Annotated in this window: 49 protein-coding genes, 1 tRNA gene and 1 other RNA gene; 27 read left to right on the forward strand and 24 right to left on the reverse strand. The window is 52.1% G+C overall.

The features are described from left to right. Window positions 1-60: 60 nt before the first annotated feature. Window positions 61-136: transfer RNA gene (locus PsWM33_RS20435), tRNA-Lys, on the reverse strand. Between the two features lie 860 nt (window positions 137-996). On the opposite strand from PsWM33_RS20435, the gene PsWM33_RS20440 reads away from it, so the two are divergent. From PsWM33_RS20440 to PsWM33_RS20450, 3 genes are all read left to right on the forward strand, one after another. Beyond that, complete coding sequence (locus PsWM33_RS20440) at window positions 997-2,769, forward strand: acetolactate synthase 3 large subunit (RefSeq protein ID WP_063301520.1); 1,773 nt, start codon at window positions 997-999, stop codon at window positions 2,767-2,769. A 19-nt stretch (window positions 2,770-2,788) separates the two neighbouring features. Then, window positions 2,789-3,382 (forward strand): acetolactate synthase small subunit, encoded by a 594-nt coding sequence (gene ilvN / locus PsWM33_RS20445; RefSeq protein ID WP_057465780.1) that lies wholly within the window; start codon window positions 2,789-2,791, stop codon window positions 3,380-3,382. 199 nt (window positions 3,383-3,581) lie between these two features. Further along, window positions 3,582-4,340, forward strand: coding sequence for a pyridoxine 5'-phosphate synthase (locus tag PsWM33_RS20450; protein ID WP_057465779.1), 759 nt, complete (start codon window positions 3,582-3,584; stop codon window positions 4,338-4,340). A 71-nt stretch (window positions 4,341-4,411) separates the two neighbouring features. Here the strand turns inward: PsWM33_RS20450 and PsWM33_RS20455 are convergent, their stop codons facing one another. Then, window positions 4,412-5,818, reverse strand: coding sequence for a glutamine synthetase family protein (locus tag PsWM33_RS20455; RefSeq protein ID WP_057465778.1), 1,407 nt, complete (start codon window positions 5,816-5,818; stop codon window positions 4,412-4,414). Between the two features lie 376 nt (window positions 5,819-6,194). Here PsWM33_RS20455 and PsWM33_RS20460 point away from each other — a divergent pair, with 376 nt between their 5' ends. The 3 genes from PsWM33_RS20460 (at window position 6,195) to PsWM33_RS20470 (ending at window position 8,159) form a co-directional block, all read left to right on the forward strand. Further along, complete coding sequence (locus PsWM33_RS20460) at window positions 6,195-7,070, forward strand: hypothetical protein (RefSeq protein WP_208980686.1); 876 nt, start codon at window positions 6,195-6,197, stop codon at window positions 7,068-7,070. A gap of 98 nt (window positions 7,071-7,168) precedes the next feature. Beyond that, entirely contained in the window at window positions 7,169-7,750 is a 582-nt protein-coding gene (locus PsWM33_RS20465; protein WP_063301468.1) for a DJ-1/PfpI family protein, read from the forward strand. 31 nt (window positions 7,751-7,781) lie between these two features. Further along, window positions 7,782-8,159, forward strand: a complete 378-nt coding sequence (locus tag PsWM33_RS20470) for a ribbon-helix-helix domain-containing protein (protein ID WP_063289897.1) — start codon at window positions 7,782-7,784, stop codon at window positions 8,157-8,159. 40 nt (window positions 8,160-8,199) lie between these two features. On the opposite strand, the gene PsWM33_RS20475 is transcribed toward PsWM33_RS20470, so the two are convergent. Continuing rightward, window positions 8,200-9,732, reverse strand: coding sequence for a hypothetical protein (locus tag PsWM33_RS20475; protein ID WP_208994672.1), 1,533 nt, complete (start codon window positions 9,730-9,732; stop codon window positions 8,200-8,202). 300 nt (window positions 9,733-10,032) lie between these two features. On the opposite strand from PsWM33_RS20475, the gene PsWM33_RS20480 reads away from it, so the two are divergent. The 4 genes from PsWM33_RS20480 (at window position 10,033) to ilvC (ending at window position 13,176) form a co-directional block, all read left to right on the forward strand. After that, the gene (locus PsWM33_RS20480) at window positions 10,033-10,554 is read left to right on the forward strand and encodes a YeeE/YedE thiosulfate transporter family protein (RefSeq protein ID WP_063301470.1); all 522 of its coding nucleotides are present in this window, start codon (window positions 10,033-10,035) and stop codon (window positions 10,552-10,554) included. An 11-nt stretch (window positions 10,555-10,565) separates the two neighbouring features. Next, window positions 10,566-11,168, forward strand: a complete 603-nt coding sequence (locus PsWM33_RS20485; protein WP_063301471.1) for a YeeE/YedE thiosulfate transporter family protein — start codon at window positions 10,566-10,568, stop codon at window positions 11,166-11,168. 255 nt (window positions 11,169-11,423) lie between these two features. After that, window positions 11,424-12,053 (forward strand): TetR/AcrR family transcriptional regulator, encoded by a 630-nt coding sequence (locus PsWM33_RS20490; RefSeq protein ID WP_057465771.1) that lies wholly within the window; start codon window positions 11,424-11,426, stop codon window positions 12,051-12,053. Between the two features lie 103 nt (window positions 12,054-12,156). After that, a complete protein-coding gene (gene ilvC / locus PsWM33_RS20495) occupies window positions 12,157-13,176 on the forward strand; it encodes a ketol-acid reductoisomerase (protein ID WP_063301472.1) in 1,020 nt (339 codons plus the stop codon). Window positions 13,177-13,307: 131 nt separating this feature from the next. Here the strand turns inward: ilvC and PsWM33_RS20500 are convergent, their stop codons facing one another. Both PsWM33_RS20500 and PsWM33_RS20505 read right to left on the reverse strand, forming a co-directional pair. Beyond that, window positions 13,308-13,787 (reverse strand): carboxypeptidase-like regulatory domain-containing protein, encoded by a 480-nt coding sequence (locus PsWM33_RS20500; protein WP_063301473.1) that lies wholly within the window; start codon window positions 13,785-13,787, stop codon window positions 13,308-13,310. A gap of 12 nt (window positions 13,788-13,799) precedes the next feature. Beyond that, window positions 13,800-14,297, reverse strand: a complete 498-nt coding sequence (locus PsWM33_RS20505) for a hypothetical protein (protein ID WP_063293866.1) — start codon at window positions 14,295-14,297, stop codon at window positions 13,800-13,802. Window positions 14,298-14,604: 307 nt separating this feature from the next. Here PsWM33_RS20505 and PsWM33_RS20510 point away from each other — a divergent pair, with 307 nt between their 5' ends. The 4 genes from PsWM33_RS20510 (at window position 14,605) to PsWM33_RS20525 (ending at window position 19,812) form a co-directional block, all read left to right on the forward strand. After that, window positions 14,605-15,810, forward strand: coding sequence for an MFS transporter (locus tag PsWM33_RS20510; RefSeq protein WP_208994673.1), 1,206 nt, complete (start codon window positions 14,605-14,607; stop codon window positions 15,808-15,810). Between the two features lie 135 nt (window positions 15,811-15,945). Further along, on the forward strand, window positions 15,946-17,148 hold the full coding sequence (locus tag PsWM33_RS20515; protein WP_063301475.1) for an MFS transporter: 1,203 nt from the start codon (window positions 15,946-15,948) through the stop codon (window positions 17,146-17,148). A 23-nt stretch (window positions 17,149-17,171) separates the two neighbouring features. Next, a complete protein-coding gene (locus PsWM33_RS20520) occupies window positions 17,172-17,612 on the forward strand; it encodes a GNAT family N-acetyltransferase (protein ID WP_063301476.1) in 441 nt (146 codons plus the stop codon). Between the two features lie 154 nt (window positions 17,613-17,766). Next, window positions 17,767-19,812 (forward strand): alkyl/aryl-sulfatase, encoded by a 2,046-nt coding sequence (locus PsWM33_RS20525; protein WP_063301477.1) that lies wholly within the window; start codon window positions 17,767-17,769, stop codon window positions 19,810-19,812. Window positions 19,813-19,865: 53 nt separating this feature from the next. On the opposite strand, the gene PsWM33_RS20530 is transcribed toward PsWM33_RS20525, so the two are convergent. Continuing rightward, on the reverse strand, window positions 19,866-21,344 hold the full coding sequence (locus PsWM33_RS20530; protein WP_063301478.1) for a tetratricopeptide repeat protein: 1,479 nt from the start codon (window positions 21,342-21,344) through the stop codon (window positions 19,866-19,868). A gap of 301 nt (window positions 21,345-21,645) precedes the next feature. Between PsWM33_RS20530 and PsWM33_RS20535 the strand changes: the two genes are divergently transcribed. Continuing rightward, entirely contained in the window at window positions 21,646-22,800 is a 1,155-nt protein-coding gene (locus tag PsWM33_RS20535) for a GNAT family N-acetyltransferase (protein WP_244276727.1), read from the forward strand. A gap of 138 nt (window positions 22,801-22,938) precedes the next feature. Further along, window positions 22,939-23,853 (forward strand): PhzF family phenazine biosynthesis protein, encoded by a 915-nt coding sequence (locus tag PsWM33_RS20540; protein WP_063301479.1) that lies wholly within the window; start codon window positions 22,939-22,941, stop codon window positions 23,851-23,853. Window positions 23,854-24,059: 206 nt separating this feature from the next. On the opposite strand, the gene PsWM33_RS27425 is transcribed toward PsWM33_RS20540, so the two are convergent. After that, window positions 24,060-24,212, reverse strand: coding sequence for a hypothetical protein (locus PsWM33_RS27425; RefSeq protein ID WP_193778433.1), 153 nt, complete (start codon window positions 24,210-24,212; stop codon window positions 24,060-24,062). Window positions 24,213-24,384: 172 nt separating this feature from the next. On the opposite strand from PsWM33_RS27425, the gene PsWM33_RS20545 reads away from it, so the two are divergent. Further along, window positions 24,385-25,941 carry a 2-isopropylmalate synthase gene (locus PsWM33_RS20545; protein WP_063289910.1) on the forward strand — a complete coding sequence of 519 codons (1,557 nt, stop codon included), beginning with the start codon at window positions 24,385-24,387 and terminating at the stop codon, window positions 25,939-25,941. 60 nt (window positions 25,942-26,001) lie between these two features. Here the strand turns inward: PsWM33_RS20545 and PsWM33_RS20550 are convergent, their stop codons facing one another. Further along, the gene (locus PsWM33_RS20550) at window positions 26,002-26,538 is read right to left on the reverse strand and encodes a GNAT family N-acetyltransferase (RefSeq protein WP_208980682.1); all 537 of its coding nucleotides are present in this window, start codon (window positions 26,536-26,538) and stop codon (window positions 26,002-26,004) included. 609 nt (window positions 26,539-27,147) lie between these two features. Continuing rightward, on the reverse strand, window positions 27,148-28,146 hold the full coding sequence (miaA, locus tag PsWM33_RS20555; RefSeq protein WP_082827092.1) for a tRNA (adenosine(37)-N6)-dimethylallyltransferase MiaA: 999 nt from the start codon (window positions 28,144-28,146) through the stop codon (window positions 27,148-27,150). Between miaA and serB the strand changes: the two genes are divergently transcribed. Next, window positions 28,124-29,017, forward strand: coding sequence for a phosphoserine phosphatase SerB (gene serB / locus PsWM33_RS20560; RefSeq protein WP_063301480.1), 894 nt, complete (start codon window positions 28,124-28,126; stop codon window positions 29,015-29,017). The genes miaA and serB overlap by 23 nt on opposite strands. Window positions 29,018-29,089: 72 nt before the next feature. Here the strand turns inward: serB and PsWM33_RS20565 are convergent, their stop codons facing one another. From PsWM33_RS20565 to PsWM33_RS20585, 5 genes are all read right to left on the reverse strand, one after another. Then, window positions 29,090-30,574, reverse strand: a complete 1,485-nt coding sequence (locus PsWM33_RS20565; RefSeq protein WP_063301481.1) for a Do family serine endopeptidase — start codon at window positions 30,572-30,574, stop codon at window positions 29,090-29,092. A gap of 164 nt (window positions 30,575-30,738) precedes the next feature. Next, entirely contained in the window at window positions 30,739-30,933 is a 195-nt protein-coding gene (locus PsWM33_RS20570; protein ID WP_057465757.1) for a DUF2065 domain-containing protein, read from the reverse strand. Beyond that, a complete protein-coding gene (gene hflC, locus PsWM33_RS20575; protein ID WP_063301482.1) occupies window positions 30,933-31,820 on the reverse strand; it encodes a protease modulator HflC in 888 nt (295 codons plus the stop codon). The genes PsWM33_RS20570 and hflC overlap by 1 nt, the downstream gene beginning before the upstream one ends. Next, window positions 31,820-32,989: an FtsH protease activity modulator HflK gene (gene hflK, locus PsWM33_RS20580; RefSeq protein WP_063298169.1), complete on the reverse strand. Its 1,170-nt coding sequence runs from the start codon at window positions 32,987-32,989 to the stop codon at window positions 31,820-31,822. Before hflK ends, hflC begins: the two co-directional genes overlap by 1 nt. 349 nt (window positions 32,990-33,338) lie before the next feature. Continuing rightward, a complete protein-coding gene (locus tag PsWM33_RS20585) occupies window positions 33,339-33,803 on the reverse strand; it encodes a GNAT family N-acetyltransferase (RefSeq protein ID WP_063301483.1) in 465 nt (154 codons plus the stop codon). A gap of 199 nt (window positions 33,804-34,002) precedes the next feature. Between PsWM33_RS20585 and PsWM33_RS20590 the strand changes: the two genes are divergently transcribed. Beyond that, window positions 34,003-34,923: a phytanoyl-CoA dioxygenase family protein gene (locus PsWM33_RS20590; protein WP_208994674.1), complete on the forward strand. Its 921-nt coding sequence runs from the start codon at window positions 34,003-34,005 to the stop codon at window positions 34,921-34,923. Between the two features lie 9 nt (window positions 34,924-34,932). Here PsWM33_RS20590 and PsWM33_RS20595 read toward each other — a convergent pair whose 3' ends face one another. From PsWM33_RS20595 to PsWM33_RS20610, 4 genes are all read right to left on the reverse strand, one after another. Next, window positions 34,933-35,454 carry a dihydrofolate reductase gene (locus tag PsWM33_RS20595; RefSeq protein ID WP_057465752.1) on the reverse strand — a complete coding sequence of 174 codons (522 nt, stop codon included), beginning with the start codon at window positions 35,452-35,454 and terminating at the stop codon, window positions 34,933-34,935. 88 nt (window positions 35,455-35,542) lie between these two features. Next, window positions 35,543-36,154 carry a histidine phosphatase family protein gene (locus PsWM33_RS20600; RefSeq protein ID WP_063301485.1) on the reverse strand — a complete coding sequence of 204 codons (612 nt, stop codon included), beginning with the start codon at window positions 36,152-36,154 and terminating at the stop codon, window positions 35,543-35,545. Then, complete coding sequence (locus PsWM33_RS20605; RefSeq protein WP_063301486.1) at window positions 36,151-36,975, reverse strand: 3-deoxy-manno-octulosonate cytidylyltransferase; 825 nt, start codon at window positions 36,973-36,975, stop codon at window positions 36,151-36,153. Before PsWM33_RS20605 ends, PsWM33_RS20600 begins: the two co-directional genes overlap by 4 nt. Before the next feature lie 29 nt (window positions 36,976-37,004). Next, window positions 37,005-37,799 (reverse strand): thymidylate synthase, encoded by a 795-nt coding sequence (locus tag PsWM33_RS20610; protein ID WP_063301487.1) that lies wholly within the window; start codon window positions 37,797-37,799, stop codon window positions 37,005-37,007. A 272-nt stretch (window positions 37,800-38,071) separates the two neighbouring features. Between PsWM33_RS20610 and ssrA the strand changes: the two genes are divergently transcribed. The 4 genes from ssrA to PsWM33_RS20630 all read left to right on the forward strand — a co-directional run bounded on the left by ssrA (window position 38,072) and on the right by PsWM33_RS20630 (window position 39,664). Beyond that, window positions 38,072-38,427, forward strand: a transfer-messenger RNA (tmRNA) gene (gene ssrA, locus PsWM33_RS20615). Between the two features lie 127 nt (window positions 38,428-38,554). Next, entirely contained in the window at window positions 38,555-39,166 is a 612-nt protein-coding gene (locus PsWM33_RS20620) for an SspB family protein (protein ID WP_063301488.1), read from the forward strand. 57 nt (window positions 39,167-39,223) lie between these two features. Next, on the forward strand, window positions 39,224-39,433 hold the full coding sequence (locus tag PsWM33_RS20625; RefSeq protein WP_063290143.1) for a DUF4169 family protein: 210 nt from the start codon (window positions 39,224-39,226) through the stop codon (window positions 39,431-39,433). Between the two features lie 9 nt (window positions 39,434-39,442). Next, entirely contained in the window at window positions 39,443-39,664 is a 222-nt protein-coding gene (locus PsWM33_RS20630) for a ribbon-helix-helix domain-containing protein (protein ID WP_063289922.1), read from the forward strand. On the opposite strand, the gene PsWM33_RS20635 is transcribed toward PsWM33_RS20630, so the two are convergent. Together PsWM33_RS20635 and PsWM33_RS20640 are read right to left on the reverse strand one after the other, a co-directional pair. Then, on the reverse strand, window positions 39,657-43,733 hold the full coding sequence (locus PsWM33_RS20635; RefSeq protein ID WP_063301489.1) for an AsmA family protein: 4,077 nt from the start codon (window positions 43,731-43,733) through the stop codon (window positions 39,657-39,659). The two genes, PsWM33_RS20630 and PsWM33_RS20635, sit on opposite strands and share 8 nt — an antisense overlap. Window positions 43,734-43,905: 172 nt before the next feature. Then, window positions 43,906-45,327 (reverse strand): FAD-binding oxidoreductase, encoded by a 1,422-nt coding sequence (locus PsWM33_RS20640; RefSeq protein ID WP_063301490.1) that lies wholly within the window; start codon window positions 45,325-45,327, stop codon window positions 43,906-43,908. Window positions 45,328-45,636: 309 nt separating this feature from the next. On the opposite strand from PsWM33_RS20640, the gene PsWM33_RS20650 reads away from it, so the two are divergent. The 4 genes from PsWM33_RS20650 (at window position 45,637) to PsWM33_RS20665 (ending at window position 49,500) form a co-directional block, all read left to right on the forward strand. Beyond that, entirely contained in the window at window positions 45,637-47,277 is a 1,641-nt protein-coding gene (locus PsWM33_RS20650) for a chloride channel protein (protein ID WP_063293886.1), read from the forward strand. An 89-nt stretch (window positions 47,278-47,366) separates the two neighbouring features. Next, window positions 47,367-48,236: an AraC family transcriptional regulator gene (locus PsWM33_RS20655; protein WP_057465742.1), complete on the forward strand. Its 870-nt coding sequence runs from the start codon at window positions 47,367-47,369 to the stop codon at window positions 48,234-48,236. Window positions 48,237-48,430: 194 nt separating this feature from the next. Continuing rightward, window positions 48,431-49,180 (forward strand): AzlC family ABC transporter permease, encoded by a 750-nt coding sequence (locus tag PsWM33_RS20660; protein WP_063298180.1) that lies wholly within the window; start codon window positions 48,431-48,433, stop codon window positions 49,178-49,180. Beyond that, complete coding sequence (locus PsWM33_RS20665) at window positions 49,177-49,500, forward strand: AzlD family protein (protein ID WP_063301492.1); 324 nt, start codon at window positions 49,177-49,179, stop codon at window positions 49,498-49,500. Before PsWM33_RS20660 ends, PsWM33_RS20665 begins: the two co-directional genes overlap by 4 nt. Before the next feature lie 59 nt (window positions 49,501-49,559). On the opposite strand, the gene PsWM33_RS20670 is transcribed toward PsWM33_RS20665, so the two are convergent. From PsWM33_RS20670 to PsWM33_RS20685, 4 genes are all read right to left on the reverse strand, one after another. Continuing rightward, the gene (locus PsWM33_RS20670) at window positions 49,560-51,380 is read right to left on the reverse strand and encodes an aminopeptidase P family protein (protein WP_063301493.1); all 1,821 of its coding nucleotides are present in this window, start codon (window positions 51,378-51,380) and stop codon (window positions 49,560-49,562) included. A 680-nt stretch (window positions 51,381-52,060) separates the two neighbouring features. Beyond that, window positions 52,061-52,963: a 50S ribosomal protein L11 methyltransferase gene (locus PsWM33_RS20675; RefSeq protein WP_063293890.1), complete on the reverse strand. Its 903-nt coding sequence runs from the start codon at window positions 52,961-52,963 to the stop codon at window positions 52,061-52,063. Between the two features lie 89 nt (window positions 52,964-53,052). After that, the gene (locus PsWM33_RS20680) at window positions 53,053-54,870 is read right to left on the reverse strand and encodes a cation:proton antiporter (RefSeq protein ID WP_063301494.1); all 1,818 of its coding nucleotides are present in this window, start codon (window positions 54,868-54,870) and stop codon (window positions 53,053-53,055) included. 74 nt (window positions 54,871-54,944) lie between these two features. Further along, window positions 54,945-57,383, reverse strand: a complete 2,439-nt coding sequence (locus tag PsWM33_RS20685; RefSeq protein ID WP_063301495.1) for an ATP-dependent helicase — start codon at window positions 57,381-57,383, stop codon at window positions 54,945-54,947. Window positions 57,384-57,671: the final 288 nt, after the last annotated feature.

A 57,671-nucleotide genomic window follows, 5' to 3' on the forward strand; every position in this document is an offset into this window, starting at 1 on the left:
GATTAAAAGTCAGTTGCTCTACCAGCTGAGCTACGGGCTCACTAAACACGAGACGTCTATTGGTGGGTGCATAGGGATTCGAACCCTAGACCGGCTGATTAAGAGTCAGCTGCTCTACCAACTGAGCTATACACCCAAAACGTTTCCCGCCGAAGCGATGGCGGGTGTATATAAAGCCTTTTGCGAGAGCGCAAGGCCCTACGTGCAACTTTTCGAAAATGTCTTGTGTAAAGTAAACTTATCCCAGACTAACCTATGCAAATCTACGAATTTTCGCAGCATAAACACAATTCAGAAGTGCGAAATGCAAAAAAACACCGCAAATTTCACAAGACTGCCCTCTTATCAATTAGTCCAACGCAAATTTTTCATCAAACAACCAACTGCGGGCCACCCCAGCTCTCCTTAGCAGTCAGAGGCGTGCACTGCAGCTAAAGTGGCCTCGCCCGCATCGCACTGCAAAATCCCGTATTTCTGCGGGTTCACTCAAGTGCAACAATTGCGCCTGGAAAAGCCAATACAAACAGAGCGAGTAGGACTTTCCGCCACGCAACTTCTGCAAAGCACGCTGACTATTGCAGATAACTCAAGGAAACGAGAGGTCTTTGCGGCGCAACATTAAGAAGAAGCCACTTGACGCTTTTACGTATCTAAGCCTAATCTCACCCCGAATTTCAGAGTTTACCTGAGCGATTCAATGGTGAAGCGCGGTAATCTCTTACACGGTTGGAATTATGTTAAGGGAGAGTGGAGCCCTGAGGCTCCCAATACCAGAATGCAAACTTCAATTCTTCTTATCGTGGTGGGACGCGCGTCGCCGGAGTGAGCTAGCTCACTCGGAACGGTTAGACGCGCACAAGGAGCCAAACGGCTCCTTTTTTTATGGCTAATTCGCAGTGATGTTTAAAAGAACATCCCTGCAAAACAAACAGTCGGATTGATTGCACATCCTTCAATCAGGCAAAACGAGCAGATACAGGCAACAAGGACTTGATGATGCAACGGGAGATGACAGGCGCTGAAATGGTTCTCCAGGCGCTGAAGGACAACGGGGTGGAACATGTATTTGGATACCCTGGTGGTGCAGTTCTACCCATTTATGATGAGCTGATCCAGCAGGATGCGATCCAGCACATCCTTGTCCGTCACGAGCAAGGCGCAGGCCATGCTGCTGAAGGCTATGCACGCTCTACCGGAAAAGCCGGCATTGCTCTGGTGACCTCTGGTCCGGGCGCAACCAACATGGTGACTGCCCTGACAGACGCCATGCTCGATTCCATCCCTATGGTCTGCATCACTGGTCAGGTCCCAACCAACCTTGTTGGGTCAGATGCGTTCCAGGAATGCGACACCGTTGGCATCACCCGCCCGTGCACCAAGCACAATTGGTTGGTGAAGGACGTTGATGATCTGCCTCGCATTCTCCATGAAGCATTTTATGTTGCACAGTCTGGTCGTCCAGGCCCTGTTGTTGTCGATATTCCAAAGGATGTTCAGTTTGCGACCGGCACCTATGAAGGCCCGCAGGCAAACCCGAGCAACCACAAAAGCTATCGCCCGCAGCTGAAAGGCGACATGACTGCCATTCGCGCAGCTGTTGAGCTGATGTCAAAAGCCAAACGCCCTGTGTTCTATACAGGCGGCGGCGTCATCAACTCCGGCGCAGCTGCAAGCCAGCTGCTGCGTGAACTGGTGGACCAGACAGGCTTTCCGATCACATCCACCCTGATGGGTCTGGGCGCTTATCCGGCATCCGGTGAGCAGTGGCTCGGCATGTTGGGCATGCACGGCACCTATGAAGCCAACATGGCTATGCACGATTGTGATCTGATGATCTGTATCGGTGCACGCTTTGATGACCGCATCACGGGCCGCCTGGATGCATTCTCACCGAACTCCACCAAGATCCACGTGGATATCGATCCATCCTCCATCAACAAGATCGTTCATGTTGACCTGCCGATTGTTGGCGATGTGGCTCACGTTCTGGAAGACATGGTTCGCATCTGGCGCGCCTCCAGCTTCCGCTCTCAGCCAGAGCTGAAGGAATGGCAGACACAGATCGCCAAGTGGCGCGCACGCGATTGCTTGTCTTACCGCCACAGCGATGATGTCATCATGCCTCAGTACGCGTTGCAGCGTCTGAACGCAGCCGTCAAAGGTCGCAAGGACGTTTACATCTCCACCGAGGTTGGACAGCACCAGATGTGGGCGGCACAGTACCTTGGCTTTGAATCGCCAAACCATTGGCTGACCTCAGGTGGCTTCGGCACAATGGGCTATGGCCTCCCAGCAGCCATTGGCGCACAGGTTGCTCATCCAGATGGGCTGTGCATCAACGTTGCAGGCGATGCCTCCATCCTGATGAATATTCAGGAAATGTCGACAGCCGTTCAGCACGGTCTGGCACCTAAAACGTTCATCATGAACAACTCCTACATGGGCATGGTTCGCCAGTGGCAGCAGCTGCTGCATGGCAACCGCCTCTCGCACTCCTACACGGACAGCCTGCCTGATTTCGTAAAACTGGCAGAAGCCTACGGAGGCAAAGGCATTCGTGTCACCAAACCGGGTGAACTGGATGACGCCATTCAGGAAATGATTGAGACACCTGGACCGGTTCTGTTTGATTGCTGCATCGCTCAGCTGACCAACTGCTTCCCAATGATCCCATCAGGCAAAGCGCACAACGAAATGTTGCTGCCAGATGAAGCAACTGATGAAGCCGTTGCAAACGCCATCGACACCGCTGGCAAGTCATTGGTATAGGTAAGCTGGGAGAAGCATTATGAACGCACAGAAAACAGACGCTCTATCGGCCTATTTCCTAGCCGAAACCAGCGATGTCCTCGAAACACATACCCTATCTATCATTGTAGACAACGAACCTGGTGTTCTTGCCCGCGTGATTGGCCTGTACTCTGGCCGTGGCTACAACATTGACAGTCTCAGCGTTTCTGAAACGGAACACGAGAAACACGTTTCCCGTATCACGATCGTGACCACAGGTACTCCTCAGATCATCGAGCAGATCCGTCACCAGCTGGATCGCCTTGTACCGGTGCATATCGTCCGGGATCTGACCGTTGCAGCACGCAACTCCAACCAGGAAAAGCCGCTTGAGCGAGAGCTGGCACTGATCAAGGTGCGTGGTGAAGGCGAGAAACGCCTGGAAGCCCTGCGCCTGTCAGAAGCTTTCAGGGCAACCGTCATTGATGCAACCATTGATCACTTCGTTTTCGAGATCACAGGTCGCACCAATAAAATCGATCAGTTCATCGAAATCCTGACACCACTCGGTCTTGTTGAGGTTTCACGTACAGGCGTTGCCGCACTTTCACGCGGTTCTCAAGGTCTCAAAGACTTGCAGGATGAAATTTAACAGTTAGAGGACAATTTTGTCCTATTGATATTGAGCGGCGTCTTTTGCAAGTCTGTGAAGACGCCGTTTTATTTTGATAATCTAGAGCGTATCCCCGACAGGTGGGAACCGGTTTTTCGGGTAAGGATGCGTGAAGAACAAAAAGTCAGAGCACAACGCACAAAAGCGACATGCTCTGTCTCAAAAAAGAGTATGCCCCATGAAGACGCCTAGCCGCTTATCCGTCAACGTAAACGCTGTAGCAGTTCTGCGAAATCGCCGCGACGTTCCATGGCCAAGCGTTACGCATCTGGCAGCCCTCGCTCTCAATGCAGGAGCCAAAGGCATCACCGTGCACCCTCGCCCGGATGAGCGCCATATTCGCCGCACCGATGTTGAAGATATCTCCAAGATGCTGCGCGAAGAGCTGCATGGCAAAGAGCTGTGCCTTGAAGGCTACCCGGATGAGCGCTTCATGGAACTGGTGAAAGAAACCCGCCCGACACAGGTTCTGTTTGTCCCGGACGATCCATCCCAGCAAACCTCAGACCACGGCTGGGACTTCTCCCAAAACATGGACCTCCTGAAAGACGTGATCGCCACGGCAAAGGCCTGGGGCGTCCGCACTTCCCTGTTCGTAGACCCGGACCCAAGCCAGCCAGCTCTTGCAGCTGAAGCAGGCGCTGAGCGTATCGAGATCTACACGGGCCCTTACGGTGCCTGTCATTCTGACAAGGAAGTAGAAAAGGTCGAGCTGGAAAAAGTCGTTGCAACCGCAGAAGCTGCAAAGGCAGCAGGTCTTCTGGTTAATGCAGGCCACGATCTCACCGTTGAAAACCTGCCAGCCCTGATTGAGCGCGTACCGTACATCTCAGAGGTCTCCATTGGCCACGGCTTCACCGCCGATGCCTTGGAACACGGTTTCACCCAAAGCGTCCGCCGCTTCCGCCACGCTCTCGGCGAGCCTGTAGAGCTATAAGAGCCACCGAGTTTAAGAAAAAGCCTGCTGTGATCCATTACAGCAGGCTTTTTTGTAGGCCACTACAGAGCTCAAACCCCTTCAAAATACCGCAGAAACTCGAAGCTGGTGATGTCTTTCTCAATCCACGCTTTGAACGCCTTCAACTCATTCTCCCGGCTACGCGCATACTGATCCGCCAGCGACGCACCCAACGCCTCCTTCACAAAATCACTTTCCCGGAAGAGTTCCAACGACGCTTCCAGGGACCGAGGCAGCTTCTCCAAGGTTTCATCCTTGCCCGGATCACCAATCAGCATTGCTGGTGGCTCTTCTCCTTTGCTCAGCCCCAGCAGCCCAGCGGAGGCAATCAACGGCACAATAATATGCGGATGGGTATCAGCTCCCGAACACCGATGCTCCAAACGGATCGCTTGCGGATCAGGACTGGAAATAACGCGCACCGCGCTCACCCGATGCTCGTCTCCCCAACACACTTCTTCAGGACACCCGGTAAATCGCGAAAGTCGCCGGTACGAGTTGATCGTAGGCCGGAACGCCAGATGAGACGCCTGCATCTGCGCCAGAAGCCCCGCCACAAAGAACCTCCCCCGCTCACTCAACACCGCCTCCCGATCATAGAACACATTGTGCCCTATCTCGTCGTAGAGGCTGATGTGCACATGGGTTCCGCACGCAGAATCCTGCCCCATCGGCTGATAACGCGCCATAAAAGTCGCAATCAGATTATGCTCCCGGCAAAGCTCTTTCAGGTGATGACGTGCCCGCACTGCATTGTCAGCAGCCTGCAACGGCGAGGTTGGCGACAAGGCAACCTCATACATGCCCCAACCAATCTCACTCTCCATTGAGGAAACCCCAATGCCAAGCGAGTCCATACGCGCACGAAACGCTTCCATCAGGTCCATGTAGTCCGGATCACGGTTGACTGAGTCATATTGCAAGGAATGACCAAACGGCTTGAGCTTGTGGTGGTGTCCCGCTTCAACCAATGCCCGGTCAAAATGAAAGATCCCTAGCTCAAACTCCAACCCAATCTTCATGGTGAGTTTCAGCTCGGCAAGCTTTTCTTCCAGCATCTCCAGCGGACGCCGCAAATCCAATGAAAAACGCGCACCATTCCGCTCATGACAATTCAGCAGAACCTCCGAGACCTCGGGTCGCCACCCCAGCTGAAACAGTGTGTTGCCATCTGCCAGACTGTGCAAATTGCCAAAGCCGGTGTGATACCAGACGTGCGGAGACTCGTAGATCTGCTCACCAGCAGGCTGCCCGTCTCCGTGAGGAATAAGATAGAGCGAGGAGTTGGTGGAACAGCCCTTCTCCAACCCATCAAGAGGCTGAAGCCGGCACCGCAAAAGCCCGTTCATATCTGGCACCTGCGTGATCACCGAATGTACGCCCCGCTGCCTCAATTGCGCGATTTGCTTGGCCAGCCCTTCCTTTGAGGCGGCTTGTTGTTCCCAAAATGTCGTCATGCCTGATCCACTCCAAGATGTACAAAGCACCTTAAAGTCAACGCTGATTGCAAAGCATGGAAGAATTTGGCGACCTTTAAACTAAATCTCGCATCCGCATAAGTTGCAAGTAAATCCTCAAGACTACCTAAGCAGTGTAACTGGTACACAGGCGCCTCGACACGAATTATCGACAAAAACCACATCAAGCCTATGAAATGATGAAAATAAGTGCCTCCATACCCACCGTGCAGATCAGCAACACTCGTAGAGATAACTAATAGTTTATTTCCAGAAAATTGTAAGGATACGGATTTCTGCTAGGTTGGACATTCCCTAAGGACACCCCATCAAGAATAATAGAAACATGCGCTCTTTATACCTCCTGGCTATCCCCATGGCTCTTGCCGCACATCCCCTAAGTGCACAAGAAGCCAACCACCAAACAGAAGCTCCACGAGAGCTTAACGCAGGCGGTTTTGTCGGCGTCAACGTTGGTCGCTCTTTCTTTGAGGCTGATCAGATCGACACGAAAGATCAGGAACCAAACACCCTTGGCTTCTATGGATCTTACGCTCTGCCACTCTTCCAGCAGTTCAGCCTGCAGGTAGATGGAGATCTCGAATACTACCAGTTCGACACCAAGGACGGTGACAACACCCTCCGCGACGGTCTGGGAGCAGTCCACTTCGCTTACAAAGACCCACAGCAAGGCTTGTTCGGTGTCTTCGGTGGCGGCGGTGTAACCGTTGACGGCGGAGACGACACCTCCACCAAAACCTTCCAGTTCATCGGCGTTGAAGGCCAGTATTACCTTCAGGACATCACCCTGTTCAGTCAGGCTGGCTTCCTTGATGGTGATGACGACCAGAACGAGACCATCGACAACGGCCTGTTTGCCCGTGGTGGCGCAAGCTACTACTTCACACCAAACACCAAGTTGACCGGCTCTCTGTCTTACGTCAGTGGTGATCGCTACAATCACCCGAACCCGCGCGAAGCACGCAACGGTGAAGTGAACATCTTCAGCTGGGGTGCCGAGTTCAAGCAAAGCTTCACTGCTCTGCCAGTTGGTCTCAGCGCTTCCTACAATGGTCATGACTTCCAGATCAAAGGTGATGAATCCGACGAACCGGTCATTCATGAGTTCCGTTTTGGTGCATTCTTCCAGTTCGGCACCACAACATTGCAGGAAAACGACCGCACAGCAGCAGGCTCTGATCTGCCACAGCTGAAACGTTGGATTTCCCTCTCAACCAACGAAGTCGACTAAGCCTTTGAGATAAGGCTGGGCTATGTAGTAATACGCTATTACCCGCTCAGCCTCTTCCCTTGCTACGTTTCCCTCGCAGCCACATCTGGGAGGGAAACATGTCTGCCAAAAAAGTGCTTATGATCACCGGTGACTTCACCGAGGATTACGAAACCATGGTGCCGTTTCAGACCTTAGGCGCCGTTGGTCATGATGTTCACGCCGTTTGTCCGGATAAAAAGGCAGGCGATACAGTCGCAACATCCATCCATGACTTTGAAGGTGACCAGACCTACACCGAAAAACGCGGTCACAACTTCACACTCAACGCCAGTTTTGACGCCATCAACCCGGCAGATTATGACGCACTCGTCATTCCCGGTGGCCGTGCACCAGAATATCTGCGCCTGAACCCAGCCGTTCTGGACATGGTGCGTCACTTCTTCAAAGAGAACAAACCGGTCGCAGCCATCTGCCACGGTGCTCAGCTTCTCTCTGCTGCTGACGTGTTAGAGGGTAGAACCTGCTCTGCCTATCCGGCCTGCGCACCAGAGGTCACCATGTCCGGCGGCAAGTTCGCTGACATCGACGTGGCTGAGGCAGTCACTGATGGCAACCTTGTAACAGCGCCAGCATGGCCTGCTCATCCAGCATGGCTCAAGCAGTTCCTTGCTCTGCTGAACCAGCCTGCTTATGCTTAAGAAGCAGCACTAGACAATTGCGGAGGGGACCATGTGCGAGCTTTTCATCAAAGCAGATACTGACCTGTGGGAGAGTACAACACGCTCCCTTCGCATTGACCGTATGGTCACCAGCGTGCGGTTGGAAACTTACTTCTGGACCATCCTTGAAGAGATCGCTAAGCGTGACGACATGTCCGTTGGCCAGCTTCTGACACGTCTGCACAATGAATCCATCGAAGCAGGACATGACCTGGGCAACTTCACCAGCTTCCTGCGTGTATGTTGCCTCCGCTATCTCTCGTTACAGGTGACAGAGGATATCCCAAAGGACAAATCCGTCCCGATCAGCACTCTCAATGCCCCTCAGTTGCTGAAGAACGAACGCGCCTATCGGGCACAAACACGCGCCATAGAAAACGCAAGTTAGGCTCCCCTCACCTTCTTCAGCGAGAGAAGCCAATCAACTGCTACGCAAAGACAAAGTCTTCAGCGCTCAGGCTATGAGTGAACAACCACCCCGTATCCACCTCCAGCACATCATTGCCGTAGGATATGGTGATCCATCCTCCCAGCACAGTCTCATCGATATCCAGCTCTGAAAAAGAGCTCACACCAGCTGCGGAAAGATCAATGGTGTCCTCGCCAACGTCGAAGTCATCAATCACATCCTTCACACCATCATCCGCAAAGCAAAACGTGTCGGCACCATCTCCCCCAACAAGGAAGTCACGGCCCGCACCATCCCGCAGAACGTCGTTGCCGTCACCGCCTTCCAGAATATCATCTCCGGAACCACCAAGTAGCCGATCATTGCCGTCTTCCCCGCGCAGATGATCATCACCCGCAAACCCTTCCAGGGCATCATCACCATCATTCCCGCGCAGCAGGTCATTGGAGGTTGATCCGAGGATGTAGGCATCCTGTCCATGGTGACCAGTTGGGTCCAGCAGAATTGGAAGATCTTCAACCCACGTATCATCACGCTTCTGATCAGAAAGCCCGGAGATAATCACCACACTGTCCCGATTCATCTCGCTATAGAACTCGGAGGCGTTGATCGCATTGAATGCCGTGCTGTAGTTGAAAGGCAGATGCGCCGACCAGCTCGGCAGGTTGAGCAAACCACCCCCATCCCAAAACAGCGGTGTATCATACCAATCGTTGAAAATGACGATATTGCTGGTGTCGTAGCCGTAGTCCGTATCGTTACCAGTCAAATCCAGACCATCAGAGGAGATGGTCGAGGGCACGGGATCATTTTCCAGATCAAAGCTGAAAAGCTCAGCCCCGCTATCTAGAACAGCCGCACCATCCTCCGGCGTATAATGGCTGGCAAACGCCATGTAGTTGGCATCCACAAAGAAGCCATCCAGCCAGTCATTGCTGCGCTCTGCCATGTTGGCAACAGCACCGCCACCCAGCGAATGGCCTGTCACAACCAGATCACTGCCATCCAGACCATGCCCAACCATGAAATCCTTCAGCGCAGCAAGCAGCCCGCCAAACGCCTCTTCCACGTAATGAGGTTCATCCTTGAAGAATTCAAGATAGTCGATCACGTCCCCAATTGTGTCGGTGACGATGTTATCCAACGTCCCCGTCGTTCCGCGAAACGCCAGGGCCACCTGCGTAATGTTGCCGTGATCATCATACTTAGCCAGCACGTCTGCCTGAGCATCTTTGAACTTGAACGTTTCTCCCTGAAACGTCCCATTGTGATCAACGATAGCACCGTCATACCCAAGATCGGCAGCAGAAAGGACCGTCCATCCCTTCTCCTCAATCCTGTCTCGTGCCGCTTGTTCACTCTCCCCGCTCAGCAACCCAGCCTGATCTTCAGTTCCCCAAAGCGTTCCGACCAGTGTTCCCAGTGAAAATCCATTGGCTTGATACGCACTCCCAAGCGCATCATCCAGCCCGTGATAACTATAAAGCATCAGGTCCAAAGCATCAGACATGAGCTGTCGCGCGTCATTCCCTTTATACTCAAATAAAGACATCATCCCTCCCGAATGCAAAGCAACTACATCCTGAAGGAAAACGCTGATCTCACAATAATCAATACCAGTACTATGAATTCCATATTTCAAATATTTGAAATGCGGATGGATGTTCATCCGGCAAGCAACAGATAACCTAACCAACGCCTATGAAACTATTAGATTATAGCTGGAAGTTCTTGCTACAAGGACAAATTCATTCAGCTCATCTAAATCCCAACTCCCTTTCAAATTTCTCTTGTATATTAGTTTATTAGAATATATTAATATTATAAATTAGAGAGATCGGAGGGCAATCAATTGGATCTTCTCAGGCAAAACGTTTGGTCCCCCTACCTGGCGGGCATAATCATTGGGCTCCTGCAAATCCCGGCTTTCTTGCTGGTTGATACCGCACTGGGAGCATCATCCTCTTTCGTCACCGGCACTGGCTTCATCTTCTCGCTCTTTGATTCCAGCATCACGGAGATCAAGTATTTTGCCAAGTACATGTCCAAGGACAAGTACTTCTGGCAAAGTGCGTTGGTCATCGGCATCGCTTTAGGGGCGCTGATCTCCTACAAAGCAAGTGGTCGCAAAGCCAGCTTCTCATCCGCCAGCTGGAAGACCATTGGCGCCAGCTCGGCACCAATTGCCCGCCTCCTGCAAGGTTTCATCGGCGGTTTCGTTCTGCTGGTTGGCGCCCGCATCGCAGGCGGCTGCACATCAGGCCACGGCATCTCAGGTCTTGCTCAGCTTGGCGTTGGCTCCAGCGTTGCTGTTGCAGCCATGTTCGCAGGTGGCATCGTCACCGCCAATCTTCTTTACAAACGCGCATCCTAAGGAGAGGTCATATGGAAATTTTCTGGCTTGTTATCCTCGGCCTCACCATGGGCATCATCTTCGGTGTCGCGCTGGAGAAGTCTCGCGTCATGGAACCCGGCGTGCTCATCGGTCAGTTCCTCTTCAAAGACTACACCATGCTTAAAATGTTCCTCGCAGCAACAGCAACTGGTCTGGTCGTCCTCTCTGGCCTGACCGCACTCGGCATTGCTGAGCTGCACCCGAAAAGCTTTGTTGTTGGCAACATCATCGTCGGCGGCACCATCCTCGGCGCAGGCATAGCCATCGCAGGCGCATGCCCCGGTACAGTCTTCGCCCAGATTGGCCGCGGCTACAAAGACGCATGGCTCACCATCATCGGCGGCATCATGGGTGCAGCGTTTTATGGCTACAACAAATCCCTCATTGACGGCGTGTTGGACATGGGCAGCCTTGGCAAGATCACCTACGCAGATCTGTTCCCATCCCTGCCTTTCTGGATGCTCGGTCTCATCACCGCTGCTGCCCTCGTCGTGGTCATGATTGCGCTGGAAATGTATCGCCCATGGAAAGTGGATCGTGGCATGGATCAGAACAACGATGCATCTGCCAGCTCAAATGCTGCACATGCATAATTTAAGAGCCCCCAACTGAACTGACTTTGGTTCAGATCAGTAATGCCCCGAAGGAGCACAGACCTTCGGGGCATTTTTTTGCGCGAATGAGAAAGGATCAAACCAAACTCACCCTAAGACACCTAATTTTGTTGCGCTCACTCTGCATTTTCCCTCACTTTCCTGTTGCATCCATTTCGATTCTACGGCATAATCGAACCGTACCGTACGGTACAGAAAATCAAACAAGCCAAACCGCTGGAATTAGAACCGCATATGTCCACTGAGCCAGAACAACCAGACTTTACAGACCGCCAGCGCGCGGTTCTGGACAAAGCCCTGGAGCTGCTGGTGGAAGGCGGCGAAAAAGCGCTGACAACAGCCGCTATCGCTCGTGCTGCGGGATGCTCGAAAGAGAGCCTCTACAAGTGGTTTGGAGATCGCGATGGATTGCTTGCTGCAATCGTTACCCGTCAGGCCTCTAAGGTTATTCCGGGTGCTGATCCAGCTGCAAACATGAGCGAAGACGGCCTGCGCGCCGCATTAGAAGAATTTGCCAGAAACCTGCTGGAGACCATCTCCGGCGACGTTTCTCTGGCCCTGAACAGACTTGCCATCGGGCAAGCCAGCAAATCTGAAACCGGTCTTGGCGCCATCCTCGAAAAGAGTGGCCGCGCCCGCATTGGCAGACAGACCACAGCTTTGCTGGAAAAAGGATGCACACTTGGCTACCTGCACTGCGAAGATCCGCAGGAAGCCTACAGCACACTCTACGGGCTGGTCGTCCGCGATCAGCACATCCGCATGCTTCTGGGCGGCACCGCACAGGCATCGGCAAAAGACTTGGAACTGGCTGCTCAAACAGCAGTCAAACAGTTCATACAGCTCTACGGAGCGCAGAATTAAAGCGCATCCCCGAAAAGTGGAAACAGCTTTTCAGGGATACGCAAACCAAAAAATAGACCATACGTGCTTTGGGAAAGGCACGGGCGAAACAAAGGGTAGTACCATGCGCGTATATTATGACCGCGATTGCGATTTGAACCTGCTCAAGGGCAAAAACATCACCATCATCGGCTACGGTTCACAGGGTCGTGCACATGCAATGAACCTGAAGGACAGCGGCGTTGCAGGCATCACCATCGCTCTGCGCGAAGGTTCCACAACACGCCTGAAAGCTGAAGCAGACGGCTTCACCTGTAAAACTGTTGCAGAAGCTGCAAAAGACGCCGACCTGATGATGATGGCAACTCCTGATGAGCTGCAGGCAGACATCTGGAAAGAAGAAATCGCAGCCAACATCCGTGACGGCGCTGCAATCGCTTTCGCACACGGCCTAAACGTTCACTTCGGCCTGATCGAGCCTAAGTCCACCATCGACGTTCTCATGGTTGCACCAAAAGGCCCAGGCCACACCGTTCGCGGCGAATACCAGAAAGGCGGCGGTGTACCTTGTCTGATCGCTGTTCACCAGGACGCAACAGGCAACGCAAAAGACCTCGGTCTGGCATACGCATCCGGTGTTGGTGGCGGCCGTTCCGGCATCATCGAAACCTCCTTCCGCGAAGAGTGTGAGACCGATCTGTTCGGTGAGCAGGCAGTTCTCTGCGGTGGTCTGGTTGAGCTGATCCGCGCTGGCTTTGAAACTCTGACTGAAGCTGGTTACGCACCAGAAATGGCATACTTCGAGTGTCTGCATGAAGTGAAGCTCATCGTAGACCTGATCTACGAAGGTGGCATCGCCAACATGAACTACTCCATCTCCAACACCGCTGAGTGGGGTGAGTACCAGACTGGCCCACGCATCGTGACTTCCGAGACCAAAGCAGAAATGAAGCGCGTACTGGAAGAAATCCAGAACGGTACCTTCACCTCTGAGTGGATCCAGGAATACAAGGCTGGTGGCGCGAAATTCAAAGCAACACGCCGCCTGAACGACGAGCACCCAATTGAAGAAGTTGGCGCAAAGCTCCGCGAAATGATGCCTTGGATCTCCGCTGGCCAGCTGGTCGACAAAGCGAAGAACTAATCTGATCCTCATCGCAGGATACGCATAAAACAAAATCAGAGCGGCAGTTGAACTTAACCTCAGCTGCCGCTCTGACTTTTTGTAAAGATCAACTCATCAAAGACCTGACCAATCCAGTCTTCCCAACCGCATTATCTCTGCAGGTTCTGCTCAACCTCAAACTGGATTTTCCCGGCATCAACGGCCTCAGGCTGCAAACTGAGCATGTTCTGAAAGAAGCTCTTTTCTTTAATCTCTATGGTTTTCTTGTCTCGTCGGCTTGCAACACTGCTGGCAGGCAAAGCTTCATCAGAGGGAGCGACAGAAAACTCTTTTGCTAAACCCTCTGGCAGCTCAATTGAATATTCACCACTATCCAGATTGTACGCTCTGAAGAAGCCCTGATCATCCGTGAACACAGTAATCGCCTTATCGCTGTTTTTGCTTTTCAGCAGCAATGGTGCATTTGCAATGGGCTCATTTTGATCATCAACCGCCTGCCCGCACACGGAGGCTGCTGGTGCACCCGTTCCGGCATCACTCCCCTCGCATCCCCCCATTGAGAACGCTGACACACTGGCCAAAACCAAGGCGCAAAACATCACAAAACGAGCGAAATGCCGGATCATCATCTACGCTCCTCCTTAGCGGTTTTTGCTCAAAACAACGGTCGGTTTAAACTTCTCGCCTGCATTAAAAAATCGGGGAGCAACATCCGGATCACCCAACGGGACCAGATACCCGTTATAAGACTTCCAGTTGCTGGGAACGGTCAACTTGATCTCAAGCTCTTCCTCGCTCCCCCAACTCTCCACGGAATCCCATTCATCGCTAACAACGGCCAGCGCAACCATGTTGACGGAATGCGGTTGTTCAATTCTGACCGTAGCGACCAACTCAGTCAGGTTGGGAGCATTGCCAAATTGCTGCAGGCAAAAGACAATCAATCCTCCACCAATGAACGTCACAGCAATCGGTGCCGCGTTTGTTTTCAGCTTGCCAAAAAATGGAAGTTCAAGCTCAACAACACGCCCTTCATTGTCAACAAATCGCTTTTCTTTAATCAGCGCATAGACTGACAAGATGGCGATAAGGCCACCAAATAAAATGCCCGTAAGAGCAAGAATAAAGGCAAAGAGCATGCAGACCTCCCACCAACCACTCCAAAAATATCGCAGCCAATTCAAAAAAACCAACCGTCAATATTCGAGAAGCAAAGCAGCGCTGCTCAAACAGAATAAATCCAGCTCACCTTTCTCCGATCAACAATAATCAATAATCACCCAAAGGCTTAGAGATGCATGACATCCAGAAAAACCTGGACCTTCACCGTGTTTTTCTGTGCTTAAAATTGCTCACTTTACACGACACCCTCATCAGGTAATTTACGTAGTATTAGAGCGATTGGCCCGAAACCATCTTTTGCAAGGTTAGGGCGTGGAGTTTTTCTTGAATCCTATTAGCAGTCCATTACAAAGACTTGATAAGTTCCCAATTTTATTCTTCGCAGTGATGTTTTTCGGCGCATTTTCGATTGCCTTCGTAATCCCATTATTGAGCACCTACATCATTGAGGAATTGCAGGAGCCTGCGTTTAATCTTGCGCTCGTCATCGGCGGTTTTTCAGTCGTGTCTCTTGCCACCAACCGTATTTTTGGTGGTCTCATTGATGGTGGCAACCGCGTCAAGCCATTGCTTCTCATCAACATTTGCGCTTTCACTGTTCATGCTCTCATCCAATTGACTGCTCCCTCCTACCTGTCTCTCATCATTTTCGGCATCCCGTTGATCGGCATCAGCGCCGGCGCTCTGTCCACCATGTATTCCACGGGTCGGTTGATTGCAGAGCAGACCGGACGCGATCCGGGCACCTTCAACCTTCACATGCGCATTTGCCTGTCGCTTGGGTGGGTCTTTGGTCCACCTGCCGCCTTCCTGCTTTATGGCACCTATGGGTTTCAGGAAATCCATCTTGCAGCAGCCATTTCAGCCTTCATCTGGCTCACCCTTTGCCTGCTGTTCATCCCCTCAACGCTGAAAACTCACATCAAGAAGCACGCTCAGGAAAATAGCACTGCAGACACAGTTCCCATGATGTTGCTGATCGCATGTGTTCCCGTGTTCGCCTTGTCTGCTGCAAACAGCGTGTTCTTCTCAGCAGGCCCCGTTTACTTCATTAAGGAGATGGGCCTCTCGGTCTCCGTCCCCGGCTGGGCTTTTGCAACCAAAAGCCTTTTTGAAGTCATCATCATCTATTTTGCAATCAAGCCGACACAGCGGATTGGCGAGCGGAATATGATGTTGCTCTCCGGCCTGGGCGCCATGCTCTTCTTTGCAACAATCACAAGCGCCAATTCCGTTGAGCAAGTGCTCATGCTCTGCATCATTGAGGGCATGTACTATGGCATTTGTGCTAGTGTGGGCATCACGTTCATTCAGAACTATGCCCGCCACAAGCCCGGCATCGCGACCTCATACTTCGTCAATGCCATCTTCGTTGGCGGTCTGGCAGGCAACGTCCTCACTGGGCTTGTCGCATCCTACACCACTTTCCAAAACACAATCCTGAGCAGCGTCGTCCTTGCAGCTCTGGCCACCTTGATCCTGTTGGTCATCAAGCCCCCCCAACACCAACAGCTCGCACAAACATCCTGAGCATTTGCCCGGGCCGGAACAGCGCGCATAAAAGCGCGACAACATCTCCTGCTTGCATTTCGTTCAAGGAGATGTATCAATACGTACATTCCCGCAAGACTCCATAAGTCTTTCCCCATCACCTTTGGATTCCCCATGCGCTCTATTCCTGCGGCTCTGGCAATGCTGGATCGTTTCCCAATACTGATTCACGTCTACATGCTCATTGGCTCTCTGGCGATTGCTTGCCTCATCCCGCTCTACAGTTCTTATGTTGTCACAGAGCTTGGCGAGCCAGCATGGAAACTCGCAGTCTACATCGTCGGCTCAACCGCCATCACACTGTTTTCAAACCGCTATTTCGGTGCGCGCATTGATGCCGGAGCACGGCTGAAGCCTATCTTGATATTCTGCTCCACGCTTTACATGCTCAACATGGGCCTTCAATCAACAGTACCGGCCTACTGGATGTTGCTGATGGGTGTGCCGCTCATGGGTGTCTCAGGTGGCGTGCTCTCCACCATGTTCTCTTTTGGCCGCCTGTTCGCAGAGCAAACCAATCGGGAACCTGCCAAGTTCAACTCACACCTGCGCATTGCCATGTCGTTAGGCTGGATGGTCGGCACGCCACTGGCCTTCACGCTCTACGGCATGTTCGGCGTTAGCTCCATTTTCCCGACAGCCGGCGTTATCAGCATCTGCTGGCTGGCAATGGGCATTTGGATCGTTCCCAAAAGCTTCACCACCCACCATCCGATCAAGACCAGTGAGAATGGCAGGATTGAGCCAGTTCCGTTCGCCCTCATCCTCGCCTGCCTGCCCATATTCGCACTCACCTCGGCCAACGTCATCTTTGTATCCGCAGGTCCCGTCTTCTTCATCGAGGAGATGGGCTTCCCAACAGCAACACCGGGCCTCGCCTTCTCAGTCAAATGCTTCGTCGAAGTCTTAGTCATCTTTATTGTCGTTAAACCTGCTCAAAAGCTGGGTCAGAAGAACGCTATGCTGTTCTCGGCTCTGCTTGGAACACTCTTCTTCCTACTGATTGTACGCGTAACAGAGCCGTCACAAATCTACCTGCTCTGCGCACTGGAAGGTCTGTACTACGGCATCAACGTTGGGCTTGGCCTCACCTTCATCCAGGCATATGCACCGCATCGACCGGGGATCGCCACTGCGTCCTACACAAACGCCATTTTTGCTGGAGCGTTGGTTGGCAACATGATGACCGGCACAGTGGCAAGCATCACCAGTTTCGGAAACACCATCCAGTTTTCCGCTCTGCTCACGCTGCTCTCCGCCGCAATTTTGATGTTCGTCCGGGCTCCAAACCCTGAAACCAGTCTCCAAACCTCCTGAACGACAGACGTAAGCAATTGAAAATGACCCAAATTCTGGAAATCGAAATCTCAACCGACAAAGACAAACTTCAGCGCGACAAGATCTATCAGTTCCTCTCGGAAGTTTCTTATTGGAGCAAAGGCTTGCCGTGGGATGTCTTTGACAGATCCATAGAAAACTCACTGTGCTTCGGGCTGTATCTGGCAAATGGAGAGCAAGTTGCGTTCGCCCGCGTCATCACAGACAAAGCCACCTTTGCTTATCTGGGTGATGTCTTTGTCACTCCCGCTCATCGAGGCAAAGGCCTCTCCAAACAGCTCATGCAAGCAATCGACGCCCACCACGAACTGCAAGGCCTCCACCGTGTCCTGCTGGCAACAGCAGATGCGCACGACCTCTACAAACAATTCGGTTTCACCCCACTTGGCGCGCCCGACCGCATGATGGAACGACACAACAAGGCGGCTTACCAACAACACTGAGGTCCAGGACCAGGACCAGGACCAGGACCAGGACCAGACTTCCTCGCAAAATTAGGCCTTCAGCAACCAAAAACTTCATTTCAAACAGTGGTTGAGCTGAGGCTTTAACCGCACACCTATAAGGAGAAGGGCAACTCTACTCTGGAGGTCGGGAATGACGCTCAATAAAACCAAGAAATCCCTTGCCCGCCAAATCTTGTGCGCAACTGCCACCGTAAGCATCGCATGGTCTCTCTCGCTCACCGCGACCACCGCAGAGACCATCACCAAACCGGCGACACGCTTCACCGGAGATCTTTATGAAAACATCCTGAAGCAGCTGCATTTTGCCGATGAGCAAGACTTCAAGGATGCCCAGGCAGGCTATCTCGCTCCACTGCCAGACGGCGGCGTGGTCAAAAACGCCAAGGGCGATATCGTCTACGATCTCTCCAAGTTTGACTTCATCATGCAAGGCTCAACGGCACCGGAATCAGTCAACCCAAGCCTCTGGCGTCAATCCCAGCTCATTCTGCTGAGCGGCTTTTTCCAGGTCTCAGAACGCATTTTTCAGGTCCGAGCCGCTGACTTATCCAACATCACCTTCATTGAGGGCGACGAAGGCATCATCATTGTTGACCCGTTGCTGTCAGAAGAAACCGCCCGTTACGCTCTGGAGCTTTACTACGCCCAGCGTGGCAAAAAACCGGTCAAAGCCATCATTTACACCCACAGCCATGTCGATCACTTCGGCGGTGTGCGCGGGGTGGTGGATGAAGCCGATGTCGCCAGCGGCAAAGTCAAAATCTATGCCCCCGAAGGCTTCATGGAACATGCTGTTGCAGAAAACGTAATGGCTGGCAACGCCATGAGCAGACGCGCCTCCTACATGTATGGCAACCTTCTGCCGCACTCAGCTGAAGGACAAGTCGGCGCTGGCCTTGGCCCAACCACATCAACCGGCACCGTCACGCTTATTCCGCCAACTGACATCATCACAAGCAACGGCGAGACCCATAAAATTGACGGTCTCAACTTTGATTTCTGGATGGCACAAGATTCTGAAGCCCCTTCAGAATTCTTCTTCTACATTCAGGAGTTCAAAGCCCTCTGCACCGCAGAAGATGCCACCCATACAATGCACAACACATACTCATTGCGTGGCGCAAAACTCAGAGATCCTCTGGGTTGGTCGAAATACATCAATGAGGCCATCTACAAGTACGGCAAGGACGTTGAAGTCCTCTTCGCCCCGCACCACTGGCATCTGTCTGGTAATGACGCCATCTTGAAGCACATGCGCAATCAGCGTGACCTTTACCGCTACATCAATGATCAACCACTGCGCCTAGCAAACCATGGCTTCCGCATGACTGAGATTGCAGAGATGCTGGAAGTGCCGGAAACACTGCAGAATGACTGGAGCACCCGTGGGTATTACGGCTCGTTCAACCACAATGTAAAGTCCACCTACGTGCGATATCTCGGCTGGTTCAACGGCAACCCCGCCACACTGCATGAATACCCAGAACGCCTCTCTGGCCCCAAATACGTCGAGTTCATGGGTGGCCCAGTGATTCTGCTCCAAAAAGCACAGGAATCCTTTGATAAAGGCGACTACCGCTGGGTAGCAGAGGTTCTCAACCATCTTGTCTTCGCGCAACCAGATAATGAGGATGCTGCACAACTGCAGGCCGATGCCTTGGAGCAACTCGGCTATCAGGCAGAATCCGGGCCATGGCGCAACTTTTACCTTTCCGGCGCAAAGGAGCTCCGCTCTGGTATCAAGGAACTCCCCTCACCAGACACGGCCAGCCCGGACATCATCCGCTCCATGGATGTCGATCTGCTCTTTGATTATGCGGCCATGCGCTTGAACAACACAAAGGCGGGCGATCAGCAAATCAAGTTGAACTGGATCTTCCCGGATACAGATCAGAAATATGCGATGGAACTGCAAAATGCAGCGCTCAGCCATATTGAAGGGTATCAGCTGGAGAACGCAGACGCCACGGTGACACTGGACAGAAGCACACTCGACAACATTATGCTGGGCATGGAAACCTTTGATGAGGCCATCAAATCCGGCATGATCACAGTGGATGGAGAAGCCTCTAAGCTGACCGATCTGCTGGCGATGCTGGACAGTTTTGATTTCTGGTTCAACATCGTGCGTCCCGTGCCACTGGACAAGGCCAACCAGAGTACACTAAGCAAATAGCATGCTTGCGCTAATGCCGAAAAGAGCCGGTTTTGAGCCGGCTCTTTTTGTATCTAATTGTTGCTCTGAGTTCTCAAACGCCATTCAAGCTGACGCAGTGCTCTCTCGGCTTCACGATATCCTTGGTCAGCAGCCATCTTGTAAAAGTCACGAGCCTTCACAAGATTACGGCCCAGACACCGCCCGCTTTCATGACAGTATCCAAGCAGATAAAACGCTTCCGGCACGCCCTTGGACGCGGCAAGCAGAAACATCCGCGCCGCCTCACCTGGGTTCGGCTCTTCATTGAAGCCCTGCAAATAGACTTTGCCCAGCAACACGTCTCCCACAGGCTCTCCTCTTTCAGAGGCCTGCTGAAACAGCTTCTTCGCCAGGTCCACATCCTGCCGCACACCGTGCCCATTCAGGTAGAGCAGCCCGGCATTGGTCAAAGCAAACGGAAAGCGCGCTGAGGACGCCGTATAAAACTCCAGCGCCAACTCATAGGACTGTGGTACACCCCGCCCGTTCTCATAAAGCACACCCAGATCATTCAGCGCTTGCGCATTGCCCTGCTTGGCCGATGCTTTGTAAAGCCGGATCGCCTTTTGCAGGTTCGGTTCTGTTCCCTGCCCCAACAGATAGAACCGCCCCAGAGCAAATTGAGACCGTGCCAGCCCACGCCGCGCGGCCCGCTCATAGTGAAAGAAAGCCAGTTCCAGATCACGATCAACCCCGACACCATCTTCATAAAGCGTACCGAGATAATGGTTACCCAGCAAATGACCTTCATTGGCCGCAACGCGGTAATGCCGGATAGCAGCAGCAAGGTCCGCCTCGCCGCCATCCCCATTCTCCAGCAGCTCACCAAGTGGCACATGTGCGTCTATGGAGCCCAGGGAAATAGCTTTGTGATAAAGCATACGAGAACGCGAGGTATCCCGCTCAACGCCAACGCCATCACGATACAGGCCAGCAAGGTTTTCAATGCCCTGCATCAACCCCGCCATGGCAGCACCTTTCACCCAATAAAAGGCCAGCTTCGGATTCCGCGCCACACCGATGCCATGCAGATAGAGAAGGCCGAGATTGTTCTGCGCCCAGGCATCCCCCCAGTCTGCGGCAATCTGATAAAGCTCACGTGCTTTCTCCGCATCAGGCGCACCATGCTTGCCCTGCCGGTAGATTTCACCCAGATTGTTGTAGGCAGCCGCAAGCCCCATCTCACCAGCTTTTTCATAAAGCTCCATGGCAACAGGCAGATCCCGCGGCACGCCGTGCCCCATCTCATGCGCCACGGCCAGCCCGAAGACGGCCTCCGCATTACCAGCAAGCGCTTCTGCATTGAGGGAGGTAATCACCGCACTCTTGGATATCTCCGCCCGCGTGGAACGGTGGATCTTCCCTGCCCGGTTATGAAGAAGCGTCAGCCCGCCAACACCCTTGGTCAGCAGGAGTTCCTTTTCACTCCCACTTGCTTGCCAACTCACGGCATGAGCTGGCAGACCATTGGCAACCGCAAGCAAGCAAAGGAGTGGCAAAAAAATGCGCATGAGTACCTTCTCAACTGTGATTGTCACGGGTCAGAAAGAGCGCCATGCGAGAGGGCAAACACGTCATGCTTGCCCGGAAAGCTCTTGTCAGCCTACGAACCTCATGCAAATAGTTAATCTCTAATCTTTTCGGGTTGGATATCCTTCAAATCACATTGGTCACTTGAAACCATTTCCTCTTTTGGGCCACTATTGGCTGGTTGTTTCAACTAGACCGAAAAGAAGACTGGCAAATCTTTGGCCTCAACTTCCTCGGGCTTAAGCACAAACGGTGCTGGTTGAATTTGGAGAATTAAGAAGAATGCATTGCCAGATGCGGCTCGCCGCAAAAAGCCAAGCCATTGCCCTTACAGATATTATGCACGCTGCCAAAGGTCACTGGGGATACGATCCGCAGGACATGCAGGAGTTTCGGGACCACTGGAAGATCACCCCGGAAATGATCGAGGCAGATCCAATCCTTGTCATCATCGATCACGAACGACCACTTGGTTTTGCGCGCATCACTAGGGAAAATGCAGAAACCGCTCTGCTGGATTGTCTGTTTGTGTTGCCCGAAGCACACGGCAAAGGTCACGGAGCCTGGTTGCTGGAAGGTGCTGAAGAAGCAGCCAAACGCATGCAATGCACCCGCATGCGTCTTGAATCAGATGCAAACGCAGCTCCTTTTTATCAGCACCACGGCTATCACAGCACAAGCAACAGACCGAGTGCCTTCAAAGGTGCTGGCCCGATCGAGCACATGCAAAAAGATCTCACCCCGCAAATCCATGAGATCGCAAATGTCAGTTTGAACCTTAACACCTCCGATTGCTGGGATTTCGCCACCAATAACAGTGAGGCTATCAAGGAAAATTGGCAGACATTGATTTCCGATAACCCGGATCTTTGGGATGGTAAGGTTCTGTCATTGTACCAATACTCCTTAGATCAGAAGCAATTTTCCGGTGATCTGGTAGAAATCAACTACTCCGAGTTCCTCGCATGGCGCGACTGGGGCTTCCCTGACAGAAACGCCAAAAACCTGTTTGGCTGCGCAGTCCTCCGCTCCAGCCAGGGCCATCTCGTATTTGGCAAAATGGCGGGAAACACCGCAACAGCAGGTCAGGTTTATCCACCCGGCGGCAATCTTGATCTCAACGATATCACGCCCGCTGGGAAGGTGGATATCTTCGGCTCCATCGCCCGCGAGCTGGAAGAAGAAACAGGCCTCACATTGGATCAGGGAGAGTTGGGGGACGTCTTCGCAATCGAAGATGGGCCACGCCTCGCAATCGCACGTATTTTAACATTGCAACTCACCTCAGACGAAATCCTTTCAAAAATTGCACATTTCAACGCAAACCAGAAAAAACCTGAATTGGAAGAAGCAGTTATCGTAAAATCCCTTGCAGATCTTAAGGATTACAGCGTCCCCCCATATGCCTTGGCCCTCACCGCACATCTGTTAAATTAACGAGCTATATTCATTTGCAGACTTGTATTTGGCGCCAAAACAATCTTGAGTGGCGCTCAAGCAACCCTTTTTCGCAAGTTGAGCCTGTGATGCAAGACCACAAGCTCAACACCAAACTGAGATAATTGGACTTTTAAAATGGCCAGACCTTATGCCCTGCTAGACGTTTTCACTGATAAAGCGCTGGCAGGTAATCCGCTTGCAGTTGTGCTGGATGCAAAGGGATTGTCAGACGCTCAGATGCAGCAGATCGCCTGCGAGTTTAATCTCTCCGAAACCGTCTTTGTTCTGCCACCAGACAATATCGCTCATAACGCCTCAATCCGCATTTTCACGCCATCCATGGAACTGCCATTTGCAGGCCACCCAACCGTGGGCACCGCTGTTTTGATGGCAGAAAACCGCTTCGGCGCGCCAGATAACGATATGGATGCATTGGTGCTGCTGGAAGAAAAAGTCGGGTTGGTGCGCTGTGCTGTCGCCCTGCAAAAAGACAAGGCCACCTCCGCTGAGTTTGACGTGCCAAGACTGCCAAAGCCAGTTCAAAAGCTTGGCGAAAAAGATGTGATTGCTGCTGCTCTGTCTCTTGAACCGAATGAAATCACATTCGAAAACCACAAGCCCAAAGCTTGGGAAGCCGGCCTGCCATTTGCATTTGTTCCAGTCGCAGATATGGACGCCATCAACCGCATCCAACCAGTTCATAAATACTGGGAAGAAGCGTTCGGCACCATCGCGCACAACAATGCCTTTGCATACTGCCGCCAGACCATCCATGTAGACAGCGCTTTCCACGCTCGCATGGTCTACCTGGAAAACGGCCTGCCACGCGAAGATGCAGCAACAGGGTCAGCAGTCGCCGCCTTTGCAGGGTCCATTGCAGAGTTCGACCAGCCATTGGACGGCACACACAAATATCTCATTGAGCAAGGCTTCAAGATGGGACGCCCCTCCTCCATCTCACTGGAAATGGAGATGCGGTCTGGCGCCATTCACGCTCACCGCATTGGCGGACAGGCAGTTATCCTCGCCCGCGGCGAACTGCTCCTTTGAGCGATAACACCGGAGGAGAGCACTCCGCCTCCTCCACTTCTCCCGCATATTGGGACTGCTCTGTGAGCCAATTGAGATTATCTCAGCGTGAGCTGCATATACTTTTGAGTAATCAGAGCCCTGTTTTGAGTAAAATTCTTGCGTTTAATCCGCATATCCGCTAGGAAAATTACAGATTAGGCAAAAACGAGACTTACTCGGTAACGCTACAAGAAGATTTGGCTTGTAACTTCAAACAAGTATCCGACACGTAAGTAGTTGGAAACTTTGATTCCAAGCCATAGCGACGAAAAGGCAGCTGACAGATAATGATCGCGAACCGCGACAATCTGAATGAAAACAGCACCATGCGCCAGCATGGCGGCCTCTTCCTGCGCGCGCTCCTTCTACTTAGATGCCCCTAGGCGTCGGCGGCCCCGTATCTGGGCGGGCACTTAGGGGATCACTCTTAAATATCTGAGAATGAAGAAAAATCCCCAGGCGCTATTTCAGGACACACAAGGTGTCGGGGCAAAGTTGAAGGCATCACCAATGACCGCATCCGCTAAAGACCAAGTAGTTATTTTCGACACCACCCTGCGCGACGGAGAACAATCTCCCGGCGCGTCCATGACCTTGGAAGAAAAGCTGCAAGTCGCTGAATTACTTGACACAATGGGCGTCAACATCATTGAAGCAGGCTTTCCAATTGCCTCTCAGGGTGACTTTGAAGCGGTCAGCGAAATCGCCAAACGCTCAAAAAACTCCGTAATCGCAGGCCTGGCCCGTGCAATCCCAGCGGATATTGACCGCGCTGGCGAAGCAATTAAGCAGGCAAATCAAGGCCGTATCCATACATTCGTCTCCACCTCTCCAATCCATCTGCAATTCCAGATGAACAAAACAGAAGAGCAGGTTCTGGAGATCATCACCAAAACGGTGAAACAGGCACGCAACCTGATCGATGACATCGAGTGGTCCGCAATGGACGCCACCCGAACATCCATCGAGTACCTGAGCCGCTGCGTTGAAGCCGCCATCAACGCTGGTGCAACAACCATCAACCTGCCGGATACCGTTGGCTATGCAACACCCGCTGAATATCAAGCCATGTTCGAGCAGGTCATCGCAAATGTGCCGAACTCTGATAAGGCAATATTCTCAGCGCATTGTCACAACGACTTGGGCTTAGCCGCAGCAAACTCTCTGGCTGGTGTCGCAGGAGGCGCACGTCAGATCGAGTGTACCATCAACGGTCTGGGCGAGCGCGCTGGCAACGCCGCGCTGGAAGAAATCGTCATGGCCCTGCGCACACGTGGCGACGTGCTGCCATATGAATGCACCATCGATCCAGCCTATCTGACCCGCGCATCTAAGCTGGTCTCTGCAGTGTCCTCCTTCCCCGTCCAGTACAACAAAGCAATCGTCGGCAAAAACGCATTTGCCCACGAAAGCGGCATTCACCAGGACGGTATGTTAAAGCACGCAGAAACCTACGAAATCATGCGTCCGGAAGATGTTGGAGTTCGTGCAACCTCTTTGGTCATGGGCAAACACTCTGGCCGTCATGCCTTTAAAGACAAGCTGTCTGAGCTGGGTTATGAGTTGGGCGACAATGCCTTGCAGGAAGCCTTCCGCCGCTTTAAGGACTTGGCAGATCGCAAGAAAAACGTTTACGACGAAGACATTGAAGCACTGGTAGAAGACCAGATCACAATTGAGAGCGAGAACGTCAAGGTTATCGCTCTGACAGTGATCGCTGGTACTGGTGGACCTCAGAAAGCCATCCTGACCATGGACGTCAACGGCAAGCACGAAACTCGTGAAGCTACAGGCGACGGCCCGGTTGATGCCACCTTCAACGCGATCAAGGCAATTTGGCCGCATGACGCAAACATGTCCCTCTATCAGGTACATGCAGTGACAGAAGGCACGGATGCGCAAGCTGAAGTTTCCGTTCGTCTGGAAGACAACGGCAAAATCGCAACTGGTAAAGGTGCAGACACAGACACATTGGTCGCCTCTGCCCGCGCCTACGTCTCTGCACTGAACAAACTGACAATCCGACGTCAGCGTCAGGTCAACGTGGAAGACGCGATCACTGTTTAAGTCATTCAATTTTCATGGAAAGAGCGCAGGTCGAAAGCCCCGCGCTTTTTTTGTGCCAGTTCAGGCTGGAACAGCAAGCTTCTGACAGCTTGGGCTAAGCACCTGATAAAATTCGCATGGCAACCCATCAACCAGACGCGTCTCACGAAACTCAAAGCCTGCACGCTTCATGACTTTCTTGGAAGCATGATTTTCTGGATGGGCAAAGGCCAAAAGGTGAGAGTAATAGGTGTTCTCGAAGAACCACTCCACCAGCGCCTGCGCAATCTCACTGCCGAAGCGTTTGTTCCAGAAGTGCTCTAACAAAGTGTAGTCCATCTCGACTTCGGCGGTTTTCTCATAAAGAGAGAAACCAGCACGGCCAACGAACTCACCCTCATGCGTCGACAGATGCCATTGACTGAAACCCATCAGTTCCTGAGTCTCAATAAAGCTTGCCAACCGTTTTTTCACGATCGAAACATCCCAGGCCACATTAGTGGGCTGTAAGTAACGATTGACCTCTGGATTGCTATGAAGGCTTACAAGATCTGCCAGATCATCAGAGGTAAAAGGTCGTGCCCGCAGCCGTTTAGTTTCCAGGATTGGGAGTGTCACGCTTGATTCCTCCATTATAATCACACGCCAGCCAGCCAGAAAAACCAGCCACGTAAGACCAACAGCCTCAGGTCACATCTGGAGAGTCCTCCCTCAGATTACAACCGCCTTAATGCATGCAATATGCTTTTAAATACCGTCAAAATTCAAAGGCGAATGCTTGATGGCACTTCATTATGTCTAAAAAGCGTCAGAAGTCCTTCTTCATGCAATCCTTTGAAATTCAGTAGGATTTTCTCGAAGAAAGTATGCAGATAACATTTAATAAGGCAAAATTACGATCTTTAGATACCACAGATTTGCCGGATAACGCCAATTATGCGAGCCGCACAATGACTTAAGGTAAACCTAGTCTTATACAACTCATCACAATCACTTAAAATTAGTACTGGTCGGTGGAGTATACTCACACCGACCAGAGCTCTAAGGAGCCTCAGCTCCGCCGCAAATTAAATTTCTCGGAAAATAGTATGACTTGTTTGGCGGCCTCTGCCAAACGTGCGCCTCTCTTTAAAGAAACCGTAGAAAGATGTCACTCAGAAATTCATCAGTAAAACTATCTATCTGCCAATTTTAACAGGGATTTTCGCCAATCAATAAAAGCCAGCATTAAAATCCGTGGGAGAACGCAGTCTTCACAGTTTCAACAAAGGCTTCAATTTCGCTTGTCTTGAGCGGGTCAATATTCTGCCAGGTCGAAAGTTGTCCCCTGAAGAACGTGGATTGTCGCTTTGCATAGCGGCGCGTCTCAGTCTTAGCTTTCTCAACTGCCCAGTCCATGCTGGTGAGCCCCTGAGCCGCTTCTGCAAGCTGCTTCACGCCAATCGCCTTCATCACTTGCAGGTTTGGATCAAGGCCCTTGACCCAAAGCGCGCACGCTTCCTCAACCGCTCCCTGCTCCACCATCAAATCAAACCGGCGATGAATCCGATCATGCAGGACTTTGCGATCTGGCGACAACACCACTCTCACAGATTCATCGGTACTCAGCAAAGGAGTGCTACGCTCATTCTGCCAGACTGATAGAGACTTACCCGTCCCCTCAATAACCTCCAGAGCGCGTACAATGCGCTGCGTGTCTGATGGATGCAAACGGTCAGCCATAATCTGATCCCGCTCTCCCAGAGCGTTATGAAGCGCCCCTGCAGCTGCATCCTGTGAGAACACCCTCCAATGCTGCCGCACATCCTCAGGAATGTCGGGCATCAGGGATAGTCCCTCCAGCGCGGACCTGAAGTAAAGACCAGTCCCACCAACAACAACCAGCGGGCGACCTGATTGTCGGGCATCCGACAACAGTTCTTCAAACTCCGTCAGCCAGTTCATTACGCTGTAAGGTTGGTCACTGGGCACATGGCCGAACAAGTAGTGCGGTGCCTGCGATTCTTCTTCCACGCTTGGACGCGCGCTCAAAATGTGCAGATCAGAATAGATTTGCATGGAATCTGCATTAACAACCCACGCATTCAGCTCTTTTGCCAGTTGAATGGAAAGAGCTGTCTTGCCGCTGGCCGTCGGTCCGGCTATCAACACCGCAACAGGCCTTTTACCAGCGCCATTCACTTGCCCAGTCCGAGAGCTGCTTATGTCGTTTGTTGTCACGCTCATTTCCAATCCAGCCAAACCCGCTGTCACTGAGGATCTCGTTGAGAAGGTCAGTGCCCTTCTTCCCGCGGCACCTCAGGTTAAGGTTCTCAACCCTCACATCGCTGTAGACCTGACAATTGAGGGTCACGCAGAACCTGAAGAACTCGAAAGCTCTATTCGCACAAACCTTGCAAATGCACCAGTTGATGTTTTCATTCAACCCCAGAATGGCCGCAGAAAGAAACTCCTGATCGCAGATATGGATTCCACCATGATCCAGCAGGAGTGCATTGACGAGCTTGCAGCGGAACTGGGATTGAAAGAGAGAATCTCCGAGATCACCGAGAGCGCCATGCGCGGCGAAATTGAGTTTGAACCAGCTCTGCGACAGCGTGTTGCCCTGCTTAAAGGCCTGGGCACCGAAGTCATCGGCAAGACCATCGAAAATCGCATTACGTTGACACCTGGCGGACGAGAACTCGTGCAGACCATGAAAGCCAATGGCGGATATGCCGCACTGGTATCCGGTGGTTTCACCTCGTTCACGCAGAAGATTGCCGAGGTCATCGGCTTCGATGAAAACAAGGCCAACATCCTTCTAGAAGCGGAATCCAAGCTCTCAGGTGAAGTTGCTGAACCGATCCTTGGCAAACAGGCGAAACTAGACCGCCTCAACGAGCTTACTGAGGAAAAGTGCATCGCACTGGAAGACGTCATTGCAGTGGGTGATGGCGCCAATGATCTGGCCATGATCTGCGCTGCTGGTCTGGGCGTCGCTTTTCACGCAAAGCCGAGAGTGGCCGCGGAAGCTCGCGCTAAGATCAACTACGGCGACCTGACGGCCCTGCTCTACATTCAAGGTTACAGCCACGACGAATTTGCAAAGACCTAAGTTTCCTTGCCTTCAAATAAAAAAGCCGCCTCCAATCTGGAAACGGCTTTTTTCATGTCTGATAAAAACGGACTAGTCTTCGATACGAACTGCAACAAACCGCAGTTCCCCAGAACCGTTGGAGAGCAACAGCAACGCAGAGCGACGTTTATCAGCCTTAAGAGCCTCGACCATAGCAACCACGTCTTTTGGTGCAGTAACAGGCTCCTGAGCCACTTCAACGATCACATCACCAGCGCGAACCCGTTTGTCTTCAGCAGAACTGTCTTCAGCAACGCGGGTAATCACAACGCCTTCGATTTCGTCTGACAGGGCAAAACGTTCACGTAAAGGTTCATCGATTTTGGCCAGAGACAATCCAAGCACAACGGTTTCATCCGCCTTGCTCTTTGGACTTTCCTGCTCTTCCTCGACCTTCTCAATTTCAGCCACTTCATCAAGACGTCCGAGCGTGACTTCAAGCTCGACTTCTTCACCACGGCGCAAAACCATGAGCGGAACAGTACTGCCAATCGTTGTCGTAGCAACCATGCGCGGCAGATCGCGCATTTCAGGAACACTCCGACCATCAAAGCTCAGCACAACATCACCAGGCATTATGTCAGCTTCCTGCGCTGGTCCACCTTCAGTCACGCCAGCAATCAAAGCGCCACGCGCACTATCCATACCGAGGCTTTCAGCAATCTCTTCAGTGACGTGCTGAATACGCACACCAAGCCAGCCACGACGGGTTTCACCAAACTCACGCAGCTGCGCAATCACACGGGTTGCAGTCTCTGCAGGAATGGCAAAGCCGATGCCGATAGACCCACCTGAAGGCGAGAAAATAACAGTGTTGATCCCGACAACTTCGCCATCCATATTGAACAGCGGACCACCCGAGTTGCCTCGGTTGATGGCAGCATCGGTCTGAATAAAGTTGTCATAAGGACCAGAGTTGATATCGCGGTTCCGTGCAGAAACGATACCTGCTGTAACTGTACCTCCAAGGCCAAACGGGTTACCGATGGCCATCACCCAGTCACCAACACGCAGCACTTCAGAACTGCCGAACTTCACCGAGTCCAAGGTTGACTGAGGCTCAACCTTCAAAACAGCAAGGTCTGTCTTCTCGTCAGATCCAAGCAACTGTGCTGACAGTTTGGTACCGTCATTGAAGTTAACGGTAATCTCGTCCGCACCTTCAATCACATGGTTGTTGGTAACAATGATGCCCTTTTCACCGTCAATGACAAAGCCAGAACCGAGCGATTGAACACGCTGTGGACTTTCACCCTCAGGTTCTTGTCCATTGAAAAATTCTTCGAAAAATTCCTGAAAAGGAGATCCTTCAGGGACATCTGGCAGTTGAAGAGACCGTTTGGCTTTCACTCTTTGCGCAGTCGAAATGTTGACCACGGCATCACCAAGCTCTTCAGCAAGGTCTGCCAGAGATTCTGGGCCGCTTGCGCGAGCACTATCGAAGCTGCCGGTCACCGCCGCAACTCCAAGTACACTCGCAAAAACAATTGCCTTGATCGATCGTCCAAGCTCAAGGCGAGGGAAAACACCGGCCATAAGCCATCTCCTCAGATTATCAGGTGAACACAAACACTTCACCAGAACGCATACTGAAAACAAATATGCCCGCGCTTGGTTAATAAAGCGCGGGCAAAACTAACATTTATTTCTTAACTGCGTCAGGCTGAATTCTCGCAGTTGTATCATTGGCAAATCTGCGTCTATCCACTGAGAGAACGCACCAACCATACAATCAACACACCCAGCCCCATCGCAGCAACACCACCAAGACGGAGAGACTGATCAGGAATCTCCTGAGCTTTCCGCATGAATTCCTTCAAATGGCCTGGGGCTAGAGCATAAACAACTCCCTCAACAACGAGGACAAGTCCCAGAGCCACAATAAAATCATTCATTACTGTGGTGCACCAACCGCCGGAGCACTCCGCGTTCCACTTGGATCGTTGAAGAAGCGGAAGAAGTCAGAGTCAGGAGACAGCACAAGCGATGTGTCGCCTTTTTCCATAGCAGTTCTATAGGCCTGCATAGAGCGATAGAACTCAAAGAAACTCGGATCTTTACCATAGGCTTCTGCGAAGATCTGGTTGGCAGCGGCGTCACCATCACCACGGATGATTTCTGCATCACGCTCAGCTTCCGCAACAAGCACAGTCGCATCACGATCAGCACGTGACTTGATACGGCGAGACTGTTCCTCCCCCTCTGCACGGATTTCCGTTGCCTCACGTTGACGTTCTGTCTGCATGCGGCGGAAAACAGCTTGAGAGTTTGCTTCTGGAAGATCTGCACGGCGGATTTTTACATCAATCACTTCCATGCCAATCGCTTTTGCTCGTTTATCAACGTCTACTCTGATTTGCTCCATCAGATTGGAACGATCATCTCGCACGACCTGCTCCAGAGTTGCATTACCAAGAACACCACGCAAACTAGAATCCAAGAAAGTCGCCAAACGAGAGGCACCAGCCGGAATGTTGTTTACGGATTGATAGAAACGTACTGGATCAGAAATCCGATAGCGAGCAAACGCATCAACAAGCAGACGCTTTTTGTCTGCAAGGATCGGTTCAATCGGTGGCATATTCAGATCGAGAATACGCTTGTCGATAACCAGAACATTTTGCCAAGGTGCCTTGAACTTAAGGCCTGGAGTCGTTTGAATGCCACGCACCTCACCAAACTGCAAGACAAGTGCTTGTTGAGCAGGCGTCAGACTAAATGTGGACCAGTACAAAACCAGTGCAACAATAGCAATTACAATGCCAAGAAGACCACTTTTCATTAGTTGTTACCTCCAGCACGCTTGTTCAGCTGGTCAAGCGGCAGGTATGGCACAACACCATTCTGCTGGCCGTTGCCATCAATGATAATTTTCGAATTTTTACTCAAGACTTCTTCCATGGTCTCAAGATAGAGGCGTTGGCGAATAACGTCTGGTGACTTCGCATACTCCTCATAGATCTTTGTGAAACGCTGAGCCTGACCGTTTGCTTCTGCAACAGTTTTGTCCCGATAGCCCTGCGCTCTTTCAGACACGCGAGCTGCGCTACCACGAGCCTCAGGAACAATCTTATTCGCATACGCCTGCGCCTCGTTCTGCACGCGTTCTTGGTCAGCACGAGCTGCCTGAACATCGCGGAACGCTTCAATAACCTGCGCAGGCGGATCAACCTTCTGCATCTGAACGTTACTTATTTGGATACCGGCTTTATACCCGTCTAAGGTTTTCTGCATCAGCTCCTTCACAGCAACCTGGATCGGTGTACGGCTTTCAGTCAGAATGGCGTCGATCTGAGAGCTGCCAACCACTTCGCGCATCGCGCTCTCAGCAACAGCCTTCACAGTGCCCTCCGGGTTCTGAATATTGAAGAGGAACTCCTGAACACCTGTTGGCGTATTCTGGATGACCCATTGAACCTTGAAATCCACATCAACAATGTTCTCGTCACCGGTCAGCATCAGGCTTTCTTCCGGTACATCTCTAGTGTTAACAGAGCTGCGACCCGAGAACTGTTGCAAGCCAATGGTGGTCTCGCGAACACCTTGTACGTTGGGAGTTTCAACAGTACCAATCGGATAAGGCCAGTTGTAATTCAGACCAGGGCCAGTCTGACCTACGACCTTTCCAAACACCATAGGAACGCCAACATAACCTTCATTAACACGATAAAGGCCCGTGGCCATCCAAATCAAAACAGCAACTAGGATGGCGAAGAGAACACCTTTAAAACCAAGGCCTCCGCCATCACCAGGAAGAACGGATTTCAGCTGGTCCTGACCCCGTTTGAGGATTTCCTCAAAATCAGGTGGATTACCGCCGCCACCGTTTCCGCCGCCACGCTGTGGGCCACCGCCGCCACCCCAAGGGCCACCACCGCCCTTGTTGCCGCCGGAGTTCCCCCAAGGGCCGCCGTTATTGCCGCCACCTCCGCTTTGATTGCTCCAAGGCATAGAGAGATCCCTTTACTAGGTATGCTGCCGGACAAACCGACAAATAGATGAGAGTTAGACTAAGCCAACTATTACTTGATTAGGGTTATAGGCAAGTTACCAGCGCCTTTCAACGAATGCAGATACGCCAAAAGGCTGCACTTTATGGAAAAACACCAAAACCCCACAGAAACCGGACATTATTGAAGAAGATAAGCCTTCTTTCGCACGTTTCAACCGACGTACAAGAGCCTACCTACAAATTTTAGCTGTAAGAATTAGAGGCACAATCAGGCAAATTCTTGCTGTTTTGCTCAACAAAACGTAAACCAAGCCAACACACAGCGGAAACGTGCAGAGTTTCAAGCTCTCAGCTTTCAGGCGGCACCCTTAAACGCATATCAATATGCGGAATACCATCGTCCAGATAAATCTCCGAAGTGGCGTAGAAGCCAAGCCCGCCATAGAAGTCCTTCAGATAGTCCTGTGCCTGCAGCTCCACGCGCGCATCATCATTGGTCGCTGTGCAGTAAGAAAGCGCGGCATTCATCAACTTACCGGCAATACCCTGCCCGCGCGCCTCCTTTGAGACCAACACACGGCTAATCTTGAACACATCGCCATCTTCGTGTTTCAGGAGGATTCGCAGCGCCCCAAGAATATGCCCGGCATCATTCATCACGAGAATGTGTTTACTGACAGGATCGAGCCCATCGATATCTGGATATGCGCACTGCTGTTCAACAATAAACACATCGCAACGTAACTTTAGCAAAGCATAGAGCTGTTCAACGCTGAACTCGTTGAAGTCTTTAAGCTCAAGAAACTGGGACATTCCACCTCAAAAATTCCGCGGCTCACTCCCGAAAAGCAAGCCTCAAACCCTTATTTATCTTGGTGGTCAGCGTTCAAATTGCAAGTCAATTACTGCCAGAAACTAATCTTTAGGCAGATTTCACAAGCAGAAACAGAAGGAAAGACCCAAAGCACCGATCCCCTTAACCTCTCGTTAATGAAGAGCGGCGGGGATGCAAATGCGGGCAATAAAGCCAAAACACCTCATGAACAGCTTGCAGCGCAGGTTCCTGCCTTCGTCCTCCCATCAATCGGAGTGGGACGAAGAAACGATACCCAATTGGTTTCATAGCGAGCTGACCGATCTTCATAGCCAGAAGATTGAAAAGCAGGCGAAATTGTATTCAACCCTGCCACTCTCTTGCGCTCAGGCTTTGCAAACCCACGGCATCTGGATCAAACATGATGTGTTGCCGCGGGAGTTCTTTCGCAGGCTCAAGTTTGAAGCCTTTGACTATTTTGTCGGCCAGAGAGATCGGAATAAGCGGCTTCTCTCCAACTGGCATAACGCACAAAGCTTCACATTACCGTTGAACTATACGCACCTTCTCAGGCAACCCTTTTTGCAATCTGCCATCACAGACGAGCTTATTCCGCCGCCGCTACAGTTCGCAGCAGGCAGAAAAGCTAAACCTGCGTACCATATCGAGGCAATGGCACAATACACACCGTCCTTCCGCTTTGAAACGGAAGGCAGCAACACACCACCTTTTGAAATTGAGCATGATGCATTCTCGCCCGGCGCAATTGCATTGCTTTTTCTGGAAAAAATTACACCAGAAGACGGCGCAATGTTTTACATCCCCGGCTCACATCGCATGACAGAACAACGTATTTTCTGGGAGTACCAGCGCCATCTTGATTATACAGAGATGGAAGAAGAGGACGATGAGCCCATCACAGGGCTGAGTGATCTGCAAGAGCTGGATCTGCCACCTCTCCTACCTTTAAAGGTAGAGGCAAACACACTGCTGATTATGGACCGCTCAGGTTTCCATGGCCGTTTGCCAAGCACCAACAACGCGCACAACGCCCATACAGCTCACCGCCTTGCTTTGCGCGCAGACCTCACAACAAAGTCATCAACGCGCAACAACTAACAGGCTGCATCAAAGCTTGCGACGATAAATTTCCAGTGAGGAATCAGCAGAGTCCTTTTCCCCACGATCAAACGGCGTGCGCTCAGCAAGCTCCCATTCGCCCTCATAGATATCCGGGAATTTCGTGTCACCGTCTGGCTGCGCATGAATACGGGTAATGTAGAGAGTGGAAGCCTTTGGCATAGCTTCTTTATAGATCTGCCCCCCACCCACAATCATAATCTCATCGACGCCATCATTCTCAGCAATGTCATTTGCGAGCGTGAGTGCATCACCAAGACTGCTGACCACTTCAACACCTTCATAAGCGTAGTTCGGATCACGTGTGATAACAACATTTTTGCGGTTTGGAAGAGGCTTGCCAAGCGTCGTGCAAATACTCTCAAAGGTCCGACGCCCCATGATCACGGGCTTACCTGTTGTCGTCTTGCGAAAGAACTTCAGATCGGTAGAAACAGACCATGGCATGTCATTGTTTGCGCCAATCACACCATTTTCAGCCACAGCTGAGATCATCGAAATTTGCTTCATCCTATCCTCAATCGGCAAGAGACAAGTCGTACTCAGTTGATGAGAGCATCAAGCTCCCATCTAAACCAGTTCAGGCAGCAGAAAGAACCTACGGCCTCACATTCCAACTAAGCATTAACGGCTGGCCTTCGTCTGTAACATCGAACACACCATAAGCCGCTGTCTTCAGTTTCAGGTCAGCACCAACACCTTGATCAGCCAATGCTTTCAATGCAAAGCGTGCAATCCCGTTACTGGTCACCACAAGAAGAGTCTTGCCTGGATACTTTTTAGGAGCAGACTTAAAAAACTCCTGCCAGCGTCCAATCACAGCAGGCGGGTCAATGTGCCAACCATTCGGCGGCACACCTTCTTCTTCCCACGCGCGAAGAGCTTCATCCCCAATCCGGGCGCGGACTTCTTCCTCAGGCTTGTTCTCATCGGGCCCGTAATCGATCTCCACCAAAAACGGCAGAACCTTCAGATCAACCTCTTCAGCCTGCGTTTTCAGTGCAATCTGCGCCGTTTGCTTGGTTCTCTGCAGCGGAGAGCAAAACGCCATATCAAAGCTCACACCCAGATCAGCAAAGTGCTCAGAGAGCTTCTCAGCCTGCCCCAGACCAGAAACACTGAGAGGCAAATCTGTGCGGCCACCAACACGAGTGACAACATCGCCCTTATCAAAAGTGTTGCCGTGTCTGAGAATGTAAACGCGCGTCAAAGGCCAGTCTCCAAATGATCAAACGGGTCGCCAAATTTAGCAATCAATTGTGCAGCAAGCTCCGCATCGCTTGGCGTATCCACACCAGACATGGAAAGTTTAGGCGGCTGCACTTCTTCCGCATGAACAACCATACTGTTTTCCAGAAAACGAAGCTGCTCAAGCCCTTCCATCTGCTCGTAGTACCCAAGCCCAAGCTCGTTGAAGCGCTCAAGAGCGTCAACACGGTAGCCATAAAGCCCGATATGGCGGAAGACAGGAGAAAGCTTGTCGCTCTCCCGCAGTTTCTCTTCTTTACGAATGGCCGGAAGAATATTCTTGGAGAACCACAGAGCCGTTCCATCATCCCTGCGCACACAAGTTGTGCCGGAAAACGGATGAGCCTTCTTGTGCTCACGGAGCTCGTCCAACCCGTTCCAGTCCAGCCGGATAACAGGCGTGAACACGTCCGCATCAGGACGCATTGCAGCGGCCTGGATCAACGCAGAAACATGCTCAGGCGGCGTAAACGGCGCATCACCCTGCAGGTTTAAAACGAACTCAGGATGCGTGCCATGCACTCTGGAAGCAGCAAGTGCCCGATCCGTACCAGATGGATGCTCCGGATCAGTCATCACAAAGGGCGCACCGATATGGCGGCAATGCTCGGCAACCTCTTCATGGTCCACCGCGACCACATAGTCAGAACCAGTTTGCTTCGCCGCAACACGAGCAACTTGCACAACACGCTCCAGCAAACTGCGGCCACTGATTGGGTGCAGCGGCTTACGCGGGAAACGAGTTGATCCAATACGCGCCGGAACGCAAATAAGGGTTCGCATGGGAACTCCTTTTAAAAAACCAAAGACAACTAGACCGCAACAACACCTTTGATGTGTGGATGCGGGTCATAACCTTCCAAAGCAAAGTCCTCGTAGCAGAACCCGAAGATATCCTTCACTTCTGGATTGATATGCATAACAGGCAAGGCGCGCAGCTCTCTGGAAAGCTGAAGCTCAGCCTGCTCCATATGATTTGAGTAGAGATGCGCGTCACCAAGCGTATGGACAAAATCACCAGGTTCCAGATCGCAAACCTGTGCAATCATCATGGTCAGCAATGCATAAGAAGCGATGTTGAACGGAACACCCAGGAACACATCTGCAGAACGTTGGTAAAGCTGACAGGAAAGCTTGCCGTTTGCCACGTAAAACTGGAACAGCGAATGACAAGGCGGCAACGCCATATCGTCAACAAGTGCAGGGTTCCAGGCAGAAACAATCAACCGGCGGCTATCCGGGTTCGTTTTGATCTGCTGCACCACATTGGCAATCTGGTCGATAGAACCACCGCCTGGCTTGGGCCAGGAGCGCCACTGATAACCATAGACTGGCCCCAGGTCGCCATTCTCATCTGCCCACTCATCCCAAATGCGCACCTTATTGTCTTTAAGGTACTTGATGTTGGTATCACCCGCCAAAAACCAGAGCAGCTCATAAATGATAGATCTCAGGTGCAATTTCTTGGTCGTAACAACCGGAAAGCCCTTGGACAGATCAAACCGCATCTGATGACCAAAGACAGACTTGGTGCCTGTCCCAGTGCGATCTTCCTTGACCACACCTTCATCCATGATACGGCGCATCAGCTCTAGATATTGCTGCACGAAGGATCATCTCCTGTTTTACGATTCGAGTCGCGCACAGTATAGCCAATCTACCGAAAATCGCCTCTGTGCCATCTTGCATACGGGGTCTTACCCCAAGCTTCCGTCGATAAAAAGACCGGGAAAATAGCTTGAGTGCTTCCGCCTTAGGCAAATCCCAGCAAAAGCGTCATTTACAAATCTTCAACACCACCACTTGTTCAAATTGGCCTGTGAATATGCCGCTTTGTCAACAGGTTCTCTTAGCCCTGCAACAGTAACCGCTATCTTTTGCCCTTCCATTTACCAGTGCGTACACCTATATTCCCCCTGCCAGTTCGCTGGCTACGGCAATAAATTGCGAGCGCAATAAACCATTCGGACCCGGGGGCGGTACCCGGCGCCTCCACCAAAGCCCGTTGTACTCCAGCGGTCTTCGGGGGGGCGAAACAGGATCGACGAGGGCGTAAAGGCTTTGTTTTTGCTCGGCATGGTACCACCGTTATCGGACCAAAATGATAGTTGCAAATGACAACTACGCTATGGACAACGCTGTAGCTGCGTAATGCAGTTCCGGTAGTCCACTAAGTCCCGTTGGTTAGCACCTTCAGGCGGGGTTCGGAGGCACCTGGCAACAGAAGCCTCCACTTTAGTGTTAAAAGGCCCTTTCCTTATTCTACGCCTATTCAAGGTATAGAAATAAAAGACAGGCCTTTTTGTCGCCTCTACGCTATAGTTAGGCCGAATAAGAACGCAAAGGATGAGCGGTGCCGGACATGGCTGAAGATTTAATCCGCTATGACATCATCATTCAGGACGCGCTGAGAAACGCAGTCCGAAAGATATTGGTTGAGGTCAACCGGGCAGGACTTCCCGGAGAGCACCATTTTTACATTGCCTTTGAAACCACGGCCCCTGGCGTCAAGATTTCAAACCGCTTAAGGGAACGTTACCCGAAAGAAATGACGATCGTGCTGCAGCACCAGTTCTGGGACCTGCAGATCACTGAGCACGCTTTCGAGGTTGGTTTGTCCTTTGGTGGTGTTCCGGAGCATTTGTATGTTCCGTTCTCTGCAATCAAGGGTTTCTTCGACCCGTCTGTCCAGTTTGCTCTTGAGTTTGAGCCTGGCAAGACCGGTGAAGAACTGCCTGCAGAATTCCGCATTGCGGAACGTGACCTGGACTCTGTGGAAGAGTTCCATGCACGTCTGGAATCGGCTGTCGAACAGGACGAAAAAGAAGAAGCTAACACAGCTGCTTTCGAAGCCGAAGAGACAACTTCAGACTCTGAGGAAGAGAAAGAGAAAACTGACTCTGACGAGACTTCCAAAGATGACAACGGAAGTGCGCAGGTTGTTTCTCTGGATGCTTTCCGCAAGAAGAGCTGATCCTTCCGATCAAGATAAGAGCGGTCGGCTCATCAACGTCATGTAATGGGTGATTGTATGAGCGCGACCGTTGTTAACCTGCGTCAGGCCCGCAAACAAAAGGCCAGAGACAGCAAAGCCCAGTCCGCTGCGGAAAACCGCCGGAAGTTCGGGCGTTCAAAAGCCGAAAAATCTCAGGAAAATGCAGAAGCAGACCTGCAGACAAAACGCTTTGAAGGTCACAAGTTGGCCTCCGTCTCTTCTTCATCACCAGCAGATAAAGAGTGAGGCTTTCATATGAGCCTCAAGAAACGTTCCATCACCCTACACGGACATAGAACGAGCATCACGCTGGAGCCGGAGTTCTGGTCTGGGCTTGAAGACTTTGCGCGAAGTCAGGGTAAAAATATTACCGCGACCATCGCCTCAATTGATGATGAGCGAAACCCGGAAAACAACCTCTCAAGCTGTATCCGCGTCGCAGTGCTCAAACACTTTCAGACCCAACTGGTCAGTTAACCTGCAGCAGGCGACCACCTGGCAGCTCAATGAATTTTGGCGCTCCCCGCTCATCAGTCTGCAAATCCGGCAGTGGTCCACGCAAGACCTGATTGTCATTGCCGGCCTCAAGCACACCAAGATTTTTCGGAGCACCTGACTGGATGATAGGCCCAAGCAGGTCAACCTCTCCCGCTGGCACAGTCGCCTCGTTCACGCCACCAATGGTCACCGGAGTTTCCAATGCAGGTAGGCTGGATTTCGCGCGCGGTTTGGGTGGATCAACAATTGCAACAGAGGGGCTAACGGGCTTTTTTGCAGTGGCGTCTCCGTCAAGAACAGACCGAATACGCGCACTAAAGTCCTGTACAGTGCTCTTGTTGCTCTCAGCATCGGCCTTGGCTTGCGCTTCAGCAGCAGCTTTAGCCTCTGCGGCAGCTTTCGCATCTGCCGCTTTTTGAGCTTCCTCAGCCCGCTTCACAGCCTCAACAGCTTTCGCCTTGCGCGCTTCTTCCTCAGCAGCCAAGCGGGCGGCACGGGCTTTCGCCTCTTTGTCTGCCTGCGCCTGTTGCCTACGTTCAGCGGCGGTGGCAGCTTCAGCTTGCCGAGCCTTTTCCGCGTCCTCAGCAGCCTTCGCTTTTTGGGCGGCTTCTTCTTCCCGCTTTTTCTTCAGCTCATCAAGCATGCGCTCTTGCTCAGCAATCTTGCGCTGCTCTTCCTCAATGCGTTTCACATTCAGTTCAATCGCACGAAGATTGAGATAGGAGAGCAAAGGCCCCGTATCCAGCTTGCGCACTGGGTTTTCCAGCGGACCAGAATACAAGATAGCGACCTGAGGCTCCGCACCCGCAACCTTTTGCGCCTCATCACGGGTCTTCATGGAAACATCGCCCGTCAGCGCCCACTTCTCCAGATCAACAAGCGCAGAGCCAAACAGCGTGGTCCCGGCAGTATCAACGGAGATGTTACGCGCCCGGATCCGCCCACTGGCAATGCCCAGGGACCCGTCAACCCGGTTGAACGATATAGAGCCCGCATCCAGATGGTCCGCAAAGGTGTTTTGAATAGCAGCCTCATCCAGCTCAAGACCCGCATCAGCTGCCTTGATCACAAGGTCAAAGGCCGCTGGGTTGATCCGGCGAATTACACCATCAGTAACGCTGAAAGTACCACCACCTGAAAGACCAGCCACAAGGCCTGAGATTGTGCGTCCGCTTCCTTCAAACTCAGCAATCGCCTGCAGCTTACCTGTTGCTAAAGCGCGACCTTCATCAGTCCAGGCCAACTCTTCAAAATCAACATCATCCAGCCGGAACCTGCCAGAAAGGGTCGCTTGTCCCTGATCCCGCCGCAAATCAAAGGCACCAGAGAACTCGCCTCCTGCAAACCGGCCAGTCCCTTCATTGATAGACAGCTGATCCGAACGTAGCCGAAGCTGACCACTTGCGGCGTCCAGTCGGAACTCATCACTGAACAAAGCACGGTCACTCTTCACATCAAGGGTCAGATCCACACCATCAGCAAGGCCTTGCCCCAGCGCCTGCGAGGACCACACAGAATCTTCCTGAAGCACACCGGCCCAAACATTGGCTCCCAGCAGCAGCTCACTCAAACTGCGCATATCAAGCTCAGACAGTTCCAGTTTTCCGGATGCTTCTAAAGGTCCACCTTTTTTCAAAGTACCTTCAAGATCACCAGACAGATCCATATTGGCCAGTTGGCCTTTCAGATCTGAGAGTTTGAAGTCCCGCCCGCGTCCTTCAAGCTGACCACTCAGGTTCGCTTTGAGAGGACCGGAGTAAATTGGATAAATCTTGCCAAATGCCAGTCCATAATCCGCCAGATCATCAGACTGCAACGCAACCTTGGCAGACCAGACAGCAGCAGACCGGTTCGGAACCCGTACGGTCCCATCGGAGAGGATCTTCAACCCAACAAGGTCACTGGAAAAACCAAAGGCCAGTTGATCGCGCGGACTGCCAGACAAGGAAAGACGAACCTCTCCCGGTTGTAGTTGCGTGATTGGGATAGCCTCAAACCCAAGCTGTCGAAGCACTTTGACGCCATCTTTGCCACCAAGCGTCATTTCCGCATAAAGGTCACCTTCTGCGAAATCATCAATGCGGCCTTCAAAGGTGCCATTCAAGTCCAGATCGCTGACGCCAACCTCACCAAAAAGGTTCAAAGACATATCCGTCCGCCCCTTCTCAGCATAGGCAGAAAGCTCAGCTTTAAGGCTAGCAGGTGCAAGATCCGGAGCAGCTGTTTTCAGACGCTCAATCAACGGATGGTCAGGTGCATATTCTTCCAAAACAGCAACCGCTCCAGTCAGAGACGATGCTGTCAGCGTGCCTTTGATGTTCCCCTGTGGTGTCGTGCTCAGGTCATCAATGCGGCCCTTCATATCAATGTAAGCACCAGCAAAATCACGGATTTTCAGCTGCTCGATTGAAAGCGCATCCCGGCTCAGGCTCGCACTCACGGCCATGCTTTTTGCTTTCACGCCACTGGCAACAAGCTCATCTGCATAAAGCCGCATGGACATATCAACCGCACTGGGTTTGATCTTCTTACCCGTAAACGCTTCCACATAACGCTGGATTTCATCCAGATTGACGCGGTCACTATCCATATCGACGGTGATCAACGGGCTGCGATCAAGCGGATGCTCAAATGAAATCAAACCAACACTGCGCACATCTCCGGCATCAATCCGCAAATCAGGCAGTCGCAGAGCACCGGAACCAGCTTCAACACGGCCTCTCAACGCAACAGGAGACAGACGTTTGGATGCATCTTTCCGCTCTCCCAACCACCAATGCGCCAGCTGATGTGGCTGACGGGAAGAAATTTCCCAGTCTCCCTGATAGCCAGCAGAACCGCGCAGCTCCAGATAACCACTGGTCTTGAAGAGGCTACGACCCGGCAACTCACCAGAGAGCTCATCAATCTTCCAGCCTGTACCAGTCGATTCAAGTAAGGCACTCAGATTGGAAACAACAGAACCACCCGCCACCACAACAGGCACGGTCAGGTCCATATTGCCTTTCACATCCAGCAGAGGCAGAGACTGTAAGCCGCCAGCCAGTCGCGTAAGAACAGCATCAGTCGGAACCAGCGGACGCTGCGGCCCACCACCAATCATCCGGTCCAGATCAACCTGCTTAAACTGAGCAACAGCCTGAAATTCTGGCTTTGGACCAAAACTATAAATACCGCCACCTTCAGCGGTAATCGGGCGATCTTCTGAGCCAAGACGCAATGTGCTCTCAGTCAGTTCCAGTCGCTCACCGTCCAGATTGAATTTACTCTTCCCGGCCCATTCCAGCGCATCAGAGCCTTCACTGACAACAGATTGAACCTCGGCATCTCCGTAATAGGAGACCACACCGTTCTGGTGTGTCAGGAAACCATCAGTTGAAAATTGAGCTGCAACATTTGCAGGAGACACCTGCGTCTTAACCCTGATCTGACCATTGCGCTCAACACGGCCACTGCCAATTTTCAGCGTGTAAGGCACACCTTCATAAAGCATCGCGCCTTCCGCTTTGAAAGGCCCCTGCAAACCGCCAGCATAAAGCTCAAGGTTCGCATTGCCTGCGCGGCGTACTTCTCCCGTCCGTGCATCAGTCAGTACGACAGAACCATTTTGAACGCTCACGCCTTCCAGAATAAGCGAGGTTGGGTCAATTTCAGAAATAACGGAACGGCGGGAGTTGGTTTGCAAAACATCAAGACGGCCTTCCTCATCAAGAGAAAGGTTAAGCTCCGGCTCGTTGAGTTTCATCTCAGTGACGTGCACTTCTCCGCGCAAAAGCGATGGCAATTCAATACGACCTTCAAATCCTTTGATAGTCATCAACGGATCTTCGACAGCACCAACACGAACGTCAGAGAGCTTCACGTAGGGAGCAGGCAGCAGCTGGACATCGGTCTCACCGAGGATCGTAACCTGATGCCCCAGAACTTTCTCACCATAGCTTTCAAACAGGGAACGATAAGCTGACCAATCGATGACCAAAGGGCCAACAAGCGCGATGACCAGCGCCAAGATCAAAGTCCCACCGACGGTGATGTAAACCGAATTCAACGTTAAGCTCCTTTACCCACTTCGAACCTCACGCCTTGCCGCGCTGTCCGCCTATGAGCTGCATGCAAACACTTGTTTGTCTATGTGAATTACAGCAGGAACAAGACGACAGCAACGACTTAAGGCAATGTTTCCGAACGGATCGAAGCAAGTGCGTATTTATGGCACTTCTTTACTCGGTATCTAAGGCAACAATCTTACCTGGGTTCATAATATTCAACGGGTCAAGACTACGCTTGATCGCAGCCATCACAGCCACCCCTGCACCATGTTCCTTAGGCAGATACTTCATCTTGCCCTGCCCCACACCATGCTCACCAGTACAGGTTCCGCCCAGCTCAATCGCACGATAGTTCAGCCGTTCAACAAACGCCTCAGACTTGGCAATGTCCTCAGGGTCAGTTAGGTCCGTCAACACAAGAACATGAAAGTTGCCGTCACCAACATGGCCAACTATCGGACCAATCAGGCCATTTTCTTCGATATCATCGTGTGTAGCCGTCACACAATCGGCCAGACGAGAGATTGGCACACAGACATCTGTCGACAGTCCGGTTCGCTCAGGTGCCAGACCAAGGCCAGCCCAATAAGCGTCATGCCGCGCGGCCCAAAGCTTGTTGCGCTCTTCAGGATCGGTCGCCCATTCAAATTTTTTCAAAGAGTTTTCAGCCGCAATCTCACCAAACCGCTCAGCCTGTTCTCTCACACCAGCCTCAGAGCCGTGGAATTCCACAAGCAGCAACGGTGATTCTGGCAAATCCAGCTTTGAATAGGCATTAACGGATTGGACGGTCAGTGTGTCCAACAGCTCCATACGGGCAACGGGAATGCCATACTGCACTGCCTCGATAACCGTGTTGCAGCAATCCGCAATGCTATCGAAGGAGGCAATTCCACCTGAAATTGCTTCAGGTATGCCCTTCAGCTTCAACGTAATCTCAGTGATCACCCCAAGTGTGCCTTCTGAGCCAACCATCAAACGCGTCAGGTCATATCCCGCAGACGATTTCTTGGCACGGCTTCCAGTCTTCACAATGGTCCCGTCAGGCATGACAACCGTCAGCGCCAGAACCATATCCTTCATCGTCCCATAAAGCACCGCATTGGTGCCAGAAGCCCGCGTCGCCGTCATGCCACCAATAGTGGCATCAGCGCCCGGATCAATCGGGAAAAACAAGCCAGTATCACGCAAGTAAGCATTGAGCTGCTTGCGCGTCACACCCGGCTGAACCACACAGTCCAAATCCGCTGCATGAACTGAAACAACCTCATTCATCTGAGAGAGGTCCAGCGAGATACCGCCCCCCGGTGCATTCAGATGCCCTTCGAGAGAAGAACCACTGCCAAACGGAATGACCGGCACACGCAGGTCAGCACAAAGCTTTACGATTTCAGAGACTTCCTCAGTCGACTGTGCAAAGACAACAGCATCTGGCGGCTGGTTTGGTAGCCATGATGTCGTATGCCCGTGCTGCTCCCGCAAGCTCATGGATGTCTGGCAACGGTCGCCAAACTTCTCATTCAAGAGCGCAATCGCTTTGTCGATCCCCTCGGCATTGCGTGTAACATTCAGCTGCATCCCCGTCAGAGACATGACAGACCTCCCTTATATTCCAGATACTTCCCCCCGGAAGCACACCTCCAAGCATATAGTCGAAACTTCGAGACACGACTCGGCATTTATTGGAATTATAGTATTCTGCGTGGTCAGCATTATTGAGCTTTTAGCAAGACGATTGCCACACAAGCCAACTGACCTGAAGAAGCTCCTTAAGTGTTTCTCAGTGCTTATCGAAAATAATGATCCAAAATCAGATGATCAGAGCATATCCTGATTGGCGTTTGCCGGGGAATCTCGTTAAAGACAATGCCAATCATTCATTGTCGTATCGCTTAATCTATTATGCCTAACCAAGCTAACCCGCTGAAAATCGCAATGCGCATAGCCTATAAATGGGTCGAACCTAACTTACGTTTGTTCATGTCATCGCGGCTCCCGCTTGTCTGGCTCCTTGCGTTGATCATCGGGGCAGCTGTGGGCGGATCTGCGATCCTGTTTCGCATTGGCATTGGGCTGGTCCAATGGTTATCACTCGGCACCGTCTCCGAACGCATGATCAGCGCGGCAAACGCTCAACCATGGTATGTCATTGTTCTGGCACCTGTAATAGGCGGCGCAATTGTTGGCCTCCTGCTGCAAACGATCCAAAAGAAGCAACGTGCCGGCGGCGTAGCAGACGTGATTGAAGCACGGGCTCATGGTGGAACCGGCCTGCCCTTTTGGCCCGGCCTCAGCTCCGCACTCATCACAGTCATCTCACTCGGCAGCGGCGCCAGTGCTGGCCGTGAAGGCCCCATGGTTCACCTAGGCGCCACACTCGGCACCTCGGTCTTCTCCAAACTGAAACTCCCTGATTCAACAATGCGTATCCTGCTTGCTGCAGGTGTCGCAAGCGCAGTCTCCGCAAGTTTTAACGCACCAATCGCAGGCGTATTGTTCGCTCATGAGGTCATCCTCGGCCACTACGCAATGTCTGCCTTCGTTCCAATCGTGCTCTCATCAGCCATGGGAACGCTCGTGTCTCGCCTCTATTTTGGCGAAGCAGTAGCCTTCATTCTGCCCCACTACCAGATCAACACATATTGGGAATTCCCGGCTTTTGTGCTGCTCGGCATCATCTGCGCGATTGTTGCCATCTCGTTCCAGTTTGCATTGATCGGCTCAGACTGGCTTGCCAGAAACATCAAAATGCCAATCTGGCTCCGCCCGATCATCGGCGGCGCATTGGTTGGCTCAATCGCTGTCTTCTATCCGGAAATCATTGGCGTTGGCTACGAGGCAACCGATGGAGCGCTCAACTCAGAACTGCCGCTCACATTGATGCTCTCGCTGCTCGTCGTGAAAACAGTAGCGACAGCCATCACGCTCGCCTCGCGCTTCGGCGGCGGCATCTTCTCACCCTCGCTGTATCTGGGCGCGATGACGGGTGGTGCCTTTGGTCTGATCGCGGCAAATCACCTGCCCGAGATGGCTTCCAGCCATGGGCTCTACGCTATTTTAGGCATGGGAGCGGTCGCCTCAGCCGTCCTTGGCGCACCAATCTCAACCACCATGATCGTGTTCGAACTGACAGGTGGTTACGAGTTGTCCATTGCTCTGTTGATCGCTGTCTCCATCTCAACGGGCCTCAATCAGGCAATCCATGGCCGGTCCTACTTCCATTGGCAGCTGGAAATGCGTGGTGTCATGTTGCAAGACGGTGCCCACAAATGGCTCGTCCGCATCGTTCATGTTGAAGATTTCGCGGACCCGCCAAGGCCGGACTCCGATACCACCTTCGACCCAGAGTCAGAAGAACCGTTTCTTGCACCGCTCGACACGCTCGAAAAAGCGCTAAGAACCTTCGATGATGCAGGCAAGTCCACCTTGCCCGTCATTGACCCCAAGAACCCAGCGGAAGTTATTGGTTACGCAAGTCACGTGAAGGCTCTGCGTTACTTCAATTCAGCTCTCATTCAGGCGAATGTTGAGGAGCACCGCTAGCCAAACCCCAGATAATCTCCATTGACCCATCCGTAAAAAACAGCAATCTCATTCAAGACATCCTTGTCTTCGCTGGATAAATTGGGTCTATGAAGCCGGTTACTCAAAAAATTGCCTTAGAAGCAACTCCGCTCAATTCGGGAGAGAACGCACAATTCTGGTGTGCGCCTCGCTTTGATGGGTTGGAATGTCTTGCGGCAAGTTTCAGAACCCATGTTTACGAACCTCACACCCACGACACGTTCGTTGTTGGTGGCATTCTCTCGGGCTGTCAGTGCTACTGGCAACGCGGACAGCAGATATTCGCAGGTCCCGGAGATCTGGTCTTCGTCAACCCATTCGAGCTTCACGACGGTATACCGGAGGGCTACGGCTACACCTACCGGATGACCTACCCCAGCATCTCATTGTTGCAGAAGATCGCTGAGGATCTGACGGACAAGCCACAAAGCGGAACGCCGTTTTTCCCGGAGGCCTGTGTCCATGACCCAGAGCTCTGTCAGGAATTCGTTGAAGCGCACAAGTCCATACAGAACCGCTCCATTGATCTGGAAGCCGAAGAACCGCTCTATATGATCTTCGCCAAGATGCTCGCAAAGCACGGCAGCTTCACTGACAACATCACCGGATCAAAAGATCCCGTCGCAATCAAACGAGCGCGGGAGTATCTGGAAGAAAGCTTCATGGGCAGCGTGCATCTGGATGATCTGGTGAACATCTCAGGCCGCTCAAAGTACCACCTCATCCGCTCCTTCAAGAAAGCGACAGGACAAACACCGCACGCCTACCTGACGGATGTGCGGGTACGAAATGCCAGACGCTTGCTCGTGCGCGGAACCTCTCCAAGCGAGACCGCATCACTCTGCGGCTTTGCAGATCAGGCTCACCTCACGCGGCAGTTCAAATCCCGTGTTGGCACCACGCCAGCAGCTTTCCAGCGATCTGTGATTTCCATTTAATCACAGCGGCATACCAGAAGCGCAATTTCATTCAAGACGACATCGGCCTCTCTGACTTAAAAGCACTCCATGCTCTGGAGCGAATTCTTGTCGTTTGATTCAATTCAATCAAACGACAAGAATTCGCTGAAAGTAAAGAAATTAGAGCGTGAGGCGTGAATGCAAATGAGCGCAACAGGCTCTAGGAGGGTTTTGTGAAAAGCAATCAGAACAAATCAGCGATCAACGCTGGTCCCAATGAATTTTTCCTCGGTGTAACAACATTCTTCCCGTTGATTTTCGCCGCGACACCCATCGGCCTGTTGTTTGGCGCGCTCGCAGCACAAAAGGGCATGTCTCCTTTGGAAGTCCTGCTGATGGGCTCCTTCGTGTTTGCAGGCGGCTCTCAGTTTCTTGCGCTGGATTTGTGGGCCGACCCACTCCCGTGGCTCACCATTGCCTTCTCCACTTTCCTGATCAACCTGCGCCACGTGCTTATGAGTGCGTCCCTTGCCCCCAAACTCGGCCATTGGACACCCCTGCAAAAATACCTTGGCTTCTTCATATTGGCCGATGAGGTCTGGGCTCTGTCTGAACAGCGCGCCATCAAGCATCACACCACTTTCAGCTTCTATCTCGGTGTTGGCCTGACCCTGTTCATCACCTGGCAAGTCGCAACAGTGGTCGGAAGCCTGATAGGCGCAGTCATGGGCGACCCATCCCGCTACGGTCTGGACTTTGCGTTCACCGCTCTCTTCATCTGTCTGGTCATGGGCTTCTGGCAAGGCCGCAAAACTGGCGTAGTCCTCGCAGCGAGCGGTTTAGCGGCAGTTCTCACCCATAAGTTCGTTCCAGGTGCTTGGTACATAATCGCTGGCGCAATCGCAGGCGTCATCGCCGCAGCAGTCCAGTATGACGAAAAAACCAACGGGCTCCGGAAACCTGCGGAGGCACTTCAGTCATGATATCAGAAGTCTTCGCAGTTGATCCGCTTGTCCTCTTCACCATTGTGGCAATGGCAGCAGGAACCTACCTGACCCGCATCGCAGGGCTGGTGCTGACAAAGTTCGTCACTTTCTCAGGCAGAACTGAGGCAGCCTTGCAAGCCGTTCCGTCAGCAATCCTCATGTCGGTCGTGGCCCCAACAGCTTTCGCAACCGGCATTGCAGAGACCGCAGCAACAGCCATCACCGCGATTGCAGCCCTGCGCTTGCCAATGCTCGCAGCCATGACACTCGGTGTTGTCAGTGTTGTCGTGCTCAGAATGGCACTCACTGTCATCTAAACAAAAACCCCGCTCCATGAAGCGGGGTTTTCTTTAACCTAATAAGAAGCAGGAGCGGCTCAGGAAACCGGACGGGTCGCCTCTTCCAGCCATGCTTTGGTCTCACCATCCAGCAGAGGTCCAACCAATTCCCTCACACGAGCATGGTAAGCATTCAGCCAGTTCAGCTCAAACGCGGAGAGAAGCTTGGTATCCACCATACGCAGGTCAATCGGTGCCAGTGTAAGCGGCTCAAAACCGAGCATTTTCTGATCACCACCCTCAATGGCAGCAGCAGGCGTCACCAGCTCAAGGTTCTCAATCCGGATGCCGTACTCATCAGCCCGGTAATAACCCGGCTCATTGGAAAGGATCATACCCGGCTTCAGCGCGATACTGTTTGGAGCTTTGGAGATCCGCTGCGGACCTTCATGCACACCCAGATAAGAGCCGACACCGTGGCCAGTGCCATGGTCAAAGTCGAGCCCCTGCTTCCAAAGATCGATACGAGCCAGAGTATCCAGTTGTGACCCAGTCGTCCCAACAGGAAAACGCGCGGTCGCAATAGCAATATGGCCCTTCAGAACAAGCGTAAAGTGCTTGCACTGCTCAGCAGTCACAGCTCCAACAGCAAGCGTACGTGTGATGTCAGTCGTGCCATCCTCGTACTGCGCACCGGAGTCGATCAGATACACACTATTCAGCTCAATCGGCAGATTGCTATCGTTGCTCACACGGTAGTGACAGATCGCACCGTGAGGACCAGCCGCTGAAATAGTGTCGAAAGAAATGTCCTTCAAAGCACCCGTCTCACGGCGGAACTCCTCAAGCTTTTCAGCAACAACAACTTCAGTCAGGCCACCAAGAGGCGCCGTCTTCTCAAACCATGCAAGGAAGCCAGCATAGGCAACACCGTCACGCAGGTGCGCAGCTTTTGTGCCCTCGATCTCAGCTTGATTTTTAACAGCCTTAGGCAGCAGAGTTGGCTCCTGCCCTTCCACAACATGGCCGCCATTGTCAGCAACCGCATCATAAAGAGCCTGACCCGCAAGACCGGTATCAATGAGCACCCGTTTGCCTTCAGCACCCAATGCTTTCAATGTAGGTGCAAGTTCTGTCGGTCCTGCAATATCAGCAAGAGCGCTCAACTCATCACGCACTTCATTGGAAAGCTTGCGCCCATCAATAAACAGCGATGGCTTGCCGTTGGTCGGTACCAAAGCAAAAGACAGTGGCAGCGGCGTATGCATCACATCGCTACCGCGAATGTTCAACAGCCACGCAATGGAGTCTGGCTGTGTCAGAAGCGCTGTATCCGCCTCTTTTCCAGCAATCAACTCACCAATACGCTTGATCTTGTCTGCAGCACTTTCACCAGCAAACTGCATCCCGTGCATTTTCACGGCACCAAGCGGCGCTTCCGGGCGATCACTCCAAACGGCATCGACAGGATTGCTTTCAATAGCAACCAGCTGTGCACCAGCCTTTTCACAGGCAGCTTTCAGGGAGCGCACCTGACGAACAGGATGCAACATCGGATCGTACCCGATCTTCTGGCCTTCTGCCGCATTCTCACGAAGCCAGCCCGTCAGCGGCTCATCAATCAGATGACGATAGGCAAACGCCTCTTCGTCTACCTGATCCCGCACCTGAATGGTGTAGCGGCCATCAATAAAAACAGCTGCCTTGTCACTGAGAACACCAGCAATACCAGCAGAGCCGGTGAAACCCGTCAGCCACTCAAGGCGGCAGTCACTATCAGGAACGTACTCACCTTGGTGAGCATCTGCCCGCGGCACCAAAAAGCCATCAAGCCCACGCGAGGCCAGCTCGTCTCGCAGAGCGGCCAACCGAACCGGCCCACGAGATTTATCATTTATTGTGTCAAAGCTTTGAAACATGCCGGAAGGCTAATGCCGATCGTCACGCAACTCAACCACACAAACACGGCTCCTAAGAGGAATTTATACTCTCAATTCAGGCGATGAGGATACAGAAGTACACAATCCATGCGTTATACGCAGATCTGCTATGTACTCCATGCAATTTCAGATCATGACAATACAGAGATATGCAAAAAACGCATAAGTGTCATGCGAAACTATCTCTTTTTTTACAAACTAAAATAATAGATAACTCCTCTTGTCGACGGGGCGCTTCCCTCCCAAAGCAAACCGGTGGATCACACCTCCTCTCAAAGTGATCTGCATGACAAAAATGGCCGGCATCCATCAGCTGCTGATAAAGCGCTAGAAATGCCACTCATACAGCTGGATACCTCCTCCCAGTATCTAGCAAGCTAAGCAAATTCCTCCCAGTTGCTTGGCACACAAAAAAACCTTTGCTTCCCCGGCAATTTCCTCCCAATTTGCCGGATCAGGAAGCAAAGGTTTTTTGTTTTTTTGCATTTCAATCAGACATCAAAAAACCCTCACTGCATCAGCAATGAGGGTTCAGAATTATTGCAGCGTATCTCCGAAAAGTGGAAACCGGTTTTCGGAGAAAGATACGCAAAAACAAAGGCTAAAGCAGTTCATGCGTTTCCATTTAAATCCGAACTGCTTTAGCAGTCTGTCAGACCTTATGAGTCCCAGTTGCCTTTTGCAAAGGTCAGCGTCAGCCATCCTTCAATCTCGCGGCGATGCACAAGCTTCAATCCCTGCTGTCCATACGCTGAGATGATCCGTGGACCATGCTCAATCCGCAAGCCGGATAGAACCAGCGTAGACTTATGCGCAAGGTGAGCGCACAGTTTAGCGGACATCTGCATCAACGGTCTTGCAAGAATATTGGCAACAACCAGATCAAACGGGCCAAACTCATTAAAGCGGCGGTCATCTACACCAGCACCGGTAAAAGCTTTGAAGTGAGGCCCTACATTGTTCTTACGCGCATTATCAATCGCAGCTTCCACCGCAATCGGATCAATATCGGTCGCCAGAACTTCAGAGCTGGTCAGCTTAGCAAGTGCAATGCCCAGAACACCCGTTCCGGTGCCTAAATCAAGCATGCGGTGGTATTTGTGCCGCTTCAACAAGCGCTGAAGCTCCAAAAGGCAACCTTCAGTCGTACCATGGTGACCGGTGCCAAAGGCCTGCGCCGCTTCAATCTCGATACCAATGTCAGACTGGCCGACAGCATCACGATCATGCGCACCATGAACGATAACCCGATCCGCACGAACCGGCTTCAAACCTTCAAGGGATTTGGCAACCCAGTTGATGTCAGGCAGCGCCTCAACTTCAGCAAAGCTTGGAATAACGCCGCCTTCAAACTGATCAAACAAACGCATTTCAACCAGATTGATTGCGTCATCAACCGTAGATTCCAGAACCAGCACTTCTGCGGTCCAAGTTTTTCCGTCCTTGGAGCTTTCAAAGACGGCAACTGGGAACCCGTCATCTTCAAAGCGCGCCTCCATAATATCGGAGAGTGCTTTTGCTTCAGCCTCAGGTGCCGGAATGCGAACCCGGATCGTGTCCATGCAAAATCCCTTAGTTACGATGAGCTATCAAAACTCAGTGAAAACCTTTGCCTAGGCGTATAGAAGGTGCAGCAACGAAAAGCCAGTACTCACGAGGTTTTCTCGCGCTCTGCCGCATATTCGCAGGGAACAAGGCTAAGTATTGTTGAACCAGCAATCGGCATCGCAGGCTTGGTGCCATTCAGCGGTCGAAGCTTCTTGGTCGGGTCTATCAACATCAGCACAATAGCCGTCTCTGGCAAAGCCTCCTGAAACTCGGTCCAGCCATAAGTATCTGTCAGCTCACTGGCTTTGATGAACCAGCCTTCACGGATCTTCGTTTCAAGGTCGTAATAGCTGTGCTCTGGTGTCAGGAAGGGACGACCACCAAGCGTCACAACTCGGCGAAACTTTTCCTTCTCGCTTTGCTCTTCTGAGGGTGCAAACTGATACACCTCCCCTCGCCCCATAAGCGGTCCAAAGTTTGTAGTCACCAGCGCGTTGTAATCATCATTGTCGGTCACAGCGAGCAAAACGCTGTAATTTTCAAGCGGAAGCTCGTTCTCAACTTCCTCAGAAAGAACCTCACCATAATGGTTCGCAAGCCCGGCATTGCGCGAAAGCCGCAGTTTACCCCAGTTGCGATCAACGGTAAGGCTCGGAACATCCAGCGTTTTCAGCTTGGTCGCAAGCGCTACGCTAAACCGGCTCGCCCCAACAATCAGCAATCCCGGCCCCGTATGGCTGGAAAGCCCCAGCCATCGTGCAAATGGCCCAAGCGAAAACCCGTGTGCGAACACAGTTGCAACCACAACGGCAAACGACAAAACCGCCAACCGCTCTCCATCAGGAGCCCCATGCTCAACAAGCGACCTTGCAAACAAGCCGGAAACCGCAACAGCCACAATACCACGTGGCGCAATCCACCCAACCAGCAAACGCTCTTTCCAGCTCAGATGAGCGCCAATGGTTCCAACCCAAACCGAGATAGGCCGGATCACGAACAACAGCACCAGAACAAATGCCAAATCCTCCAGCCCAAACTCCGCAAGACTGCCCAGCTGAACCGAAGCAGTCAGCACAATAAAGACTGAAGACACCAGAATGATCGTGACCGCTTCCTTAAACCGCTTCAGCTCTTCAAGACTGGCAAGACGAGAGTTACCAAGCACCAGCCCAAGAACCGTCACTGTCAGCAGACCAGATTCTTCCAAGACCAAATCAGAAAGTGCATAAGCGCCCATCACGCTCACAAAAATCAGCGGAACTTTGAGAAACTCAGGAACGCGGCCACCGACAAACAGCCAGATCAATCCACGCCCCAGCGCCCAGCCACCAACGCCACCAATCAACAACCCAGCCAAAGCCCGGATAGCCAGGACCCAGAAACCATGGTCCCCGTGATACACGAGGTAGCCCTCAAACATGAACACCGCAAGCAGCGCTCCAAGCGGGTCAGCAAGGATTGCTTCCCAGCGCAGCAGTGAACTCACCCGTCGCTCCAACCGCGCCTGACGCAGCAGGGGAATAATTACAGTAGGACCGGTAACAATTAGAATTGCAGCGAATACCAATGCCGAAGGCCAGCTCAGCTCTGCAATATAATGGGCATTCAGCGCGCCCAACAAAAACGCGATAAAAGCGCCCAAAAGAACGAGCCGCCAAACCGCTTTCTCAACACCGCCAATACGTTGAAAATTAAGGGAAAGACCGCCTTCAAACAGAATAACGGCAACACCAAGCGCAACGGTTGGACGCAATAAATCACCGAACAACGCAGTTGGACTGAGAACACCTGTGGCAGGACCAATGAGAAAGCCAGCAACAAGCAGAAGAACGATCGCAGGCAAAGACCATCGCCAGGCAAGCCATTGTGCACCAACGCCTGCCACACCAATCATCGCAAGCGCGAGAACCACCTCATTCATTGCTATCTCCCAACACAACTTAGAAGAGAGATAGCACAATCTACCCTAAAGGTAATTAACGCTTGAGTTGCAGCTTATGCCCGCTCAACAAAGCTATCGAGCACTTTCTTTTGGCCAGCTTTTTCAAAATCGACGGTAAGCTTGTTCCCCTCGATATCGCCGATCAATCCATAACCAAACTTCATATGGAAGATACGCTCACCGATCGCAAAATCACTTCCTGCCTCAGTCACGCTTTTGGCAACCAGCTCGCCTTCAATGGTCATCGGACCAGCCTTCTTGGCACGGCGGCTCTGGTTCCCACCATGCATTTTGCCATACTGCTGACCAGACGCCTGCGCTTTACGCGCCCGCTGCCAACCCGGCGTAGAGTACTTGCTTTGGAAGGGATCACTGTTGTCAAACCGGCTGGCACCGTAACCACCACCAGCGCTATTCAGACCATACCCACCATAAGAGCTGGAAGCCTCAACAACCTCAACGCTGTCTGCAGGCAGCTCATCAAGAAACCGCGAAGGAATGCAGGACTGCCAGGACCCATGAATGCGGCGGTTGGAGGTGAACCACACCTTCACACGCTTGCGGCCACGGGTAAGACCCACATAGGCGAGGCGCCGTTCCTCTTCCAGACCAGCTTGTCCGGTCTCATCCAATGCCCTCTGGTTCGGGAACACACCTTCTTCCCAACCGGGAAGAAAAACCGTATCAAATTCAAGGCCTTTTGCAGAATGGAGCGTCATAATCGAGACCGCATCCTCTTCCGCATCACTATCTTTATCCATCACCAGCGAGATGTGCTCAAGGAACCCAGCCATGCTCTCAAACTCTTCCATGGAGCGGATAAGTTCTTTCAGGTTGTCCAAACGCCCCGGCGCTTCCGCAGACCGATCCTGACGCCACATCTGAGTGTAACCACTCTCATCAAGAATGATCTCCGCCAGCTCTGTATGGCTCATGGTCTCAACCTGATTGCGCCAGTTCTCCAACATGCCAAGAACATCCGCCAGCGCAGCACGAGCTTTCGGACGCAGCTCATTGGTCTGCACCAACTCTTCCGCAGCGATCATCAGCGGAATAGCGAGTTCCCGTGCATAAGCATGAACGATTTTCAGCGTAGCTTCACCAAGCCCACGCTTCGGCGTGTTCACGATACGCTCAAAAGCCAGATCGTCTGACGTCTGCATCACACAGCGGAAATAAGCCAATGCATCGCGGATTTCCATGCGCTCATAAAAGCGCGGGCCACCAATAACGCGGTAGTTCAAACCAAGCGTGACGAACCGATCTTCAAACTCACGCATCTGGAAGGACGCACGCACCAAAATGGCCATTTCATTAAGGGAATGCCCATGGTTTTGAAGGGCTTCAATCTCATCACCAACAGAACGAGCTTCCTCTTGAGAATCCCAGGCCGAGGTGACTTGTACCTTCTCTTCTTCCTCAGAACCCATCTGGTCAGTGAAAAGGGTTTTACCAAGCCGGCCCTGATTGTGCGCAATCAGATGAGAAGCTGCGGACAGGATGTGACTGGTCGAGCGATAGTTCCGCTCAAGACGAACCACAACAGCTCCCGGAAAGTCCTGCTCAAATCTCAGGATGTTATCAACCTCAGCGCCACGCCAGCCATAAATGGACTGGTCGTCATCACCAACACAGGCCACGTTCGGATTGCCCTGCGCCAGCAAGCGCAGCCACATGTACTGCGCGATGTTGGTATCCTGATACTCATCCACCAGCATATAACGGAAGCGATGCTGGAAGCTCTTTAAAACATCATCATGCTCTTTGAAGATCGTGATGCAGTGCAGCAGCAAATCACCAAAATCACAGGCATTCAGAATAGAAAGCCGTTCCTGATAAGTCTCATATAGTTTACGCCCCAAGCCATTAGCAAAGGCCTGTGCGTCACCAGCTGAAATCTGTGAGGGTGTAAGCCCGCGGTTCTTCCAGCTGTCCAGCAGCCCGGCAAATGTTTTTGCAGTCCAACGCTTTTCATCCAGACCTTCCGCCTGAATGATCTGCTTGATCAAACGAACCTGATCATCCGTATCCAGAATGGAGAACGAGGACTTCAACCCAACAAGCTCAGCATGGCGGCGCAAAATCTTCACACAGATCGCGTGGAATGTACCGAGCCACGCCATGCCTTCAACGCCATCACCAATGTAAGCGCCAATACGCGTTTTCATCTCGCGGGCAGCTTTGTTGGTGAAGGTTACAGAAAGGATCTGCCCCGGAGTGGCGTGCCCCGTTGCCAGAATATGCGCGATACGTGTTGTCAGAACACGGGTCTTACCTGTCCCGGCACCTGCAAGAACGAGCACCGGTCCATTGATCGTTTCAACAGCAAGTCGTTGTTCTGCATTCAATCCTTCCATATAGGCTGGGGCGTTGGTTTGCCGTGCAGCCATGGCCCTCGCTGCGATACCACCTGCCTTGGGCTGTGGTGCAGCCAGAGGATCAGCAGGGTGAGCAAGTATTCCGCGATGAAGTGGGCCAGAAGAGTTTGCCATTGAGCTCGTTAGATCCTTTGAACGCATACCCCTCTCAAATCAGAGGGAGAATCTCCAATACTTAACGAAGAACAATATAGCAACAACATTGAAGAAGCGAGGCATCAGCAAAGAGATACACATCGTTTTGTAGGGCAAGGCATCTTCACTCAGTAACTCTTGCCTCACGCCAGCTTTGCTCTGTGATGTTTTATCAAGCTTGTTCTGAGTTACTTGAAATCCGGGAGGCCCTTTAGTGTTTTAAAGAGGAAGTATGCGTATACCTGCCAACGAGAATAACTCAGCTTA

This window comes from Pseudovibrio sp. WM33, from assembly GCF_001623165.1.
In the GTDB taxonomy this organism is placed as follows: domain Bacteria; phylum Pseudomonadota; class Alphaproteobacteria; order Rhizobiales; family Stappiaceae; genus Pseudovibrio.

Excerpts from the sequence above, each read along its gene's own strand:
- PsWM33_RS20685 (WP_063301495.1), bottom strand. The coding sequence starts at position 57,383 with ATGGCAAACTCTTCTGGCCCACTTCATCGCGGAATACTTGCTCACCCT.
- PsWM33_RS20545 (WP_063289910.1), top strand. The coding sequence starts at position 24,385 with ATGACCGCATCCGCTAAAGACCAAGTAGTTATTTTCGACACCACCCTG.
- PsWM33_RS27425 (WP_193778433.1), bottom strand. The coding sequence starts at position 24,212 with ATGCTGGCGCATGGTGCTGTTTTCATTCAGATTGTCGCGGTTCGCGAT.
- PsWM33_RS20605 (WP_063301486.1), bottom strand. The coding sequence starts at position 36,975 with ATGCGAACCCTTATTTGCGTTCCGGCGCGTATTGGATCAACTCGTTTC.
- PsWM33_RS20460 (WP_208980686.1), top strand. The coding sequence starts at position 6,195 with ATGGCTCTTGCCGCACATCCCCTAAGTGCACAAGAAGCCAACCACCAA.
- PsWM33_RS20465 (WP_063301468.1), top strand. The coding sequence starts at position 7,169 with ATGTCTGCCAAAAAAGTGCTTATGATCACCGGTGACTTCACCGAGGAT.
- PsWM33_RS20470 (WP_063289897.1), top strand. The coding sequence starts at position 7,782 with ATGTGCGAGCTTTTCATCAAAGCAGATACTGACCTGTGGGAGAGTACA.
- PsWM33_RS20650 (WP_063293886.1), top strand. The coding sequence starts at position 45,637 with ATGCCTAACCAAGCTAACCCGCTGAAAATCGCAATGCGCATAGCCTAT.
- PsWM33_RS20595 (WP_057465752.1), bottom strand. The coding sequence starts at position 35,454 with ATGAAGCAAATTTCGATGATCTCAGCTGTGGCTGAAAATGGTGTGATT.
- PsWM33_RS20680 (WP_063301494.1), bottom strand. The coding sequence starts at position 54,870 with ATGAATGAGGTGGTTCTCGCGCTTGCGATGATTGGTGTGGCAGGCGTT.
- serB (WP_063301480.1), top strand. The coding sequence starts at position 28,124 with ATGTCGTTTGTTGTCACGCTCATTTCCAATCCAGCCAAACCCGCTGTC.
- PsWM33_RS20640 (WP_063301490.1), bottom strand. The coding sequence starts at position 45,327 with ATGTCTCTGACGGGGATGCAGCTGAATGTTACACGCAATGCCGAGGGG.
- PsWM33_RS20450 (WP_057465779.1), top strand. The coding sequence starts at position 3,582 with ATGAAGACGCCTAGCCGCTTATCCGTCAACGTAAACGCTGTAGCAGTT.
- hflK (WP_063298169.1), bottom strand. The coding sequence starts at position 32,989 with ATGCCTTGGAGCAATCAAAGCGGAGGTGGCGGCAATAACGGCGGCCCT.
- PsWM33_RS20585 (WP_063301483.1), bottom strand. The coding sequence starts at position 33,803 with ATGTCCCAGTTTCTTGAGCTTAAAGACTTCAACGAGTTCAGCGTTGAA.
- PsWM33_RS20535 (WP_244276727.1), top strand. The coding sequence starts at position 21,646 with ATGCATTGCCAGATGCGGCTCGCCGCAAAAAGCCAAGCCATTGCCCTT.
- ilvC (WP_063301472.1), top strand. The coding sequence starts at position 12,157 with ATGCGCGTATATTATGACCGCGATTGCGATTTGAACCTGCTCAAGGGC.
- PsWM33_RS20475 (WP_208994672.1), bottom strand. The coding sequence starts at position 9,732 with ATGTCTTTATTTGAGTATAAAGGGAATGACGCGCGACAGCTCATGTCT.
- PsWM33_RS20565 (WP_063301481.1), bottom strand. The coding sequence starts at position 30,574 with ATGGCCGGTGTTTTCCCTCGCCTTGAGCTTGGACGATCGATCAAGGCA.
- PsWM33_RS20655 (WP_057465742.1), top strand. The coding sequence starts at position 47,367 with ATGAAGCCGGTTACTCAAAAAATTGCCTTAGAAGCAACTCCGCTCAAT.
- ilvN (WP_057465780.1), top strand. The coding sequence starts at position 2,789 with ATGAACGCACAGAAAACAGACGCTCTATCGGCCTATTTCCTAGCCGAA.
- PsWM33_RS20570 (WP_057465757.1), bottom strand. The coding sequence starts at position 30,933 with ATGAATGATTTTATTGTGGCTCTGGGACTTGTCCTCGTTGTTGAGGGA.
- PsWM33_RS20490 (WP_057465771.1), top strand. The coding sequence starts at position 11,424 with ATGTCCACTGAGCCAGAACAACCAGACTTTACAGACCGCCAGCGCGCG.
- PsWM33_RS20675 (WP_063293890.1), bottom strand. The coding sequence starts at position 52,963 with ATGGACACGATCCGGGTTCGCATTCCGGCACCTGAGGCTGAAGCAAAA.
- PsWM33_RS20665 (WP_063301492.1), top strand. The coding sequence starts at position 49,177 with ATGATATCAGAAGTCTTCGCAGTTGATCCGCTTGTCCTCTTCACCATT.
- PsWM33_RS20515 (WP_063301475.1), top strand. The coding sequence starts at position 15,946 with ATGCGCTCTATTCCTGCGGCTCTGGCAATGCTGGATCGTTTCCCAATA.
- PsWM33_RS20630 (WP_063289922.1), top strand. The coding sequence starts at position 39,443 with ATGAGCCTCAAGAAACGTTCCATCACCCTACACGGACATAGAACGAGC.
- miaA (WP_082827092.1), bottom strand. The coding sequence starts at position 28,146 with ATGAGCGTGACAACAAACGACATAAGCAGCTCTCGGACTGGGCAAGTG.
- PsWM33_RS20505 (WP_063293866.1), bottom strand. The coding sequence starts at position 14,297 with ATGCTCTTTGCCTTTATTCTTGCTCTTACGGGCATTTTATTTGGTGGC.
- PsWM33_RS20520 (WP_063301476.1), top strand. The coding sequence starts at position 17,172 with ATGACCCAAATTCTGGAAATCGAAATCTCAACCGACAAAGACAAACTT.
- PsWM33_RS20530 (WP_063301478.1), bottom strand. The coding sequence starts at position 21,344 with ATGCGCATTTTTTTGCCACTCCTTTGCTTGCTTGCGGTTGCCAATGGT.
- PsWM33_RS20540 (WP_063301479.1), top strand. The coding sequence starts at position 22,939 with ATGGCCAGACCTTATGCCCTGCTAGACGTTTTCACTGATAAAGCGCTG.
- PsWM33_RS20590 (WP_208994674.1), top strand. The coding sequence starts at position 34,003 with ATGCGGGCAATAAAGCCAAAACACCTCATGAACAGCTTGCAGCGCAGG.
- PsWM33_RS20620 (WP_063301488.1), top strand. The coding sequence starts at position 38,555 with ATGGCTGAAGATTTAATCCGCTATGACATCATCATTCAGGACGCGCTG.
- PsWM33_RS20670 (WP_063301493.1), bottom strand. The coding sequence starts at position 51,380 with ATGTTTCAAAGCTTTGACACAATAAATGATAAATCTCGTGGGCCGGTT.
- PsWM33_RS20485 (WP_063301471.1), top strand. The coding sequence starts at position 10,566 with ATGGAAATTTTCTGGCTTGTTATCCTCGGCCTCACCATGGGCATCATC.
- hflC (WP_063301482.1), bottom strand. The coding sequence starts at position 31,820 with ATGAAAAGTGGTCTTCTTGGCATTGTAATTGCTATTGTTGCACTGGTT.
- PsWM33_RS20525 (WP_063301477.1), top strand. The coding sequence starts at position 17,767 with ATGACGCTCAATAAAACCAAGAAATCCCTTGCCCGCCAAATCTTGTGC.
- PsWM33_RS20455 (WP_057465778.1), bottom strand. The coding sequence starts at position 5,818 with ATGACGACATTTTGGGAACAACAAGCCGCCTCAAAGGAAGGGCTGGCC.
- PsWM33_RS20440 (WP_063301520.1), top strand. The coding sequence starts at position 997 with ATGCAACGGGAGATGACAGGCGCTGAAATGGTTCTCCAGGCGCTGAAG.
- PsWM33_RS20500 (WP_063301473.1), bottom strand. The coding sequence starts at position 13,787 with ATGATGATCCGGCATTTCGCTCGTTTTGTGATGTTTTGCGCCTTGGTT.
- PsWM33_RS20625 (WP_063290143.1), top strand. The coding sequence starts at position 39,224 with ATGAGCGCGACCGTTGTTAACCTGCGTCAGGCCCGCAAACAAAAGGCC.